General features: G+C 67.5%; 39 protein-coding genes (1 of these 39 cut by a window edge). 11 read left to right on the top strand and 28 right to left on the bottom strand.

From position 1 onward, the window contains the following. The first annotated feature begins 223 nt into the window (after positions 1–223). Positions 224–1,201, top strand: a complete 978-nt coding sequence (locus HMPREF9710_RS13860) for an IS481 family transposase (protein ID WP_005667280.1) — start codon at positions 224–226, stop codon at positions 1,199–1,201. 73 nt (positions 1,202–1,274) lie between these two features. Here HMPREF9710_RS13860 and HMPREF9710_RS27930 read toward each other — a convergent pair whose 3' ends face one another. The 5 genes from HMPREF9710_RS27930 to HMPREF9710_RS13835 form a co-directional block, all read right to left on the bottom strand. Further along, the gene (locus HMPREF9710_RS27930; RefSeq protein WP_005667279.1) at positions 1,275–2,141 is read right to left on the bottom strand and encodes a hypothetical protein; all 867 of its coding nucleotides are present in this window, start codon (positions 2,139–2,141) and stop codon (positions 1,275–1,277) included. Between the two features lie 217 nt (positions 2,142–2,358). Continuing rightward, a complete protein-coding gene (locus HMPREF9710_RS13850; RefSeq protein WP_005667278.1) occupies positions 2,359–2,751 on the bottom strand; it encodes a RidA family protein in 393 nt (130 codons plus the stop codon). A gap of 19 nt (positions 2,752–2,770) precedes the next feature. After that, positions 2,771–3,913 (bottom strand): acyl-CoA dehydrogenase family protein, encoded by a 1,143-nt coding sequence (locus HMPREF9710_RS13845; protein ID WP_005667277.1) that lies wholly within the window; start codon positions 3,911–3,913, stop codon positions 2,771–2,773. Next, the gene (locus tag HMPREF9710_RS13840) at positions 3,913–4,767 is read right to left on the bottom strand and encodes an enoyl-CoA hydratase family protein (protein WP_005667276.1); all 855 of its coding nucleotides are present in this window, start codon (positions 4,765–4,767) and stop codon (positions 3,913–3,915) included. The genes HMPREF9710_RS13845 and HMPREF9710_RS13840 overlap by 1 nt, the downstream gene beginning before the upstream one ends. 24 nt (positions 4,768–4,791) lie before the next feature. Beyond that, complete coding sequence (locus HMPREF9710_RS13835; RefSeq protein WP_005667275.1) at positions 4,792–7,173, bottom strand: bifunctional salicylyl-CoA 5-hydroxylase/oxidoreductase; 2,382 nt, start codon at positions 7,171–7,173, stop codon at positions 4,792–4,794. Between the two features lie 187 nt (positions 7,174–7,360). On the opposite strand from HMPREF9710_RS13835, the gene HMPREF9710_RS13830 reads away from it, so the two are divergent. The 6 genes from HMPREF9710_RS13830 to HMPREF9710_RS13805 all read left to right on the top strand — a co-directional run bounded on the left by HMPREF9710_RS13830 (position 7,361) and on the right by HMPREF9710_RS13805 (position 16,974). Beyond that, positions 7,361–8,524, top strand: coding sequence for a pyridoxal phosphate-dependent aminotransferase (locus tag HMPREF9710_RS13830; RefSeq protein WP_040776262.1), 1,164 nt, complete (start codon positions 7,361–7,363; stop codon positions 8,522–8,524). Next, on the top strand, positions 8,521–10,770 hold the full coding sequence (locus HMPREF9710_RS13825; RefSeq protein WP_005667273.1) for a hybrid sensor histidine kinase/response regulator: 2,250 nt from the start codon (positions 8,521–8,523) through the stop codon (positions 10,768–10,770). Before HMPREF9710_RS13830 ends, HMPREF9710_RS13825 begins: the two co-directional genes overlap by 4 nt. 211 nt (positions 10,771–10,981) lie before the next feature. Beyond that, positions 10,982–12,817, top strand: a complete 1,836-nt coding sequence (locus HMPREF9710_RS13820) for a putative bifunctional diguanylate cyclase/phosphodiesterase (RefSeq protein WP_229409796.1) — start codon at positions 10,982–10,984, stop codon at positions 12,815–12,817. 116 nt (positions 12,818–12,933) lie between these two features. Beyond that, positions 12,934–14,580 carry a Na+/H+ antiporter gene (locus tag HMPREF9710_RS13815; RefSeq protein WP_005667271.1) on the top strand — a complete coding sequence of 549 codons (1,647 nt, stop codon included), beginning with the start codon at positions 12,934–12,936 and terminating at the stop codon, positions 14,578–14,580. 126 nt (positions 14,581–14,706) lie between these two features. Beyond that, complete coding sequence (locus HMPREF9710_RS13810; protein ID WP_005667270.1) at positions 14,707–15,897, top strand: DNA topoisomerase IB; 1,191 nt, start codon at positions 14,707–14,709, stop codon at positions 15,895–15,897. 21 nt (positions 15,898–15,918) lie between these two features. Beyond that, positions 15,919–16,974 carry an L-dopachrome tautomerase-related protein gene (locus tag HMPREF9710_RS13805; protein WP_005667269.1) on the top strand — a complete coding sequence of 352 codons (1,056 nt, stop codon included), beginning with the start codon at positions 15,919–15,921 and terminating at the stop codon, positions 16,972–16,974. On the opposite strand, the gene HMPREF9710_RS13800 is transcribed toward HMPREF9710_RS13805, so the two are convergent. The 19 genes from HMPREF9710_RS13800 to HMPREF9710_RS13715 form a co-directional block, all read right to left on the bottom strand. After that, positions 16,955–17,377, bottom strand: coding sequence for a DUF4019 domain-containing protein (locus tag HMPREF9710_RS13800; protein ID WP_005667268.1), 423 nt, complete (start codon positions 17,375–17,377; stop codon positions 16,955–16,957). The genes HMPREF9710_RS13805 and HMPREF9710_RS13800 overlap by 20 nt on opposite strands. Positions 17,378–17,488: 111 nt before the next feature. Next, positions 17,489–18,685: a nicotinate phosphoribosyltransferase gene (gene pncB, locus HMPREF9710_RS13795; protein ID WP_005667267.1), complete on the bottom strand. Its 1,197-nt coding sequence runs from the start codon at positions 18,683–18,685 to the stop codon at positions 17,489–17,491. 48 nt (positions 18,686–18,733) lie between these two features. Beyond that, on the bottom strand, positions 18,734–19,252 hold the full coding sequence (locus HMPREF9710_RS13790; protein ID WP_005667266.1) for an SET domain-containing protein: 519 nt from the start codon (positions 19,250–19,252) through the stop codon (positions 18,734–18,736). Positions 19,253–19,339: 87 nt separating this feature from the next. Further along, positions 19,340–19,831, bottom strand: coding sequence for a VOC family protein (locus tag HMPREF9710_RS13785; RefSeq protein ID WP_005667264.1), 492 nt, complete (start codon positions 19,829–19,831; stop codon positions 19,340–19,342). Between the two features lie 29 nt (positions 19,832–19,860). Then, the gene (locus HMPREF9710_RS13780; protein WP_005667262.1) at positions 19,861–21,540 is read right to left on the bottom strand and encodes an AMP-binding protein; all 1,680 of its coding nucleotides are present in this window, start codon (positions 21,538–21,540) and stop codon (positions 19,861–19,863) included. Between the two features lie 103 nt (positions 21,541–21,643). Beyond that, the gene (locus HMPREF9710_RS13775) at positions 21,644–23,344 is read right to left on the bottom strand and encodes a 4Fe-4S binding protein (protein ID WP_005667261.1); all 1,701 of its coding nucleotides are present in this window, start codon (positions 23,342–23,344) and stop codon (positions 21,644–21,646) included. Beyond that, positions 23,341–23,823 (bottom strand): DUF3306 domain-containing protein, encoded by a 483-nt coding sequence (locus HMPREF9710_RS13770; RefSeq protein WP_005667259.1) that lies wholly within the window; start codon positions 23,821–23,823, stop codon positions 23,341–23,343. The genes HMPREF9710_RS13775 and HMPREF9710_RS13770 overlap by 4 nt, the downstream gene beginning before the upstream one ends. Beyond that, positions 23,820–24,263 carry a DUF3305 domain-containing protein gene (locus HMPREF9710_RS13765; RefSeq protein ID WP_005667257.1) on the bottom strand — a complete coding sequence of 148 codons (444 nt, stop codon included), beginning with the start codon at positions 24,261–24,263 and terminating at the stop codon, positions 23,820–23,822. Before HMPREF9710_RS13765 ends, HMPREF9710_RS13770 begins: the two co-directional genes overlap by 4 nt. Then, positions 24,260–24,808, bottom strand: a complete 549-nt coding sequence (locus HMPREF9710_RS13760) for a hypothetical protein (protein WP_005667256.1) — start codon at positions 24,806–24,808, stop codon at positions 24,260–24,262. The genes HMPREF9710_RS13765 and HMPREF9710_RS13760 overlap by 4 nt, the downstream gene beginning before the upstream one ends. Next, positions 24,805–25,245, bottom strand: a complete 441-nt coding sequence (locus HMPREF9710_RS13755) for a hypothetical protein (RefSeq protein ID WP_005667254.1) — start codon at positions 25,243–25,245, stop codon at positions 24,805–24,807. Before HMPREF9710_RS13755 ends, HMPREF9710_RS13760 begins: the two co-directional genes overlap by 4 nt. A 10-nt stretch (positions 25,246–25,255) precedes the next feature. Then, positions 25,256–26,335, bottom strand: coding sequence for a formate dehydrogenase subunit gamma (locus HMPREF9710_RS13750; protein ID WP_005667252.1), 1,080 nt, complete (start codon positions 26,333–26,335; stop codon positions 25,256–25,258). 9 nt (positions 26,336–26,344) lie between these two features. Then, positions 26,345–26,563 (bottom strand): hypothetical protein, encoded by a 219-nt coding sequence (locus HMPREF9710_RS13745; protein ID WP_005667249.1) that lies wholly within the window; start codon positions 26,561–26,563, stop codon positions 26,345–26,347. Next, positions 26,560–27,231, bottom strand: a complete 672-nt coding sequence (gene fdh3B, locus HMPREF9710_RS13740) for a formate dehydrogenase FDH3 subunit beta (RefSeq protein WP_040776255.1) — start codon at positions 27,229–27,231, stop codon at positions 26,560–26,562. Before fdh3B ends, HMPREF9710_RS13745 begins: the two co-directional genes overlap by 4 nt. 33 nt (positions 27,232–27,264) lie before the next feature. Next, positions 27,265–30,084 (bottom strand): formate dehydrogenase subunit alpha, encoded by a 2,820-nt coding sequence (locus HMPREF9710_RS13735; RefSeq protein ID WP_005667245.1) that lies wholly within the window; start codon positions 30,082–30,084, stop codon positions 27,265–27,267. Between the two features lie 17 nt (positions 30,085–30,101). Next, positions 30,102–30,320, bottom strand: a complete 219-nt coding sequence (locus tag HMPREF9710_RS13730; protein WP_005667244.1) for a formate dehydrogenase region TAT target — start codon at positions 30,318–30,320, stop codon at positions 30,102–30,104. After that, complete coding sequence (locus tag HMPREF9710_RS13725; protein ID WP_005667242.1) at positions 30,307–30,990, bottom strand: TorD/DmsD family molecular chaperone; 684 nt, start codon at positions 30,988–30,990, stop codon at positions 30,307–30,309. Before HMPREF9710_RS13725 ends, HMPREF9710_RS13730 begins: the two co-directional genes overlap by 14 nt. A 74-nt stretch (positions 30,991–31,064) precedes the next feature. After that, positions 31,065–31,193, bottom strand: a complete 129-nt coding sequence (locus HMPREF9710_RS27155) for a DUF2474 domain-containing protein (protein WP_005667240.1) — start codon at positions 31,191–31,193, stop codon at positions 31,065–31,067. Then, entirely contained in the window at positions 31,193–32,200 is a 1,008-nt protein-coding gene (cydB, locus tag HMPREF9710_RS13720) for a cytochrome d ubiquinol oxidase subunit II (RefSeq protein ID WP_005667239.1), read from the bottom strand. Before cydB ends, HMPREF9710_RS27155 begins: the two co-directional genes overlap by 1 nt. 4 nt (positions 32,201–32,204) lie before the next feature. Continuing rightward, entirely contained in the window at positions 32,205–33,689 is a 1,485-nt protein-coding gene (locus HMPREF9710_RS13715) for a cytochrome ubiquinol oxidase subunit I (RefSeq protein ID WP_005667238.1), read from the bottom strand. A 227-nt stretch (positions 33,690–33,916) separates the two neighbouring features. On the opposite strand from HMPREF9710_RS13715, the gene fnr reads away from it, so the two are divergent. From fnr to HMPREF9710_RS13700, 3 genes are read left to right on the top strand one after another with little or no spacing between them, the layout of a single operon-like run. Next, positions 33,917–34,678, top strand: coding sequence for a fumarate/nitrate reduction transcriptional regulator Fnr (fnr, locus tag HMPREF9710_RS13710; protein WP_005667237.1), 762 nt, complete (start codon positions 33,917–33,919; stop codon positions 34,676–34,678). Positions 34,679–34,683: 5 nt separating this feature from the next. Continuing rightward, positions 34,684–35,454 (top strand): helix-turn-helix domain-containing protein, encoded by a 771-nt coding sequence (locus HMPREF9710_RS13705; protein WP_005667235.1) that lies wholly within the window; start codon positions 34,684–34,686, stop codon positions 35,452–35,454. Positions 35,455–35,512: 58 nt separating this feature from the next. After that, entirely contained in the window at positions 35,513–36,451 is a 939-nt protein-coding gene (locus HMPREF9710_RS13700; RefSeq protein ID WP_005667233.1) for a DMT family transporter, read from the top strand. A gap of 33 nt (positions 36,452–36,484) precedes the next feature. On the opposite strand, the gene HMPREF9710_RS13695 is transcribed toward HMPREF9710_RS13700, so the two are convergent. Beyond that, positions 36,485–37,249, bottom strand: coding sequence for a transporter (locus HMPREF9710_RS13695; protein WP_051205082.1), 765 nt, complete (start codon positions 37,247–37,249; stop codon positions 36,485–36,487). 113 nt (positions 37,250–37,362) lie between these two features. Continuing rightward, entirely contained in the window at positions 37,363–38,409 is a 1,047-nt protein-coding gene (locus tag HMPREF9710_RS13690) for an SDR family oxidoreductase (protein WP_005667229.1), read from the bottom strand. 219 nt (positions 38,410–38,628) lie between these two features. Between HMPREF9710_RS13690 and HMPREF9710_RS13685 the strand changes: the two genes are divergently transcribed. Further along, positions 38,629–40,902: a penicillin-binding protein 1A gene (locus tag HMPREF9710_RS13685; RefSeq protein ID WP_005667228.1), complete on the top strand. Its 2,274-nt coding sequence runs from the start codon at positions 38,629–38,631 to the stop codon at positions 40,900–40,902. Here HMPREF9710_RS13685 and HMPREF9710_RS13680 read toward each other — a convergent pair whose 3' ends face one another. Both HMPREF9710_RS13680 and HMPREF9710_RS13675 read right to left on the bottom strand, forming a co-directional pair. Next, a complete protein-coding gene (locus HMPREF9710_RS13680) occupies positions 40,903–41,736 on the bottom strand; it encodes a metallophosphoesterase (RefSeq protein WP_005667226.1) in 834 nt (277 codons plus the stop codon). Positions 41,737–41,769: 33 nt separating this feature from the next. Then, positions 41,770–41,801, bottom strand: the final stretch of a protein-coding gene (locus HMPREF9710_RS13675) for a YciI family protein (protein WP_157225570.1). It continues 295 nt past the right edge of the window; 32 of the gene's 327 nt are visible here — the last part of the coding sequence; its start codon lies beyond the right edge, outside the window; the stop codon is at positions 41,770–41,772.

Genomic DNA, 41,801 nt, shown 5'->3' with positions numbered 1-41,801 from the left:
CGCGTTTGCGGAAGGTCCATGGGGCACTAAGTTTCCGACCGTGGCTGCAATGTGGCGGCGCCAGTGGCAGCAGGTGATTCCCTTCTTTGCCTACCTGTTTAGTTCCGTGCGATCATTTTCCTCGTCGTAGCTGGCCTTTGTTCCGTGCAAAGGCTATGCTCGACGACTTGATTGCTGGATTCAGCAGTCCCGGCATTCAATCGCACCAGGAGGAGTTGGCAGCATGAGTTCACGCATTCACCCGCAAGCCCGTACCACCCCGAAAATCCGACAGGAGATCAAGGATTCGGGCCTATCCGACCGACAGGCCGCGAAGGTTTTCAACATCAGCCGCCCGACCGCCCGGAAATGGCTCAAGCGGGACGACGTGCAGGACCGCTCGCACCGTGCCCACACGCTGCATACGACCTTGAGCGCAGCGCAGGAAGCCATCGTGCTCGCGCTGCGCCAGTCGCTCTACTTGCCCCTCGATGATCTGCTGTTCATCACGCGGCAGTACATCAATCCCGACGTTTCTCGATCAGGCATTGCACGCCTGCTCAAGCGCGAAGGCATGTCGCGTCTTGAAGACGTGATCCCGAAGGCCGAGGGCGAAACGATCGCTCCCAAGAAGACCTTCAAAGACTACGAACCAGGCTTTATTCATATCGACATCAAGTACCTGCCGCAGATGCCGGACGAGACCTCGCGCCGCTACCTGTTCGTCGCCATCGACCGCGCTACCCGCTGGGTCTTCATGCACATCTACGGCGACATGACCGACAAGAGCAGCGTCGATTTCCTGCGCCGCTTGAAGCTGGCCTCGCCCATCAAGATCAGCAAGATCCTGACCGACAACGGCTCGCAATTTACCGACCGTTTCGCCACCAAAGACAAAAAGCCAAGCGGCCAGCACGCCTTCGACGTGGCTTGTGCCGCACTGCCTGCCGAGCACCGTCTGGCGCCGCCGCGGCACCCGCAGACGAACGGCATGGTCGAGCGTTTCAACGGTCGCATCAATGAATTGCTGCAGCAGACCCGCTTCGACAGCCGTGCCGATTTGCAGACCACATTGATGAACTATTTGAAGCTATACAACCACCACATTCCGCAGCGTGCACTCGATGCAAAGACGCCCATCCTCGCGCTCAAAGAATGGCAGCAAAAACGGCCGGAATTATTCGTTAAGCGGGTTTATGAACAGGCGGGACTTGACACTTAGTAGCCAGTGTTAACACTTGATCGCAATTGCAAATAGAGTTCATATATTCTTGCCGAGAGACTGCTGGGCCTTGCTAGCGCTCCTTCCTGACTCCGATTGGCGTGAATACGTTCTTACTCTCCATCGACGCAGTAAATTCAGGTGAAGAATAGATATAACGGCGTTCATCATCCTTCTTCTGAAATAACAAAAGCGCCCCTTCAGAGCTTGCAATCACAGTGGCGTCACCGCTGAACTCTTTTGTTACGACCGCATGCGCAGCCTGATCTCGCAATAAACTCGCGCGCATGCTTCCCATGAAAAACGCCACAACAATTAAGGCGGCAGTGATGGTCACAAATGCAGCAGCTGCAGCGCGCGCAGAACGCGCAGGCCGCATTCTCATCTTACGAATAAAAATCCGGGGCCTTGGCTGAAGAAAGAACCCAGCGCGGACAAGACCAGATAGAACGATAAGCAATACAGATATGATAAGCCCAATTCCAGAAGCCCATGTGACAGCGAATTTCACATATGTCGCCAACATCATGAATAGGAACATAACTGCTTGGAATATAATCCAAGCGAATCCCTCCCACTTTATAGTCTGGCTATGCGTTCGAACGAAGCGGCGCTGATGCTTCCAGTCCATTTTTCGACGCAACCCGGGATCAAGTCGATCGCTGATTGCGAGGAATGGGAGACCGATAAGCTGAAGAATTGACGTAAACACTCGCGCAACAACTGCGCAAAAAAATACATAAAAGAGAAAGGTTGCAGTTACGCCTTGGGCCAGCGGCATACCAGCAACCGCCACAATCTGCAGGGGAACTTGCATCAAAAAGCCAGCGTAATGCGCGAGGGAAAGCGATACGACTGCCAGAATTCCTCCAAGTACTGATGTTTTGCGACTCCAGGCTTCGTAAATCCAGCGGTGACTAGGAAGAGGTATCGAATGCATTTTTCAAGGATCCTATAAATTCTGCGGGAAACTATTCTACAACGGTATAGCTGCATAAGTGCCCGACAGCTTCGTCGCCTAACATTCAAAAATATCCCGCACCGGGAATCAGCGCGCCCATTAAATTAGCAGCTACTAAAGGCTAGGCACCTCTCTAAAATGTCTGACACGCGCAGCATTAATTACTTGAAATTGAATGTCTGTGCAATGCCTTATCCTAATCAGGTATTACCGCAGTCACCTCGATCTCGACCCGCGCCCGGTCTTCCATCAACGCCGCCACCTGCACCGCGCTCATGGCCGGATAGTGCCGCCCCAGCACCTCGCGGTAGGCGGCGCCCAGTTCGCGCCCGGCGTCGAGATACTCGCGCTTGTCGACCACATACCAGGTCATGCGCACGATGTGTTCGGGCCCCGCGCCCGCTTCGCGCAGCACGGCGACGATGTTTTCCAGCGCCTGGCGCGCCTGGCCGACGAAGTCGTCGGTGTGAAAGCGCCCTTCGGCATCCCAGCCGATCATGCCGCTGACAAAGATCTGGCGTCCGCGGCAGGCCACGCCATTGGAATAGCCCTTGGGGCGCGGCCAGCCCGGCGGTTGAAGAATGTCCATCCCTGCTCCAGACCCTGGGTTAAACCTTCGGCGCGAGCAGCTCGCGCGCGATGATCAGGAGCTGCACTTCGCTTGCTCCTTCGTAGATGCGCAGCGCGCGGATTTCGCGGTACAGGCTCTCCACCACCTGCCCGCTCTGCACGCCCTGGCCGCCGAACAGCTGCACCGCGCCGTCGATGACGCGCTGCGCCGATTCGGTGGCAGCCAGCTTGGCCATTGCCGCTTCCTTCGTCACCCGCTTGCCACTGTCGCGCAGCCAGGCGGCGCGGTAGGTCAGCAGCGCGGCGGCGTCGATCTCCAGCGCCATCTGGGCCAGCCTGGCCTGGGTGAGCTGGAAGTCGGCCAGGGTCTTGCCGAACATCGGCCGCGCCTGGGCGCGCGCCAGTGCCTGTTCCAGCGCCCGCCGTGCGAAGCCCAGCGCGGCGGCGGCGACCGAGGTGCGGAACACATCCAGGGTCGCCATCGCCACCTTGAAGCCCTGGCCTTCTTCCCCCACCAGGCAGGCGGCCGGCACCCGGCATCCGGTGAAGCGCAGGCGCGCCAGCGGATGCGGCGCGATCACGTCGATGCGCTCGGCGATCTCCAGTCCAGGGGTGGCGGCGTCGACGATGAAGGCCGAGATTCCTTTCGCGCCGCGCCCGGCTTCCCCGCTGCGGGCGAAAACGACGTAGAAATCGGCGATGCCGCCATTCGAGATCCAGGTCTTCTCGCCATCGAGCACCCATTCACTGCCATCGCGCCGCGCAGCGCAGCGCATGGCGGCGACGTCGGAACCGGCTTCCGGCTCCGACAAGGCAAAGGCGGCGATCGCCGCGCCGCCCGCCACGCGCGGCAGCCAGCGCTGCTTTTGTTCGCCGGTGCCGAACAGCGAAATCGCCCCGCTGCCCAAACCCTGCATCGCAAACGCAAAGTCGGCCAGGCCGGCATGGCGCGCCAGGGTTTCGCGGATCAGGCAGATGGCGCGGGTGTCGATGGCCCCATTTCCGCTGCCGACGGCATGGCGCAGCCAGCCGTCGCGGCCCAGGCGCGCGACCAGCGCGCGGCAGATCGCATCGACGTCAGCGCCATGCGCATCAATCAGGTTATCCGCCGCCCAGGCGTCGAGTTCGCGCGCCAGCGCGCCGTGTCGCTCTTCAAAAAACGGCCAGTCCAGGTAGTCCATCAATCCCCCTCGAAGCGCGGCCGTTCCTTGGCCACGAAGGCGTGGTAGGCGCGATGAAAATCATTGGTCGCCATGCAGATCGCCTGGGCCTGGGCCTCGGCTTCGATCGCCTCGTCCACGCCCATATTCCACTCCTGCTGCAGCATCTTCTTGGTCATGCCGTGGGCGAAGGTCGGGCCGCCCGCCAGCGTGCCGGCCAAGGCGCTGGCCTCGCCGAGCAGCTGTTCGGGCGCGCACAGGCGGTTGAAGAAGCCCCAGCGCTCGCCCTCCTCGCCATCCATCGAGCGGCCCGTGTACAGCAGCTCGGCGGCCCGGCCCTGGCCGATCACGCGCGGCAGCAGCGCGCAGGCGCCCATGTCGCAGCCGGCCAGGCCGACCCGGGTGAACAAAAACGCGGTGCGGCTGCGCGCCGTGCCGTAGCGGAGGTCGGAAGCCAGCGCCAGGATCGCGCCGGCGCCGGCGCACACGCCGTCGACCGCCGCCACCACCGGCTGCGGACAGGCGCGCATCGCCTTGACCAGGTCGCCCGTCATGCGGGTGAAGGCCAGCAGGCCGGGCATGTCCAGCTTCGTCAGCGGGCCGATAATCTCGTGCACGTCGCCGCCGGAACAGAAGTTCTCGCCGGCGCCCGTGATCACGACCGCCTTCACGTCGTCGGCATACGCCAGCGCGCGGAACAGGTCGCGCAGCTCGGCGTAGGAATCGAAGGTCAGCGGATTCTTGCGCTCTGGCCGGTCCAGGGTGATGGTGGCGACGCCGGCATCGAGCGCGAAGCCAAAGTGCTGCGCCGCATGGCCCGCAAGGCTGCTGCGCCCGCCCGGCAGGCGGTGCGACTGCCCCGGTAGATAATGCATGTGTGACTCCTGATGTTTGAAAAGTCAGCCTTCGAGCAGGCGCGCGGCCACCTGCTGTGGCGACAGGCCGCTGGACGCCGCCTGCAGCTGGCGTTCGCGCTCGAGGTTGCGCTCCAGCTGCTGTTTGCCGGCCCCGTACTGGCGTGGCCAGGCAGCGCCAGTGTAGCCGATGCGCGCCGCTTCCATCAGCGTCCAGGCCGCGTTGGCCAGGTGCGGGCGCGCCACCGCGCACAGGTCGGCGCGGCCGGCGGCGATGATGCCGTTCACGTGGTCGGCCTCATGAATACCGCCGACGGCGATGGTCGGGATGCCGGCCTCGTTGCGGATCCGGTCCGCGAACGGAGCCTGGAACATGCGTCCGAACACGGGCTTCTCCAGTTTGCTGACCTGGCCCGACGAACAATCGATCATGTCGGCGCCCGCGGCGCGGAACAGTCGCGCGATCTGCACCGCGTCCTGCGGCGTGATGCCGCCCTCGACCCAATCGTGGCTCGAGATGCGCACGCTGATCGGCAGGTGGCCCGGCCAGGCCGCGCGCACCGCCGCGAACACCGCGAGCGGGTAGCGGCAGCGGTTTTCGAGACTGCCGCCGTAGGCGTCCTGGCGCCGGTTGGTCAGCGGAGAAATAAAACTCGACAGCAGGTAGCCGTGCGCGCAATGCAGCTCGAGCCAATCGAAGCCGGCGTCGAAGGCAGCCCGGGTGGCGCGCACGAAGTCGTCCCTGATGCGTTCCAGGTCGCCCTGCGTCGCTTCACGCGCGATCTGCGAGACCCCATCGATGTACTGCTGGCTGGAGGCCGACAGCAGCGGCCAGTTGCCGCTCGCCAAAGGCAGGTCGATGCCATCCCACATCGGCCGGGTCGAGCCCTTGGCGCCCGCATGGCCGAGCTGGACGCCGATCTTCGCGTCGCTGGCCGTGTGCACGAAGTTGACGATGCGTTTCCAGGCCAGCATCTGCTCCCGCGTGTACAGGCCCGGGCAGCCGGGCGTGATGCGGGCGTCGGCCGAGACGCAGGTCATCTCGGCCATCACCAGCGCCGCCCCGCCCAGCGCCCGGGCGCCGAGGTGGGCCAGGTGGAAGTCGCCGACCACGCCATCCACGGCGGAGTATTGCGCCATCGGCGACACCACCACCCGGTTCTTCAACAGCACATCGCGCACCTTGTAGGGCGTGAACATCGGCGGCGCCGCCACCGCGGGCGGCGCCACGCCGGCTTGGCGCGCCGCCGCGATGGCGAAGCGGCGCTCGAAACCGTCGACGTAGGCGGCGTCGCGCAGGCGCAGGTTTTCGTGCGACAGCCGCTGGCTGCGCGTGAGCAGCGAATAGGCGAACTGCTCGGCCTCCATGGCCGTGTAGCGCGCCACGTTCTCGAACCACTCCATCGAATTGCGCGCCGCGCTTTGCAGTTTCAGCACTTCGACCAGGCGCGCCTCCTGGTAGCGCGCCAGCGCCGCCGCCACATCGACCTCTTCATCAAGCGCATCGGCGAGGCCGATCGCATCCTCCAGCGCCAGCTTGGTGCCGGAGCCGATCGAGAAATGGGCCGTGTGGGCGGCGTCGCCCATCAGCACCAGCGGCGCCTGCCGCCCGTCGACCTCGAGCATATGGACCCAGTTGCGGCAGGCCAGGCGCGGGAAGCGGATCCACATGCCGGATCCGCGCAGGTGGGCGGCGTTCGCCATCAGCGGCTGGCCGTCCAGGTGGCGCGCGAACAGGCGCTCGCAGAAGGCCAGCCCGTCCGGCTGGTCCATGTCGGCCAGGCCGCACGCGCGCCAGGTCGTGTCGAGCGTCTCGATGATGAAGGTCGAGGTCTCGTCGTCGTACTGGTAGGCGTGCGCCTGGAACCAGCCGTGTTCGGTCTCCTCGAAGGCGAAGGTGAAGGCGTCGAAGCGCTTGCGCGTGCCCAGCCACACGAAGCGGCACAGGCGCTCCTCGACCTCGGGCTGGAACGCGTCGCGGTAGTGCTGGCGGATCGCGCTGTTGACGCCGTCGGCGGCCACCACCAGGTCGGCGCGGTGGCGGCGCGCCAGTTCGGCCACGTCGTCGACCCGGGTTTCGAACACCAGCTCCACGCCCAGCGCGCGGCAGCGCGCCGCGAGGATGTCGAGCAGGCGCTTGCGCCCGATGCCGCAAAAGCCGTGGCCGTGCGAGGTGATGGTGGCGCCCTTGAAGTGGACGTCGATCGCGTCCCAGTGATTGAACGCGTGCAGGATGGCGCGTGCGCTCGGTTCGTCGGCCCGGGCCAGCTGGCCCAGGGTCTGGTCCGAGAACACCACGCCCCAGCCGAAGGTATCGCCGGGCCGGTTGCGCTCGACGACAGTCACCGCATGCGTCGGGTGGCGCAGTTTCATGAGCAGGCCGAAGTAGAGGCCGGCCGGGCCGCCGCCGACGCAAACGATGTTCATGATCCCTCCGGGTGCTGGTATGGCGCCTAGTTTACCTGCCCCAATGCTTGAGGTGTCAACCACTTGTTGCGCACGAAAGAATGGCCCTCTGAAAAATGCCAATTTTTAGTACAATCCAGAAAGAGCAGAACCGAGATTCCGGACCATGCGCAGCCGGCCACCCAACTTGGATAATTCGCCAGACACGATGAACATTTCAAACCGAATCGCGCACTCCCGCCCCCTTGCCACCACCGCCATGCATGGCCGCGCCGAAGCGCTGCGCAATGCGGGCGAGCGCGTAATCGATTTCTCGATCGCGATTTCGCACTTTCCGGCCCCGGCCAGCGTGCTGGACGCCGTCTCCGGCGCCATCGAGCGCGAACGCACGCTGCCGTACACCGAGGTGGGCGGCGCGCTGAAGGTGCGCGAGGCGCTACGCGCCAAGCTCGCCGGCGAGAACCGGATCGAGGCGCGGGCGGACGAGATCATCGTGACCAACGGCTGCAAACAGGCGTATTACCAGGCGCTGTACGCGATGACCGATCCGGGCGACCGCATCGCCGTGTTCCGTCCGCACTGGCCGGCCTATCTCGCCACCGCCGAACTGCTGGGACTCGAGGTGGTGCTGGCCGACCTGCCGGAGACGCTGACCGAGGCCTGCCTGGCGGCCCTCGGCAAGGTCAAGGTGCTGGTCCTGAACAACCCGCACAACCCGACCGGCAAGGTGTACACCCGGCGCGAGCTCGAACTGGTGCGCGACTGGGCGACGGCCGGCGGCGTGCACGTGATCGTCGACGAGAGCTACGAACACCTGATCTTCGACGGCGAGCACGTCACGCTGGCGGCGCTGTGCGACTGGCGCGCCGTCGGCGTGGTCACCCTGTTCTCGGCCTCGCAGAGCTATGCCATGATGGGCTGGCGGGTCGGTTTCGCGCTCGCCCCCGCCGCGCTGGTGAATGCGATGCAGACCCTGCAGGGGCCGATCACAGCCGCCGCGCCGCACCTGTCGCAGGTGGCGGCGGTGGCCGCCTTCGCTACCGGTACCCCGCACGAACTGCTGCGCGACTACCGCGCGCGGCGCGACCTGGTGGTGCGCCGGTTCGCCGACGCGCCCTGGATCACCATGCATGCGCCGGCTTCCGGCCCCTATCTGTGGGGCGACGTGCGTGGGCTCACCATGGACACGGTCGGCTTCGCCGAACGCCTGCTGGAGGAGGAACGGGTGGCGCTGATGCCGGGCGACGCGCTCGGCGAGCCCGGCTTCATCCGCATCGGCTACATCTCGGACGACGAAGACACCCTGATGGAAGGCGTGCGCCGCATCATCGCGTTCGGCACGCGCCTGGCGCAGTCGGCGGAGCCTCGATGAGCAATTTGCTGGGACGTTTTCGCCTGAACAGCCTGCGCAGCCGCCTGATGCTGCTGGTGCTGCTGGCGATCACACCGATCGCCGTCGTCACCGTGCTGGGCGGCCTGCGCGAACGCGAGGCGGCGATCCGCGCCTCGGAAGAAAACCTCAAGCGCCTCACCGCGCTGGCGGCCGCCAACGAGGCGCAATCGATCGACCGCGCGCGCCAGATCCTGGTCGACCTGGTCAGCGTGCCCGACCTGATGGGCGACACCGCCGGCTGCAATGCCCTGCTGGCCAATGTCCTCGACCGCAACGAGGGCTATGTCAATTTCGGCCTGATCCAGCTGGACGGCGAGGTCACCTGCAGCGCGGTGCCGATGCTGCACCCGGTGAACCTGGGCGACCGCAGCCATTTCAAGCGCGCGATCGCCGAACGCCGCTTCATCGCCAGCGACTACGTGTTCGGGCGCGTGATCCGCAAGCACACGATCAATCTCACCTATCCCGTCATCGACCGCTCGGGCGACGTGGTGGCAGTGGTGTTCGCGGCCATGGACCTGGCCGGCCTGGACACCTTCGTCAACGACATCAGCATGCCGCCCGGTTCGATCCTGGAGACGGCCGACGCTTCGGGCAACCTGATCTCGCGCCGCCCCGACCCGGAACGCTGGTTCGGCAAGCGCGTCACCGGCGAACTGCTGGACGCCATGCGCGGGCCGCACGAGCGCGCGCTGGTGGTGCGCGGCGAGGACGGGATCGAGCGCCTGCACGCCTTCGCCCGCGTCGGCTCGCCGACCCTCACCGACTACACCATCACCATCGGGATGCCGACCGACCTGATCACCCAGGTCGCACGCGACGCCCAGTTCATGTCCCTGCTCGGCCTTGGCGCCACCACCCTGCTGGCGCTGCTGGCGGCCTGGCTGGCCGGCGAAAAGCTGATCGTGCAGCGGGTGCGCGGCCTGACCACGGTCGCGCGCCGCATCGCCGCCGGCGAACTCGACGCGCGCACCCGGATCGAGTACGGCAACGAGGAGATCGGGCGGCTGGCGGCGGCGCTCGACGAGATGGCCGAGAACCTGCAGAAAAAGGAAACCGCGCGCGGCCAGGCCGAGCGCGAACTGCGCGCCGCCGACCAGCGCAAGGACGAATTCCTGGCGATGCTGGCGCACGAGCTGAGAAATCCGCTGGCGCCGATCAGCACCGGCGCCCACCTGCTCAAGCTGCTGCACTCGGATAACGCCCAGATCACCCAGACCTGCGCCATCATCGCGCGCCAGGTCGAGCACATGACCAGCCTGGTGGACGACCTGCTGGACGTGTCGCGCGTGACGCGCGGCCTGGTGTCGCTGTCGACCCAGGTGCTGGACCTGCGCAACGTGATCGACGACGCCGCCGAGCAGATCCGCCCGCTGATCGGCGCGCGGCGCCACAAGGTGGTGCTCGACCTGCCGAGCGGCCCAGCCCAGGCCAAGGGCGACCACAAGCGCCTGGTGCAGGTGGTGGCCAACCTGCTGGGCAACGCCACCAAGTACACCCCCGAGGGCGGCCACATCCAGCTCCAGTTGCTGGAAGCCGGCGGCGACTGGGAACTGAGCGTGAGCGACGACGGCATCGGCATGGAGGCGCGCCTGGTCGAGCGCGTGTTCGACCTGTTCACCCAGGCCGAGCGCACCCCGGACCGCTCGCAGGGCGGCCTGGGGCTGGGCCTGGCGCTGGCCAAGAGCCTGGTCGAGCTGCATGGCGGCAGCGTCAGCGCGCACAGCCCCGGCCTGGGCCGCGGCAGCACCTTCACCGTGCGCCTGCCGCGCCACCGGCAGGAAAGCGCGCCCCTGCCGGCGCATTTGCTCGGTCATCCGTCCGCCGGCAACCCGATCCCCGATGCGGCCGTGCCGAACGCGCTGCGCATCCTGGTGGTGGACGACAACCTCGACGCCGCGCACACGCTCAACCTGTTCCTGCGCGCCACCGGGAACGAGGTCGAGATCGCCTATTGCGGCGTCGACGCGCTCGAGATCGCCAAGGTGTTCGCGCCGCAGGTCTGCATCCTCGACATCGGCCTGCCCGACATGGACGGCAACGAACTGGCGCGCCGCCTGCGCCGCCTGCCGCAGACCAGCGGCGCGACCCTGGTCGCCGCCACCGGCTACGGACGCCAGCAAGACCGCGAGGCGGCCAGCCAGGCCGGCTTCGACCATTACCTGGTCAAGCCGGTCAACACGCTGCAGCTGGGCGAGCTGCTGGCCACGGCGGCCGCGCGCTGAAGAGCAGGTCCGCATCGTGTCGACGCGGGCCTGTTGTCATTTCACCTTTGGTCGTTTCAAAGCAACATCCGTGTAAATATCGCGTGACAATCGCCATGCCGCCTACATAAAATTTGCCTACGAGCAATTTATGCACTCTGGAGAAATTCTGTGGGCATGCTGACCTGGATGCTGCCTGATGCTTCCCACTGATGATATCGCGCGATGGCGCGTGCGTGTTTTCTCTACCTTGCTGCCGATCGTGCTGGTGCTGGGCACCAGCGCCGCCTTGCCGAGCATCGCCCTGGCGCTGCGCCAGGGCCTGTGGCAGATCGCGCTGATGGATGCGGTGGCCCTGGCCTGGATCTTCGCCATCTGGCGCCTCGACCGCCTGCCCCACACTTTCCGCGTGCTGAACTTCCTGGCCGTGCTGTTCATGGTCGCCATCGGACTGATGCTGGCGGTGGGGCCGGTGAGCCTGAACTACCTGATGGCGCCGCCGATCATGGCCGTGATCCTGCTCGGCAACCGGCCCGGCATCCTCACGCTCGCCTTTGGCGCGGTGTGCATCGTGGCGTTCGGCGTGAACGGTTATGCGCGGCTGTACGTGCCGGGGCTGGAGACCGATCCGCTGCTGTCCTCGGTGGTGGTGGCGATCAACTTCAGTTGCGTCGGCGGCCTTGTCACCTTTGCCGCCGGCACCCTCTTCAAGGGTCTGGCGCGCTCGGCGCAGGAAGCGCGCACCGCCGCCGACGCCGTCAACCGCCTGGCCTTCTACGACGTGCTGACCGGCCTGCCGAACCGGCGCCTGCTGATGGACCGCCTGGCCGAACTGGCCGAGGGGGCGCGCCGCAACAGCGCCCTGGGCGCGCTGCTGTATGTCGACCTCGACAATTTCAAGAACGTCAACGATGCGCGCGGCCATGCCGTCGGCGACCAGCTGCTGCGCCAGGCCGCCGAACGCCTGGCGGCGGTGGCCGGAGCGCGGGCCTGCGTGGCGCGCCTGGGCGGCGACGAATTCGTGGTGCTGCTGGACGACCTGGGCGCGCAGGCCAGCGCCGCCACCACGCGCGCGCTCGCGCTGGCCGAAGAGATCCGCGGCGCGCTGTGCGAAAAGATGATCATCGAGGGCCAGCGCTACTACGCCACCACCAGCATCGGCGTCGCGCTGACCGCGGCGGCGGGCGCGCCGCTCGCGGTGCACGACCTGCTGCGCGAGGCCGATACCGCCATGTACCACGCCAAGGCGCGCGGCCGTAACGGCGTCGCCCTGTTCGAGGCCGGCATGCTGCGCGACGCCGAACGCCGCCTCACCCTCGAGCGCGACCTGGGCCTGGCGCTGGAGCACGGCGAGCTGTCGCTGCACCTGCAACTGCAGGTCGATGGCGCCCGGCGCCCGAGCGGGGCCGAGCTCCTGATGCGCTGGCGCCGCAAGGACGGCAGCAGCGTGCCGCCCGACCAGTTCATCCCGGTCGCCGAGTCGAGCGGCCTGATCGTGCCGCTGGGCGAGTGGGCGCTGCGTGAAACCTGCCTGGCCTGGCATGCGCTGGCGCGCGCCGGCCATCCGCTGCCGCTGTCGGTCAACGTCAGCCCGATGCAGTTCCGCCAGCCCGACTTCGTGGCGCGGGTGGAAAGCATCCTGAAGGACACCGGGGTGCCGCCCGGCCAGCTGGTGTTCGAGGTCACCGAAGGCCTGCTGGTCGACCGCCTCGACCAGACCATCGGCCGCATGCACGAGCTGGCGGCGCTGGGCGTGCGGATCTCGGTCGACGATTTCGGCACCGGCTACTCGAGCCTGGCCTACCTGACCCGCATGCCCTTGTACGAACTCAAGATCGACAAGAGCTTCATCCGCGACACCCCAAACGACAAGGACGGCACCGCGATCGTGCAGTCGATCCTGTCGATGGCCGGCCACCTGGGCCTGCGCGTGGTCGCCGAAGGCGTCGAGACCGAGGCCCAGGCCGGGTATCTCGCGCGCCACGGCAATGCCAGCATGCAGGGCTATCTGTTCCACCGGCCGATGCCGCTGGAAGCGCTGCTCGAGCATCTGCGCCGGTCGTCCTGAGTTCGCACGGTTCGCTGGCCTGCGCTGCCGGCGCTGCACGAGCGCCTCCGGCGTAAATCGCCGCGATCCCGTATCATTTCATGTTGTCATGCCATGTTTGGACGGGAGGGATATCGATGGATGAGGTAGGAATCGTACTGGCAATGCTGCTGGCGGTGGTGGCGAGCGGCTACCTGGTGCGGATACTGCCGTTCGCCGTCCCCCTGCCGCTGGTCCAGATCGCGCTCGGCGCCGCCATCTCCAGCACCACCAGCCATGGCGTGCGCCTCGAGCCGCACATCTTTTTCCTCGTGTTCCTGCCGCCACTGCTGTTCCTCGACGGCTGGCGCATTCCCAAGGTGGGCCTGTTCCGCGACCGCTCGACCATCCTCGAGCTGGCGCTCGGCCTGGTGCTGTTCACCGTGATCGGCGCCGGCTTCCTGATCCACTGGCTGATCCCGTCGCTGCCGCTGGCCGTGTCGTTCGCGCTGGCCGCGATCCTGGCGCCCACCGATCCGGTCGCGGTGTCGTCGATCGCGGCGCGCGTGCCGATTCCGCCGCGCCTGATGCACATCCTCGAGGGCGAGTCGCTGCTCAACGACGCCAGCGGCCTGGTGTGCTTCCGGTTCGCGGTGGCGGCCGCGCTCACCGGCACCTTCTCGCTGGGCGACGCCACCCTCACCTTCCTGTGGGTGGCGCTCGCGGGAATCGCGATCGGCGTCGGCCTGACGATCGCCGTCAGCTGGGCCCAGCGCATGCTGGCGGCGCGCATCGGCGAGGAAAGCGGCTCCCCGATCCTGGTCAACCTGCTGCTGCCCTTCGGCGCCTACCTGGCGGCCGAGCACCTGCAAGCCTCGGGCATCCTGGCGGCGGTGGCGGCCGGCGTCACGATGAGCTACGTCGAGCTGAGCGGCCGCGCGCTGGCCACCACCCGCGTGCGCCGCGCCGTGGTCTGGGATACCGTCCAGTTCGCGCTGAACGGCGTGATGTTCGTGCTGCTCGGCGAGCAACTGCCATCCATCGTCAGCGCCGCCCTGGTCGCGCCCGAACTGCCGGCGGCCCATGATGTATGGTGGCTGCTGGGCAATGCGCTGGCCATCAGCGTCGGCCTGATCCTGCTGCGCTTCATCTGGGTCTGGGTCTCGCTGCGCCTGACCTTGCTGGCCGCGCGGCGCCAGGAGCAGGCCGTCTACCGTCCGAATCCGCGCCTGATCCTGGCCACCTCGCTGGCCGGCGTGCGCGGCGCGATCACCCTGGCCGGCGTGCTGACCCTGCCGCTGGCGATGCCGAACGGGACGCCGTTCCCGGGCCGCGACCTGGTGATCTTCCTGGCCAGCGCGGTGATCGTGGTGTCGCTGGTGCTGGCCAGCGTCGGCCTGCCGCGCGTGCTGCGCGGCCTGGAACTGCCGGCCGAAGCGGCCCACGAAAGCGAGGAAGACCAAGCGCGCCACGCCGCCGCGCTGGCGGCGCTGGAAGCGATCGCCACGGCCCCTCCGCCGCCGCCGACCTCGGGCTGCGATGCCGAGGGCGCGGCCGAGATGCACGCCAGCGCGGCCGACCAGGTGCGCAGCCTGTACCAGTACCGGCTCGACGGCGGCACGGGCGCGGGCGTCGACCCGGACCGCGCACGCGCCGCCGAGAGCGCCGAGCGCCACTACCGCCTGGCCGCGCTCGAGCAGGAACGCGCGGTGCTGCTGCGCATGGCGCGCCACAACCAGCTGTCGGACGAGATCGCGCGCAAGTTGCTGCGCGAGATCGACCTGGTCGAGGCGCGCTACCGCTGAGCAGGTGCAGTCGGAGTCAGATTGCGCCTACGTGCTTCGGACTGCGCCTACGTTACTTCGCGTACAGTGAGCAGGGGAAGCCAAGGGTAGGATCGGCTGGAAGATCCACCTTCCAGCGACCCTGCCATGCCCAGCGAAAAACCCGACGCCGATGCCGTCCCCAGCGATCCACCCGCCGCCGCGCGCGCGGCCGGCCTGCGTTACGTCCATGACGACCGGCCCGGCATCCGGCGCGAAGCCGTCAAGGACGGTTTTCGCTATCTCGACGCCCGCGGCGAGCCGGTGACGGACGAAGCGATGCTGGCACGCATCAAGAGCCTGGTCGTGCCGCCCGCCTGGACTGAAGTCTGGATCTGCCCCCAGGCCAACGGCCACCTGCAAGCTACCGGGCGCGATGCCCGCGGCCGCAAGCAATACCGCTACCACCCCAGGTGGCGCGAGGCGCGCGACGAGGTCAAGTACGAGCGCATGCTCAAGTTCGGCCAGGCGCTGCCGGCCATCCGCGCCGAGGTCGACCGCGCCCTGCGCCTGCCCGGCCTGCCGCGCGAGAAAGTGCTGGCCACCATCGTCTACCTGCTCGAAGCGACCATGATGCGTGTCGGTAACGAGGAATACGCGCGCACCAACAAGTCGTTCGGGCTGACGACGCTGCGCAACCGCCACGCCAGGGTCGACGGCAGCGACGTCGAGTTCAGCTTCCGCGGCAAGAGCGGGGTCTATCACAAGGTCAAGGTGCACGACCGGCGCCTGGCGCGCATCGTCGCGCGCTCGCGCGACCTGCCGGGCCAGGAACTGTTCCAGTACGTGGACGAGGATGGCGAGACCCACGCCATCGATTCGAGCGACGTCAACGACTACCTGCGCGCCATCAGCGGCGAAGACTACACGGCCAAGGATTTCCGCACCTGGTCGGGCACCGTGCTGGCGGCGCTGGCCCTGCAGGAGTTCGAGAAGTTCGATTCCGAGGCCCAGGCCAAGAAGAACATCGTGCGCGCGATCGAATCGGTGGCCGAAAAGCTCGGCAATACGCCGTCGATCTGCCGCAAGTGCTACGTGCACCCTGCCGTGCTGGATGCCTATCTCGACGGCGCCGCGCTCGAGGTGCTGCGCGAACGCACCGAAGAAAAGCTGCAGGAAGACCTGCACGCCCTGCAGCCGGAAGAAGCGGCGGTGCTGACCATGCTGCAGCAGCGCCTGCGCCACGAGCAAGCTCAGTTGCAAAACCTTCCGAAGCCCCCGGCGCCACGCAAGAAGCCTGCGCCGGCGAAGGCCGCGACCCGCAAACCATCGCGCCCGGCCGCCCGCGCGGCGGCTTGAGCGCATCACGAAAGGACTGGCATGACCGCATACAAGATCGAACTCGTCGCCCGTTTCGAGCACCAGGTCACCGGCGTCTCGGTGTCCGAGGACAAGCGCATCTTCGTCAACTTCCCGCGCTGGACCGAGGACAACGCCATCTCGGTGGCCGAGCTGAAACCGGATGGTTCGCTGCGCCCCTACCCGGACCAGGAATGGAACGCCTGGCGCAACGCGCGCAAGGACGAGGTGACGCCGCACGACCACTGGGTGTGCGTGCAGAGCGTGGTCGCCGACGGCCGCGGCAATCTGTGGGTGCTCGACCCGGCGGCGCCGGCCCAGGCGCACCTGGTGTCCGGCGGCGCCAAACTGGTGCAGGTCGACCTGGCGAGCGACAAGGTCGTGCGCACGATTGCCTTCGACGAAGACGCCGCGCCGCAGGGCTCCTACCTGAACGACGTGCGCTTCTCGAACGACGGCAAGTACGCCTACATCACCGACTCGGGCGTGGTCGGCGCCATCCTGGTGGTCGACCTCGGGCAGGACAAGACGGTGCGCCTGCTCGACGGCCACCCGTCGACCCAGATGAAGAAGGGATTGAACGTGAAGGCCGACGGCGAGGTGCTGCGCCGGCCGGACGGGCGCGGGGTCGAGTTCTCGGCCGACGGCATCGAACTCTCTGGCGACGGCGCCTGGCTGTACTGGCAGGCGATCAAGGGCGACACCCTGTACCGCATCCCCACGCAAGCGCTGATCGAACGCGGCCTGCAGGGCGAGGACGTGGGCGATGCGGTCGAGGAGTATGGCCACAACGGCGTCAACGACGGCCTGCTGTTCGACCGCGGCAGCAAACGCATGTTCCTGACCTCGGTGCAGGACGATGCGATCAAGATGCGCGACCTCGACCGGGGACCGCAGGCCGAGGTCCGGGTGGTGGTGCAGGACGAACGCCTGCGCTGGCCCGACACCTTCAGCCAGGGGCCGGACGGCACCGTCTACGTGACGACCTCGCACATCCAGGACTCGGCCTTCTTCAAGCCGGACGCGCCGGCGGCGCTGCCGACCGAGTTGTGGAAGCTTATTGAATCAGGTACGTGATGACCTTCCAGCCGCCGTCCGCCTCGCGCGAGGTGACCACGGTTTCGGTCACGCCCGGACGGTTGGCGTACACGGCGCCGTACTGGATCACCACATAGTCGGCTTCCGGTGCGCCGGGCAGCGTGCGGGTATGGCGCGCGTTGGCCAGGGTGCGCGACTTCAGTTCGCCCAGCGGCGCGCGGGCGCCCGCCAGCATGCCGTTCCATTGCTCCGCGGTGACGGCGCTGCGAAATACCGTGCCGGCGGCGTTCCAGCTTTCGGCGGCCTTGCCCGCATCGGCGAGCTCGAGCCACTGCCCGGCGGCGGCCACGCCGGCCTTGGTGTGCTCGGTTTCCTGCGCATGCACGGCGGCGACGGGCATGGCGAACATCATGGCGAGGGCGATCGGTGCGAGCTGCTTCATGGCGGACTCCGTCTGGAAGGATCGAAAACCGACAGCATAGCGCGTTCCGGCGCCGCACATACTCACACAATTTCGCGGTTCAGTTGCCCCTAAGTCGCCCCTCAGCCCCCCTCAGTCGCCAGAATCGTACTTGTTGAACACCTGGCGCAGATAGGCGATGAAGGTCTCGTCCGTGCTCTGCGACTTGCCCTTGGTGTCGGACAGCTTGGCCACCGGCTGGCCGTTGCAGCGCACCAGCTTCATGACGATGTTCAGCGGCTTGTGCGGCGTGTCGTTGGTCAGCTTGGTGCCGATGCCGAAGCCGGTCATCACGCGGTCGGCGAAATGGCGGTACAGCTCGAGCGCCTTGGGCACCGTGAGGGCGTCGGAAAACACCAGGCGCTTGGTGCGCGCGTCGATGCGCAGCTTGGCGTAGTGCGCCAGCGCCTTCTCGCCCCACACGACCGGGTCGCCCGAATCCTGGCGCAAGCCGTCGAACAGCTTGGCGAAATACAGGTCGAAGTCCGCCAAAAAGGCGTCCATGCCCACCACGTCGGTCAGGGCCGTGCCCAGGTCGCCGCGGTATTCCTGCACCCAGTTCTCGAGCGCGGCCTTCTGGAAGTCGCGCAGGCGGGTGCCGAAGGACTGGTGGGCCTGCAGGTACTCGTGGGCCATGGTGCCGATCGGCGTCAGCTTGAGTTTGTACGCCAGGTAGACGTTCGAGGTGCCCTTGAAGTACTGGGGCAGCTCGCGCGCCATGGTGGTCACCACTTCGTCGTGCCACTCGCCGGAATAGCGGCGGCGCACGCCGAAATCAAAGAACTCGAACGGGTTGGCGCGCGGCGCCTCGGTGCCGAAGGCGCGCAGCTCGTCGATCTTCTGGCGCAGGCGGCGCCGCGCTTCGAGCAATGCTTCCTGCTGGTCGAAGCAGCGGAAGTACAGCTCGTTGACGATGTAGAGCACGAAGATCTCGAAGCCCATCACGTGCACCAGCGGGCCGCTGGCGCGGATCGTCAGGTGCGGGCCGTCGGTGTCGACCCGGATGAACTTGCGCTGGAAGCGGAACAGCGTGAGGAAGTCGGCGAAGTCGCTCTTGATGAAGCGCAGGCCGCGCAGGTAGGCCACCTCGCCCTCGGTGAACATCATGCCGCACAGGTAGTCGAGCTCGCGCTCGACGTCGTCCTTCAGTTCGGCCAGCGGATAGGCCGGCTCGTTACGGCAGCGGAATTCGTATTCCCCGGTGGCGCCGGGGTGGCTGTGCAGCAGGGCCTGCCACATCGTGAACTTGTAAAGGTCGGTCTCCAGCAGGCTGCGGACTACGGGTTTCATCAAGGCTCCAGGCATGTGCGCAACGGGCGCGGCAGGCTGTATTGTCGCCTACTTCTCGGCGCGGCGCTTTGCGGCCCGCTTTGGGGCCAGCATCGTGCCCGTGCAACCCGGGGTGCCGCAGCGGCAGGCGAACAGCTTCTTGAGCTTGGGCGTATGGCGCTCGTCGTAGATCAGCGCGTAATTGTAGTTCAGCTCTTCGCCGGCTTCGATGTCCTGCATGGCGTGGATATAGACCTTGCCGTCGTCCTCGAAGGCTTCGCAGTTGGGCGTGCAGGCGTGGTTGATCCAGCGCGCGTCGTTGCCGTCGCGGCCACCGTCGATCACGCGGCCATCGGCCAGGCTGAAATAGAAGGTATGGTTGATCGGCCCGCCCGCCTTCTCGGCGCGCCGGGTCGCCTTGTCCCAGCTGATGCGCTGGCCCTTGTACTCGATGATGCGGTCGCCGGCGGCGATCGGGCGCAGTGCGAAGACGCCGTTGCCGTGGACGGGCGACTGGCGCACCTCGACCATCGGGTCGGTGTCGGCGGGTTTGCTGCCGCCCTTGGCGGCGCTTTTCTTGTTGGTCATCTGGTTGCCGAATGGAAGATTGAAGCGGACGATTGAAGGAATGCATCCATTATGGCGGCAATCGCCGCGCATTGCCCGCACGCTTCATCAGGAAAGTCCGGCCGCGGCGCGCAAGGCGGCGACGTCGATCTTCTTCATCGGCAGCAGCGCCGTCATGACGGCGTCGGCTTGCGGACCGGCCATCCAGGACATGATCTCGGTCGGCGTCACCTGCCACGACAGCCCGAACCTGTCCTTCAGCCAGCCGCACTGGCGCGCCGCCTCGTCTCCGCCCTCTCCCAGGCGTTCCCAGTAATAGTCGATCTGCTCCTGGCTGTCGCACATCACCATGAACGAGACCGCTTCAGTGAAGTGGAACAGCGGCCCGCCGTTCATGGCGATGCAGGGCTGGCCGTCGACCTCGAACTGCACCGCCATCACGCTGCCCGGCGTCATGCGGTGCACGTCCTGGCCGGCCGCGCTGTAGTGCGACACGTGCGTGATGCGCGAGTCGGGGAAGATCGAGATATAGTGCTTGACCGCTTCCTCGGCCTGGGTGTCGAACCACAGGCAGGGCTGGATCGGCGCGTGCAGTTGCATGTCGTTCTCCTGTCAGGCGTTACGTAGGGCTAGCCGGGGAAATCCTCGGCGCGGTACTCGACCGTGTCTGCGGCCCCGGCCTCGCGCCCGGCTTCCTCGCGGCGCAGCTCGACGCGCCGGATCTTGCCCGAGATGGTCTTGGGCAGCTCGCGGAAGGCGATGCGCCGGATCCGCTTGTACGGCGCCAGGCGTTCGCGACTAAAGGCGAACAGCGCGGCGGCCATCTCGCGGCTCGGCTCGACCCCGGCGCGCAGGGTCACGAAGGCCTTCGGCACGGCCAGCCGCAATGGGTCGGGACTGGGCACGATGGCCGCCTCCAGCACGCTCTCGTGCTCGATCAGCACGCTCTCGAGCTCGAACGGGCTGATGCGGTAGTCGGACGACTTGAACACGTCGTCGTTGCGGCCGACATAGAAATAATAGCCGTCGCCGTCCACGCTCGCCGTGTCTCCCGTATGGTAGTAGCCGGCCCGCATCACCTCCCGCGTCTTTTCCTCGTTGCCTTCGTAGCCGACCATGAGACCGATCGGGTTCGACGCAAGTTCCACCGAGATCTCGCCCTCCGCCGCCGGCCGGTCGTCGAGGTCGAGCAGCGCGATGCGGTAGCCCGGCAGCGGACGGCCCATCGAGCCCGGCTTGATCGGCTGGCCCGGCGAATTCCCGATCTGGCAACTCGACTCGGACTGGCCGAAGCCGTCGCGGATGCGGATGCCCCAGGCGCGCTCGACCTGCTCGATCACTTCGGGATTGAGCGGTTCGCCGGCGCCGACCAGTTCGCGTAGCACGGGCTTCCAGGCGGCCAGGTCTTCCTTGATCAGCATGCGCCAGGCGGTTGGCGGCGCGCACAGCGAGGTCACGCCGCAGCGCACCAGCGTGTCGAGCACCGCGCGGCTGCTGAAGCGTTCGAAATTGAACACGAATACCGTGGCGCCCGCGTTCCAGGGCGCGAAGAAGCAGCTCCAGGCATGCTTGGCCCAGCCGGGCGCGCTGATGTTCCAGTGGACGTCGCCCGGCTGCAGGCCGATCCAGTACATGGTCGACAGGTGGCCGACCGGATAGCTCTGGTGGGTGTGCAGCACCAGCTTCGGCTTCGCCGTGGTGCCGGAGGTGAAGTACAGCAGCAGCGGGTCGGTGGCGCGCGTCTCGCCTTCGGGGACGAACACGCTGGCCACGTTCTCGCTGTCCGCGTAGTCGTGCCAGCCTGCCGGCCCGCCGCCGACGGCGATCCGGGTGTAGTTGCCGGCGAGCGCCTCGAACTTACCGGCTTCGCTGGCCTGGGCAATCACGTGTTTGACTTGTCCGCGCTCCAGGCGGTCGGCCAGGTCGTCGCCCGCCAGCGCCATCGTGGTCGGCACCAGCACGGCGCCCAGCTTGATCCCGGCCAGCATGATTTCCCACAGCTCGACCCGGTTCGGCAGCATCAGCAGCACCCGCTCGCCGCGCCGCACCCCGAGATTGCGCAGGTATTCGGCCACCTGGCTCGAGCGCGCGGCCATGTCGGCGAAGGAGATCCTGCGTTCGCTGCCGTCTTCCTCGACCACCCACAGGGCGGGAGCGTGATTGTCCCGCGCCTGATGGTCGAAGAAGTCGAGCGCCCAGTTGAAGCGGTCGAGCGCGGGCTGCTTGAAATCGCGGTAGGCGGTGTCGTAGTCGAGCCGGTGCCGCTGGAGGAAGTCGCGCGCCTGCACGAAGCGCTGGGTTGGCGTCATGGGGTGTCTCCTGGTCGCTATGCCATGTGGATGGCGGGATGCGTGACGCTCCCGCCTTGCGACCATTCTGCCACCGATTCGGCCCGTGGTGACGCCTGACGCTTCAGTTGCGCCGCAGCGGCGTCACCTGCATCTCGTCGGCCGGCGCCATCATGTCGATCACGCGGCAGTCGCCGCACATGCGCAGGCGATCGAGGTTGGCCGCGAACGCCGGGTGGGAACCCAGGCGCCCGAGCATGTTCTCGACCATTTGCAGCGTGCCGAACGGCTTGCTGCAGCGGATGCAGTGGAAGGGCTGCGATTCGTTCAGCACCACCGCCGCCATGCGCTCGGGCGCGAACGAGATGCGCGGCATCAGCGCGATCGCGTTCTCGGGACAGGTGTTGGCGCACAGGCCGCACTGGACGCAGTTCTTTTCGATGAAGCGCAGCTGCGGCGCGCCCTGCCCGTCCTGCAGCGCATTGGCCGGGCAGACGCCGACGCAGGACATGCACAGGCTGCAGGCCTGACGGTCGATGGCCAGCGCGCCGAACGGCGCCTTGTCGGGCAGGCCGATGTGCGACGGCTGCTGCGGCGCATGCCGGTGCAGGTGGTCGAGGGCATAGTCCAGGGTGTTGCGCTTGTCCGCGGCCAGGTGGAACACCGCCGGCGCCGATGGCGTATCGCCGCGCGGCGCATGGCGCAGGGCCAGCGCCAGTTCCTGGGCCGCCTCCAACGGTGACGCTTGTGGCCCGCCAGCCAGTTGCAGCAACTGGAAGTGCGGCCCGGCATACCCCAGGCCGTCGAGCACGGCCTGGGCGATGCGCATCTGCTCGCCCAGCGCCTGCACGTATTGCGGGGCTTCCTCGCCCGTGGTCAGCACGGCGACGCCGGCCGCGCCGTAGGCCAGCGCCGCCAGCCAGACGTCGATGCCGGTCGATGCGACGTGGTGCAGCGAGAACGGCAGGATGCGGCCCGGAACGCTGTCGCCGAGGCGTTCGATGACGTCCAGCCCCTGCGCGTCGTGCAGCAGCAGCACCGGCTGCGCGCCGCCGGCCTCGCGGAAGGCGCGCAAGGCGGTCTGGATGCGCTTGCCGGTGAACGGCGCCGGCGGATAGGCATAGCTCATGGCGCCGGTCGGGCACACGGTGCCGCAGGCGCCGCAGCCGGCGCACAGATACGGGTTGACCTTGACCCGGTCGCCGTCGCTCACGATCGCCTTCGCCGAGCAGATGTCGACGCAGGCGCTGCAGGCGTGGATGCCGTTGCGGCCATGGGCGCAGATGCGCTCCTTGTAGCTGAAGTATTTCGGCTTCTCGAAGTCGCCGACCATGCCCTCCAGGGCCTCGACCGCTTTCATGCGCGCCGCCTCGCCATCGCCGGGCGCGTAGTAGCCGTGCGGGCGCTGGTGGCTGGCGATCAGGCGCGCCGGGCACAGGTCGAGCACCAGGTCGAACCGGCCCTCGCCCACTGGCTGGCCGGCCGCGCGCCAGCGCGCCTCGAAGGCGCCCAGCCAGCCGGCCACCGCCACCGTCTGCGCCCTGTGCACCGGATACAGGCGTGGCTGCGGGCGGTCCGACGCATCCGGCTCGTCCAGCAGCAGCACGGTGACCGCCAGCGCGCCGGCCAGCCGGTCGGCCAGCGGCAGCGCGTCACACGCGCTGCCCACCACCAGCGTGCGCCCGTGCGAGCGGTAGTCGACCGTGACGGCCGCCTCGAAGTCGGGAAAGTCGCGCGCGGCCTGCAGCGCGGCCACGCGGGCGGCCGCGTCGCGGCCGTCCTGGACGGGGTCGGAAGCCGCCCCGTCGTTGAATCGGATGTTCATGTGTTCCCTTGTGTTGGCGTGCCCGGCTGGCCGTCGGCTGCCGGGTCGTCGTCGCGCCGTGCCTGCGCCTCGCCCTGCTTGTCCTCGTCCTCGCCCAGCAGGCGATTCAGCACGCCGGGAGCGTGCCTGAGCGAAGCCAGCATGGCGTCGGTGAGCGGCGCGGCCTTGTTGTAGTCGGCGATATAGATGTCCAGGCCATCCATCACCGCGAAGTTCGGATCGGCGAACAGTTTTTTGAGCGCCATGCGCTGCACGGCCTTGTCGACGCCCTTGGCGACGAAGGCCGAGTAATCGGATTCCGGCGTCAGCCGGGCCACGTCGTCCAGGGTCGGCAGCGCCCGCTGATCCTCCTGCACCGGTGGCGGCGGCGCGGCGGCAGGTAGCGGCGCCGGCGCGACTTCCTGCACCGGCTCGGGCGCCGCCTTCAGGCGCGACCAGCGGCGCAGGAATCCTTCCTCGGCCACGGCGTCAGCGCTCATCCGTGCTGCCTTCCCTTGCGCGGGCGCGGCGTGAAATGCTCGCGCAGGTAGCCCGCGACCCAGCTGTAGATCTCGGCCGGCATGGTCACGCCGTCGGCCGACTCGCCCGAATCGAACATGCGCGTGCCCTCGACGTAGCTGACCGAGGCGCGCGCCGGCATCGCGCGGCCGTCTTCCATGCGCCACAGCACGAACACCTTCGATTCCGGCGCCATGACGTTCTCGTAATAGCCCTCGTGCTCGTCGGTGTACAGTTCCAGCTCGAGGCCCGAGACCAGGTAGTAGTCGCGCTCGGCGCTTTCGCTCAGCACCGACAGGCGCGGCAGCTCGCCGCGGTCCGGCACCACGCCCACCGCGGCCCAGCTGTCCATATCGCCCCAGCGGTGCCGCACCGCGCGCCGCTGCATGATGATGGCGACCGGCATGCTTCCCATTTTCATCGCTCTGCCTTCATTTGTTCGGGCGCGTTTTCAGGCACGCCTTTCTTGTTCACCGTCGGCGCCGTGCCGGCCGGTTCGGCGCGGGTCGGGCCCTGCTTGACGTCCTCGCTCGGACGCGCCGTGCCCAGCTTCTCGCTCTTGACCGGCACATTGGCCGCATGCAGGGCGCGCGCGCTGAGCGGCGCGGCGCCGGTGGCGGGCGCCGAGCCCGCCGTGCCAGGAGCGCCGCCGGCCGGCGCGGGCGACGGCACCCCGGCGCTGGCCTGGGTCGGATCGGAGGCGGCGACACCCGTCGGCCCGCTCACGGGCGGCGGCGGCTTGATGGTCCAGCCCTCCTGCGCGGCGCGCTGGCGCCACTGGCCGCTGATCCGGTCCATCGACGCGTTCAACGCTTCCTTTTCCTTGGCCGCCCTGGCGTCGGCCTCGGCCTTTTTCGCCGCCGCGGCCTGGGCCTGGGCCGGCGATGGCGGCGGCAGGGCCGCCCACGATGCGCCGGCCAGGCCGGACGCCAGCGCCAGCACGCATTGCAATCGCCTGATCGTCATCGCGTTCCTCCTGATTGTCCCTGCGGCGCCGCATTGTTGGCCGCCGGGGCTTCGGTGCTTCCCGGCGCCGGCGCGACGGGGCGGTTCTCGCCCGACGGCAGCTCGCTGCCTGGACGCCCGGCGCTGGACGGCTGGGTGACGCCGCTCGACGGCCCCTGGCCGGTTTCCCGGGTCTCGCCGCCGGTCTCGGCGCCGCTGGTATTGCCGCCCGCGCCGCCGGCGATGCCCGGCGTGCCGCCGGCATAGGTGGCGTCGGTTTCCGGCCGCGCCGTGCGCGCCATGAGCTGGCCGCTGGTCATGCCGCCGGACGACACCTGTCCGGGGTATTTGGTCTGGATCACGCCGTTGGCGGCGGGCGTCTGGCCGCGGTCGCAGGCGGGGAGCAAGACGGTCGCCAGGGCCATGGCGCCGATCGTCGATGCAATGCGTCGTTTCATCGCTATTTCCTCAGTGCGCCGGGCCGGGTCGGGGCTGGCCGCCAGGGCCCGGCACCATCTTGCCGTCCTTGTCCATGCCGGGCGGCACGCCCGTCTTCATCTGCTCGTACCACAGCTGGTGGTGGGCCTTGGCCCAGTTCTCGTCCACCGTGCCGTAGCGCATCGCCTCATAGGCGCCGGGCGTGCCCCAGGTGCCGATGTAGGCGTGGCCCATGGCGGCCGCCATGTACATCGCCGCCGCGCCCACATGCAGGACGTTCGCCACCTGCATCACGTAGCGGGTCTGGCCGACGGCGAAGTCGAGCACCAGGCCGGTGACCGACATGATCAGGCCCAGCAACGCGACACCACCCCAAAACCAGGTCTTTTCGCCCGCATTGAAGAAGCCGGCCGGAACGTGCTTGTGGCTGATCAGCCCCCCGCCCTGCTTGACCCATTGCCAGTCGGCGCGGTTGTAGAAGTTGCGCTTCAAGAAGGTGAAGAACATCAGGATCGAGCACAGGATGAACAGCGGCCCGACGAAGTTGTGCAGGTATTTCGAGATGATCGCCACCCAGGAGAACAGGTCGTGCCCCATCCACGGCAGCATGATCTTCTTGCCGTACATGATGATGATGCCGGTGATGCCGAGGGCGATGAAACTGAAGGCCGTGGCCCAGTGCACCTGGCGCTCCCAGCGGTTGAAGCGCTGCATCTTGCGCCCTGCCTCGGCCACCTGGTTGGCCGGGCCGATGGTCCGGTAGAACACGAAGATCGCCAGCGGCACCGCCAGCAGGATGAAGCCGGCGATGGTCGCCAGCGGCCCGTTGCGCAGGTGGCGCCAGGTATTGCCGCCGCGCTGGACGATGACGTTGCCCTCCTTGCTGCCGTACTGGCCCAGGTAGTGGCGGTCCATGTGCACGCGGCCCGATTCGGATTGCAGCAGGCCGGGGTCGGGCACCACTGAATCGGCCTCGATCTGCAGCATGGTCTGTTCTTCGGCATAGGCCGGCGTGGCGCGCTCGTTCTTGACGCCGGCCCAGCTGCTGGACAGCGCCAGCGTCGCCACCAGGAGCAGCATCGCGCGCAACACATTCAGATTCGCTCGCATGTCGTCTCCTCAGGGATTGGCCCGGTTGTATTCGTTCTGCTTGCCGTTGCGGTTCTCGACCGTGGCCCACCAGGCCAGCCGGTCGTTGTGGAAGCGGCGCTGGTAATGGCGGTCGTCCGGCTTGCCGGCGTACTCGCCCTTGAGCCATGGCGGGTGCTGGTCCACTTCGAGGCAGCCGGCCAGCAGCACTGCCGGCAGGATCAGCGCGCATGCTTTGAGGAGCTTCATGTCGGGAACCTCCCCGCATGGTTCTGCGAATCGCGCACGTCCTGGTTGACGCGCGGCGAGTCGCCCTCGGCCTTGTACTGGCCACCGCGTTTCGGCCTGCCGTAGGCGATCTTCCAGCCCCACAGCTGCGGGCCGTAGCCGCGCGTCTCGACCCGCTGGCGATAGATGTCGGCGATGACGTTGGCGTCCCCGCCCAGGAGCGCCTTGGTGCCGCACTGCTCGGCGCAGGCCGGCAGCTTGCCTTCGGCGATGCGGTTGCGGCCGTATTTCTTGAACTCGGCTTCCGAGGTGTCCGGTTCCGGGCCGCCGGCGCAGAAGGTGCACTTGTCCATCTTGCCGCGGTGGTTGAACAGGCCGGTCTCGGGGAATTGCGGCGCGCCGAACGGGCAGGCGTAATAGCAGTAGCCGCAGCCGATGCACTGGTCCTTGCTGTGCAGGACGATGCCGTCCTCGGTGTGGTAGATGCAGTTGGTCGGGCACACGGCCAGGCACGGCGCGTCGGTGCAGTGCATGCAGGCGACCGACACCGAACGCTCGCCCGGGATGCCGTCGTTGATCGTCACCACGCGGCGCCGGTTGATGCCCCAGGCCAGTTCGTGCTCGTTCTTGCAGGCGGTCACGCAGCCGTTGCAGTCGATGCAGCGCTCCGTGTCGCAGATAAACTTCATTCTTGCTGGCATAGTCAGTCTCCTGTCGGCTCGTCAGGCGCGCACCACGCGGCACAGCGACACCTTGGTTTCCTGCATCATGGTCACGGCGTCGTAGCCGTAGGTCCAGCCGGTGTTGATGGCTTCGCCGCGCACGATCGGCGCCCCATGCTCGGGATAGTGCCGTTCCAGGTCCTCGCCCATCCACCAGCCGCCGAAGTGGAACGGCGCCCACACCAGGCCCACTGGCACCCGCTCGGTGACCATCGCCATCATCTTCAGGCGCGCGCCGGTCGGGGTCTCGAGCCACACGTATTCGCCGAGCTTGGCGCCGATCTGGACCGCGTCGCGCGGATTGATCTCGACGAACATGTTTTGCTGCAGCTCGGCCAGCCAGGGGTTGGACCGGGTTTCCTCGCCGCCGCCCTCGTACTCGACCAGGCGGCCCGAGGTCATGATCAGCGGAAAGTCTTTCGAATAGTCGACCGCCTGCACCGATTTGTACAATGTCGGCAGGCGCCAGTGATTGGCCTTGTCGTCATAGGTCGGGTACTTGGCCACCAGGTCGCGTCGTGGCGAAGCCAGCGGTTCGCGGTGGACCGGCACCGGATCGGGGAAGTTCCAGACGTTGCAGCGCGCCCGCGCATTGCCGTACGGCGCGCAGCCGTGGGCGATGACGACCCGGATGATGCCGCCCGACAGGTCGGTCTTCCAGTTCTTGCCCTCGGCCATGGCCTGCTCGGCCGGGGTCAGCTCGGCCCACCAGCCCAGTTTTTTCAGGAACACGTGGTCGAACTCGGGGTAGCCGAAGTCCAGCTCGCTGTTCTTGTTGGTCGAGCCGTCGGCCGCCAGCAGGCTCGATCCATTGTGCTCGACGCCCCAGTTGGCGCGGAACGGCAGTCCGCCCTCGGCCACGCTCTTGCTCAGGTCATACAGGATCGGCGTGCCCGGATGCTTCATCTCCGGCGTGCCCCAGCATGGCCACGGCAAGCCGTAGTAGTCGCCCTTGCACGGGCCGGAATCGGCGCGCAGGGTGGTCGGGTTGAACGTGTGCTTGTTTTCCATGTGCAGCTTGAGCCGCTCGGGCGAGCAGCCCGTGTAGCCGATGGTCCAACACGAGCGGTTGATCTCGCGCAGGATATCCTCGACCACCGGCTCGTTGTGCACCACCTTGATGTTCTTGCACAGTTCCTCGGCGAAGCCGAGTTTTCGCGCGAACAGGTACATGATCTCGTGGTCGGTCTTGCATTCGAACAGCGGCTGGATGACCCGCTCGCGCCACTGGATCGAGCGGTTCGAGGCCGTGCACGAACCCTGGGTCTCGAACTGCGAGGCGGCCGGCAGCAGGTAGACGCCGTCGGTGCGGCCATGCATCGCCGCCGTCATGCTCGGATAGGGATCGATCACCACCATCATGTCGAGCTTTTGCATCGCCGCCTTCATGTCCGGCAGGCGGGTCTGGCTGTTCGGCGCGTGGCCCCAGTAGAACACGGCGCGCAGATTGCTCGGCTGGTCGATGAACTGGTTTTCTTCGTTGACCGCATCGAACCAGCGCGACACCGTGATGCCGGGCTTTTCCATCAGTTCCTTGGAGCCGAAGCGCGACTTGATCCATTCGTAGTCGACGCCCCAGACGTTGGCGAAGTGCTTCCAGGCGCCTTCGGCCAGGCCGTAGTAGCCGGGCAGCGAATCGCCGTTGGGGCCGACGTCGGTCGCGCCCTGCACGTTATCGTGGCCGCGGTAGATGTTGGCGCCGCCGCCGGGAATGCCGATATTTCCCAGCACCAGCTGCAGGATCGACAGCGCGCGCACATTGGCGGTGCCGACGTGGTGCTGGGTGATGCCCATGCACCAGACCACGGACGAGGGACGGTTGGTCGCCAGCATCTCGGCCGCCAGGCGCACCGCCGATTCCGGCACGCCGGTCACGTCCGACACCTTGTCGGGCGTCCATTTCATGACTTCGGCGCGCACGTCGTCCATGCCCCAGGTGCGCTCTTCGATGAATTTCTTGTCTTCCCAGCCGTTATTGAAGATGTGCCACAGGATGCCCCACACCAGCGGGATGTCGGTGCCCGGCCGCACGCGCACGTAGTGGTCGGCAAAGCGCGCCGTGCGGGTGAAGCGCGGATCGATGACGATCATCTTGGCGCCCAGCTCCTTGGCGTGCAGGAAGTGCAGCATCGAGATCGGGTGGGCCTCGGCCGGGTTGGAGCCGATGAACAGCACCGCCTTGCTGTAGTGCAGGTCATTGAACGAGTTCGTCATCGCCCCGTAGCCGAAGGTCTGGGCCACGCCGGCGACGGTGGTCGAGTGACAGATGCGGGCCTGGTGGTCGCAGTTGTTCGAGCCCCAGAACGACATGAACTTGCGCAGCAAATAGGCTTGCTCGTTATTGTGCTTGGAGCTGCCGATCAGCATCAGCGCATCCGGGCCGGCTTCCTTGCGCAAGTGCAGCAGCTTGTCGCCGATCTCGTCGATCGCCTGGTCCCAGGAGATGCGCTGGTATTTGCCGTTCACCAGCTTCATCGGATAGCGCAGGCGGTGCTCGCCGAAGGCGTGCTCGCGCACCGATGCGCCCTTGGCGCAGTGGGCGCCCATATTGATGGGCGAATCGAAGGCGGCCTCCTGCCGCACCCAGACGCCGTTGGCGACCACCGCGTCCACCGAACAGCCGACCGAGCAGTGACTGCACACGGTGCGTTTGACTTCGGTGGGCACCGGGGTGTTCGGCACCGGGTCGGCCTGGGCCGGCTCGATCACGTTCAGCGGCAGGTGGCGCGCCAGGGCGCCGGCGCCGGCGGCAACGCCGGCCCCGACCAGGAAGCGGCGCCGTTTCAGGGCGCTGTCGCGCGTAGACTTGACCAGTGACATGGGATTCCTCTGCTTGCCTACCAGTAGGCGGCGGTGGCGTAGTAGCGGCGGATGTGATCCGTCTCGTGGTAGCCGCGCTTGACCTTGGGGTCCGGCGCGGCCGGTGCGGCCTCAGGCGCCGCGCTGGCCGGGGCGGCGGCAGCGGCCACCACCAGCGCGCCCAGTGGAGCGGCCTTCAGGAAGCCGCGCCGCGCCGGGTCGGGCTGGCCCGGCGTCTGTCGATCATGCTTGCTCATCGGTTTCCTCTCCTACTGCGAAGCTTTCGGCCTCGATTGCCAGGAAGGCCTGCGCGAAACGCGCGACCAGGCGGTAATAGTTGGCGTCCTCGGCATTGGCGATGTCGTCCAGCGCGCGCATGCACCAGCCGCCGATGTGGGCCTCGAAGAACCGGCGCTGCACCGCCAGCGGCTGGCGCCGGATGCCGGGGGCGCCGGCGACCAGCACGCGCATGGTCTCGCACAGCGCGCCCAGGTGGTCCTCGAACTCGCCCCGGCCCCGCATGCGCGCCAGGCCAAGCCGCGCCAGGTCGTCGCGCAGCAGCGCCAGCGGCGTGTCGTTCATGTAGCCGGCCAGGTAGCGCGAGCCATACGGATCGACCGGCGGCGTGCCGATGCTGACGAACAGCGCGCTGAATTCATCGTGCACCACCTGGGCGTCCATCACGCCGGACGCCACGGTCAGGTGTTCCCACGCACGCTCCAGCGCCGGATCGCCGCCTTCGGCCAAAATAGGATCGCTGGACGCAAGCGCTTCCAGCAGCGCCGCGTCGGGCGCCGCCAGCAGCAGGCGCGAGAGCAAGGCGTAGAGGTCGGCCCTGGCCTGGTCTTCGCCGCTGGGCGACATGGCAGGCGCAGAGACCGCGACGAAGGCGGTGTTGACGGACGTGCTCGCACTTGTAGATGACACTGTCGATCACTCCAGTTGTTCAATTTGTATCGCCAGTGTAGACGCCGATTCACATTGAGCGCGCACAGTTGCGCCTAGCGCATTCCGGCGGCATGCATGACGATTCTTATGAGAAATGCGACGAGCGACAGGGTGACGACACCACCGAGCCACAGCAGCGCCATCCACCCCAGCCGGCGCAGCCATTCGCGGCGCGCCGCCATCAGTGATACCCCGCGTCATGCTTGACCTTGCCACGGAATACCCAGTACGACCACCCCGTGTACATCAGGATGATGGGCAGGATGAACAGCGTGCCGACCAGGGCGAAACCCTGGCTCTGCGGCGGCGAGGCGGCTTCCCAGATCGTGATCGCGGGCGGCACCACGTGCGGCCAGATGCTGATCGCCATGCCGCTGTAGCCGAGGAAGATCAGCGCCAGCGCCAGCACGAAGGGCTGGCGGAACGGCTGCCGGGCCAGTGAGCGCAGCAGCAGCGCCATGCACAGCACGACCAGGATCGGCACCGGCGCCAGGAAGGCGATATTGGGGAAGGTGAACCAGCGCTCGGCCACCGCCGCGAAGCGCAGCGGGGTCCAGATGCTGACCGCGACGATGGCCCCCAGCAGCAGCCAGGCGAAGGGCCGCGCGACCTGGATCATGCGCGCCTGCAGCTCGCCCTCGGTCTTCATCACCAGCCAGGTGGCGCCCAGCAAGGTGTAGGCGATCATCACGCCGATGCCGGCCAGCAGCGGGAACGGCGCGACCCAGTCGAGCGGCCCGCCGGCGAAGCTGCGGCCCGAGACCGTGATGCCGTCCAAAAAGCCGCCCAGGGTCACGCCCTGGAAGAAGGCCGCCGCCACCGAGCCGCCGATGAATGCCTTGTCCCACAGGTGGCGCTCGTGCTCCTTGGCCTTGAAGCGGAACTCGAAGGCCACCCCGCGAAACACCAGGCCGATGAGCATGAAGATCAGCGGCAGGTAGAGCCCCGAGAGGATGATCGCGTAGGCCACCGGGAAGGCCGCCAGCAGCCCCTCCCCGCCCAGCACCAGCCAGGTCTCGTTGCCGTCCCACACCGGCGCGACCGAATTCATCATGGTGTCGCGGTCGCGCTTCTTCGGCGTGAACGGGAACAGCATGCCGATGCCCAGGTCGAAGCCGTCCAGCAGCACGTACATGAAGACGGAAAAAAAGATGATCAGGATCCAGATGACGGATGTGTCGATGCCCATGGTGTCAGCTCCGCGTCGGTGGGTTGCCGCCGTCGCGGTCAGCGCCGTGGTCGGGATTGTCGTCGATATTGCCCTCGATGCTGTCGTCGTTGTCGACGTTGGCCGCCGACAGCGGCCGCATCGGCGTGCGCCCTTCGCCCGGCCCGCCTTCGGGCGGCTTGTTCAGGGCGAAGTGCTGCGGCCCCTTGTTGATGAGGCGCAGCAGGTAGACGGTGCCGGCGCCGAACACGAAGACGTAGGCCACGACGAACATCGCCAGCGTCACGGCCATCGTGGTGATGCTGTGCGGCGAGACCGCATCGGCGGTGCGCAGCACGCCGTAGATCACCCACGGCTGGCGGCCGACCTCGGTCGTGATCCAGCCGGCCAGGATGGCGATCAGGCCGGCCGGCCCCATCAGCAAGGCGAAGCGCAGGAACAGGCGCTTGCCGTAGATCCGCCCTCCCCGCCTGAGCCACAGGCTCCAGGCCCCGAGGGCGATCATCAACAGGCCCAGGCCGACCATGACCCGGAAACTCCAGAACACGATCAGGGAATTGGGGCGGTCTTCGCGCGGGAACTCCTTCAGTCCCGGGAACTGGCCGCTCAGCGTATGGGTGAGGATGATGCTGCCCAGGTAGGGAATCTCGACCGCGTAACGCGTCTCTTCGCGCTCCATGTCGGGAATGCCGAACAGGATCAGCGGCACCGCCTCGCCCGGCGTGTTTTCCCAGTGCCCCTCCATCGCCGCCAGCTTGGCCGGCTGGTGCTTCAGCGTATTGAGGCCATGGAAGTCGCCGATCACGGCCTGGATCGGCGCCACCAGCAGGATCATCCACATCGCCATCGACAGCATCTTGCGCACGTTCTTGTTGTCGCGTCCGCGCAGCAGGTGCCAGGCGGCCGAGGCGCCAACGATCAGGGCCGTGGCCAGGTAGGCCGCCACCACCATGTGCATCAGGCGATAGGGAAACGAGGGATTGAAGATGATGGCCAGCCAGTCGACCGGGATCATGCGCCCGCCCTCGATGGCATAGCCCTGCGGCGTCTGCATCCAGCTGTTGGCGCCCAGGATCCAGGTCGACGAGATCAGGGTGCCGATGGCCACCATGCAGGTGGCGAGGAAGTGCAGCTGCGGCCCCACCCGGTTCCAGCCGAACAGCATCACGCCCAGGAAGCCGGCCTCCAGGAAGAAGGCGGTCAGCACCTCGTAGGTGAGCAGCGGGCCCATGACGCTGCCGGCGAATTCGGACAGGTAGCTCCAGTTGGTGCCGATCTGGTAGGCCATCACGATGCCCGACACCACGCCCATGCCGAAGGCGACGGCGAAGATCTTGAGCCAGAAGTGGTACAGGTCGACGTAGACCTGGCGCCCGGTCTTGAGCCAGCACGCCTCGAGCACGGCCAGGTAGCTGGCCATGCCGATTGTGATCGCGGGGAAGATGATGTGGAAGGAAATCGTGAAGGCAAACTGGATGCGCGCCAGTTCCAGGGCTGTAAGACCAAGCATGCAAACTCCCCCGTATCGATGGCGCCAAGTAGATCACGACATCGGCCTCGCACGATTGGCCATATCATTTTTATCATTGTTGAGTGGTTTTTGAACACATGCCGACCGGTTCGCAACAAAAGTTCATGAAAACTTCCCAATTTGGTGCAAATTTCGAGCTTGCCGGCCGGAATGCTCAGCCAAGGGGTCTATAATTTGCGGTGTACCGAACAAAGCGACCATCCCTCATGAGCCAGCCCCTGTCCCGGCAAGCAGAGCCGCCCCTGAACATCCACGCGCTCAAGTCCTGCGCCCAGTGCAGCATGCACCAGCTGTGTCTGCCGATGGGCCTGGAAGACGCCGAGATCGACCGCCTGGACAAGATCATCGGCCGCCGTCGCCGCCTGGAGCGCGACGAGCGCCTGTACGGCGTGGGCGAGTCGTTCCGCAACCTGTACGCGGTGCGCTTCGGCCACTTCAAGACCTACCAGGTGAACGCCGCCGGCGAGGCCCAGATCACCGGCTTCCAGATGGCCGGCGAGCTGCTGGGCATGGACGCGATCAGCGGCACCCACCATTGCGATGCGGTGGCGCTGGAAGACTCGGAAGTGTGCGAGATCCCGTTCGCGCGCCTGGAAGACCTGTTCGGCGAAGTGCCGACGCTGCTGCGCCACTTCCACCGCATCATGAGCCAGGAAATCACGCGCGAGCAGAACGTCATGCTCCTGCTCGGCAATATGCGCGCCGAGCAGCGCTTCGCCGTATTCCTGGTCAACCTGTCGGCGCGCTACGCCGCGCGCGGCTATGCGGCCAACCGCTTCCAGCTGCGCATGTCGCGCGAAGACATCGGCAACTACCTGGGCCTGACCATCGAAAGCATCAGCCGCCTGCTGTCGCGTTTCAAGAAGCAGGGCTGGCTCGAGGTCGACAAGCGCGAAGTCACCCTGCTCGATCCGGTCAAGCTGAAGGCGCTGGCGGCCGGGACCGACGCCTGCAGCCCGATGGCGTAAAGCCCATGACGCCCCAGCCCGCGTGCGACCTGCACCTGCGCAGCTACGACCGCGTGCACTGGGGCGACCGCCATGACTTCGCCCAGCTGGTGCTCCCGGTGCACGGTGAAGTCGTGCTCGACATCGAAGAGCGGCGCGGCCGGCTCGATCCCCTGCATGGCGCGCTGGTGGCGCCCGGCGCCTGGCATGCGCAGTCGAGCCCGGGCGCCAACGGCTCCCTGATCGTCGACGTCGACGGCGCCGCCTTCGGCAGTGGCCCGTGGCAGCGCCTGCTGGAACGGCCCTTCGTCACGCTCGGCCCCGCGGCGCGCAAGCTGGTCGAGTTCATGGGGGTGATGGCGCGCGATGCCGCGCCAACCCACGCGCCGCCCCGCTCGCTGGTGCAGGGCTGGGTGCCGCTGTTGCTCGACACCCTGAGTCTGGACGCGCCGCGCGCCACCTCGCGACTGGCCGCCCTGCTGGCGCGCATCGAGGCCGCGCCCGGCCTGGCCTGGAGCACCGAGTCGATGGCGCGCGCCGCCAACCTGAGCGTCAGCCGCCTGCACGCGCTGTTTCGCGAAGAGCTGGACAGCACGCCGCATGCCTGGCTGCTGCGCTGCCGCCTGGATTGCGCCCGCAGCCTGTTGACGCACAGCGCGCGCAGCGTGGCCGACATCGCCCTCGCCTGCGGCTTTTCGGACCAGGCCAGCCTGACGCGGGCGATGCGTCGGGTACTCGACACCACGCCCGGCGCCTGCCGGCGTGCGGGTCAGGAGAAACCGCCAACACCGCGGTAGTCCCGGCCAAGACCGGACCCACGTCCGGATCCGAGAATCTCTTCAAAGGAGATTCATCATGTACATCGCTACTGGCGCGGGCGGGCTGTCCCGCTCCACCCTGCTCGGCATCGGCGCCGGCATCGCCGCCGGCGCGCTCTGGGGCCTGGTCTTCCTGGCGCCGGAACTGGCGCCGGGATTCCTGCCGATCCAGCTCTCGGCCGGGCGCTACCTGGCCTATGGCCTGGTCGCCGCCATCCTGATCGCCCCGGCCTGGGGACGGCTGCGCCGCCATCTCGGCTGGCCGGCCTGGCGCAGCCTGATCTGGCTCAGCCTCACCGGCAACATCGTCTACTACCTGTTCCTCGCCAACGCGGTCCAGTTGGGCGGCGTGGCCATGGCCTCGATCGTGATCGGGCTGCTGCCGATCGCGGTCACCCTGGTCGGTTCGCGCGACCGTCACGCGGTGCCGCTGCGCCGCCTGCTGCCGTCGCTGCTGCTGAGCGGCGCCGGCCTGGCCTGCATCGGCTGGGAGTCGCTGTCGGCGTCCGGCCCCGGCTCGGCCGCCGGACTGGCATGCGCCTTCGGCGCGCTGGTGTCATGGACCCTCTTCGCGGTGCACAACAGCCGCTGGCTGGCGCGCATCGAGGGGATCTCGCCGCATGAATGGAACCTGCTGGTGGGCGTGGTCACCGGGCTGATGGCCCTGGCGCTGGCGATGCCGGCCTTCGTGCTGGCGCCGGGCGCGCACACGCTGCCGGCCTGGATGCAGTTCGGCGCCCTGGTCACCACGGTCGCCATCCTGTGCTCGGTGGTCGGCAACGCCCTGTGGAACCATGCCAGCCGCGCGCTGCCCCTGAGCCTGATGGGCCAGATGATCGTGTTCGAGACCATCTTCGCGGCCTTGTACGGCTTCTTGTGGGAGGCGCGCTGGCCGAGCGGGTTCGAGACCGCCGCCCTGGCGTTGCTGGTCGCGGGCGTGGTCTCGTGCGCGTCGGCGCACCGGGGCGCGCACTGATCCTGTCGGCGCAGCGTTGACACTGCGGCGACCTCAGCGCCGCACCGACAGCCCGAACGCCAGGCTCAGGTCGGGCGTATGTCGATTCAACCCATGCACCACCATCGCATCGACCTGGCAGTTCCTGTTCAGGCGCCAGCTGACGCCGGCGTCGACCTGCATCCGGTCGCCGCCATGCGATGCGGACGCGATCTGCGGCGCCGCCACTTCAAGGAATCCCTGGACCCGTTCAGTGAATTTCTTGCCCAGCGACGCCGCCAGGATGCCGTAGTGGTAGCGCGCGCCGTCATCGTCCACATCGGCTCCGGCGCCTGGCGTCACGGCCAATGACCAGCCTTTCGGCAGATCCCACTCGGCCGCCAGCACCAGCTGCGGCAGCACACCCTTGACCCGCAGCGCCGAACTGCCGCTCGGCAGCGCCATGGCGCCGATCAGACCCAGGGCAGGATAGACGCCCTCCCCGTCGGCAAAGCGCCACTTGAATCCGATCGACGTGGCGTTCCAGCCCGCCGTCGTGGTGCGCGCCCGCGTGGCCGGATCGAGCTCGTGCTCGATGCTGCGGCCATCGGTCTCGATGCGCAGTTCGGTCGTGTCGCCCAGGCCGATACGCAGCAGCGCCGGCGTGCTCAAGGTGCGCAGGTGCAGGTCGTCGTTGCGCTGGCGATCCCAGTTGACGCCGATCTCGAGCTGCAGGCGGCCATCACCGACCACCTGGCTGGAATTGGCGACGTTGGGGCGGTCGGGATTGATGACATCGCCGTCGTCGGCGTGGGCGAACTGGGCGCTGCAAGCGAGCACCAGGAGCGCTGCCTGACGGCGCGGGCATGTAAGGGTCGCTGGAAACATCATGCGGTCGGATAAACGAGGTTGGACATGGTTATGCGAAGGTCGAGCCGGCGCCAGTTGCCGCATCACGGCAGCCAGCGGGCGGCGCGCAGCCGCTCGATGGCGCTGACGATCGACGCGCCGGGCTCCACCGCTTCGGTAAAACCGGCGCGCCGGATCTTGCCCATGTCGGACACCATGTCGAACTCGGTATTGAACACGAAGTCGCCGAACCACCAGCCGACCTGCTTCTCGTAAGGCATCGACTGCAGGCCGTGGCGCTGCACGATGCGCTCCCACGCCGGCGCCTTCAACGGCATTTGCCTGGCCAGCGAGAACGGCTGCGGCGGTCCCACCTCCATGTCGAAGGCCGCCGCGACCTGGCGCCATACGCGCTCCCAGCGGAACGGCTCGTTGACCAGGTTGAAGGCTTCGCCGCGCGCCGCCGGATCGAGCGCGGCCCAGACGCTGGCGCGCGCCATCCAGTCGGCATCGGTGGTCTGGGCCAGCACGCCCGAGTACACCTTGTCCGTACCCGGGAAGCGCAGCGGCGCGCCGGCGTCCTTGCTGAGCGCGGCGAACATGCCCATCACCATCGCGATATTCATCGGATTGCCGGCAATGTCGCCCACCACCACGTCGGGCCGCAGGATCGACCATTCGACCTCGCCGGCGGCGGCGCGCTCGCGCAGCAGGTCTTCCTGGGCATAATAGAAGTTGGGCGTCATGTGGCGCGGGTCGTCCTCGTAGAACGGCGCCTGGGCATGGCCGAGGTGCACGCCATACACCTTGGCGCCCTGATAGTGCACCACGCGCTGCAGCGGGGCGCCGACCGCCTTCAAGCCGTCGAGCAGGTTGCGCAGCATGCCGCCGTTGATCCGCTCCTCGTCGAGCAGGTCGGTCCCGCCCTTGAGCGCGGCGTAGAACACGTGGGTCGTGTCGCGCGCCGCTTCCAGGGCGCTGGCGGTGGCCTGGGCGTCGGTCAGGTCGACCTTGATGCTCTCGACGCCGTCCACGAAAGTGCGGGGCAAGGCCCGCACCCGCCATTCCGGCCGTCCGTGCAGCTCGCGTACGACCGCATTGCCGATGATGCCGCTGGCGCCGACGACCAATGCGCTATACCTGGTGCTCATCCATCTCTCCTCATGAAAACTGACTGGCGCAAGGATACCCGTTCCGTGCGTCCAGCGTCGTCCCGTGCCACGGATGCGCCGCTCGCCGGAGGCATGGCCAAGGTAGCGCCAGCCGCCCTGCGCAGGGGCGTGTCGCGCTACCTCGGCCTTTTCGCATGACCCGGGCGCCGCGCGACAGTATGATCGGCCGCGTTCGACCAACCGTCCACGAAAACCGCCATGCAACCACGTCGCCCCCTCGTCATCCTGCTTTCCGCCCTGCTGCTCGCGACCGCCACGCACGTGGCCGGCGCCTCGATCCTGCCGGACGTCCCCGACATCCAGGCCGTCACCGACTACCGGCCGAAGATCCCGCTGCGCGTCTACACCGCCGACAAGGTGCTGATCGGCGAATTCGGCGCCGAGCGGCGCGAGTTCGTCTCGGTGGCCAAGATGCCGGCGCTGCTCAAATCGGCCGTGCTGGCGATCGAGGACACCCGCTTCTACGAGCACGGCGGCGTCGACTGGATCCGCGCGCTCGGCGCGGCCAAGGCCAATCTCGCCGACTTCGGCAGCCAGGGCGCGTCCACCATCACGATGCAGGTCGCGCGCAACTTCTTCCTGTCGCGCGACAAGACGCTGCCGCGCAAGCTGACCGAGGTTGCCCTGGCTTATAAAATCGAGAAGGCGCTCTCCAAGGACCAGATCCTCGAGGTCTACCTGAACCAGATCTATCTCGGCCAGCGCGCCTACGGCTTCGCCAGCGCGGCGCGCACGTACTTCGGCAAACCGCTGCCGGACCTGACCCTGGCCGAGATCGCGATGCTGGCCGGCCTGCCGCAGAACCCGTCCAGCAGCAATCCGGTGTCGAATCCGCAGGCGGCCCGCAAGCGCCAGCAGGTCGTCCTCAAGCGCATGCGCGAACTGGCGCTGATCACCGAGCCCCAGTACCGGCGCGCCCTGGCCGAACGCCTGCAGGTGCGCAGCGATGGCGCCACCCTGAATCCGCGCGCCGCCTGGGTCGCCGAGATCGCGCGCCAGGCGGTCCATGCCCGCTTCGGCCAGGCGGCCTACGAACGCGGCATCACGGTCACCACCACCATCGTGGCCGCCGAACAGGATGCGGCCCACGAATCGGTGCGCCGCAACGTGCTCGCCTACGACCGCCGCCACGGCTACCGCGGCCCGGAGGCGCGTATCGCGCTGCCGGCCGGCGCCGAAGAAAGAAAGGACGCGATCGCCGCCGCCCTGCAGAAACGTCCGTTTGTTGCCGGCTTGGCGCCGGCGGTGGTCGTCGCCGCGTCGCCCAGGCGGGTGCGCGCCCTGCTCGCCAACGGCGACGCTGTCGAGGTCACCGGCCCGGGCCTGGCCTTCGCCGCCGGCGCCCTGTCGAGCAAGGCCAAGGCCGCGATGAAACTGGCGCCCGGCGCCGTCATCCGGCTGGCCAGGGCCACCGACGGCTCTCCATCGATCGCCCAGCTGCCCGAGGTTGCCGCCGCCTTCGTCGCGCTCGACACCGAAACCGGCGCCTACCGCGCGCTGGTCGGCGGCTTCGATCACTCAATCCACAAGTTCAACCACGTGACCCAGGCCTGGCGCCAGCCGGGATCGAGCATCAAGCCCTTCGTCTATTCCGCCGGCCTGGAACGCGGCTTCTTCCCCGGCACGCAGATCCTCGACGAGCCGCTCGACTTCAGCGCCGAGAAGGCCTATGCCAACTGGTCGCCGCGCAACGACGACAATGTGTTCGAGGGCCCGGTCACGGTGCGCCATGCGCTGTCGCGCTCGCGCAACGTGCCCACCGTGCGCATGCTGCGCGCGCTGGACGTCGACTACGCCCGCGCACACCTGGCGCGCTTCGGCTTCGACGCCGCGCGCCAGCCGCGCAACCTGACGCTCGGCCTGGGCACGGGCGCCGTCACGCCGCTGCAGATGGCCGGCGCCTACGCGGTGCTGGCCAACGGCGGCTACCGCGTGGAACCGTGGCTGATCGCGCGCATCCAGGATGGCGACGGCAAGGTCGTGTTCGCGCATGCGGCGCCGCCGCCGCGCCAGGAAAGCGCCCGGGTGCTGGACGAGCGCAACGCCTTCATCGTCGACAGCATGCTGCGCGACGTCACCCGCGTCGGCACCGCGGCGGCGGCCTCGCGTCAGCTGCAAAGGGCCGACCTGGCCGGCAAGACCGGCACCACCAGCAATGCGGTCGACGGCTGGTTCGCCGGCTACGGCGGCCAGGTGGCGGCGGTGGCCTGGATGGGTTACGACGAACCGCGCTCGCTCGGCGGCCGCGAGTTCGGCTCGACCCTGGCGCTGCCGATGTGGGTCGACTTCATGCGCGTCGCGCTGGCCAGGACGCCGCAGCACGAACCGCTGCCGCCGGAAGGCGTGGCGCGCGCCGGCGGCGACTGGGTATATGCCGAATATGCGGAACAGGAACACGTGCCGGAGGGTGCCGACGGCTTCGAGACGCTGATCGGCACGCTCTCTTCCAGCGCCGAAGAGCCGCCGCGCTGATCAGATCTCGATCAGCAGCTCGGGGCGAAAAGCCTCCTGCTCGCCCTTGCTCAGGTAGCCGAGCGGATTGGCCACCACCCGGCACGACCATGAATGCGCGCCGTCGCGGCCTTCGACCACGTAGTCGTTCAGGCAGTGCAGGTGGCCGTGCATCCACAGCTGCGCGTGCTTGAACAGGTCGTCGAGCGTGTTGCAGAAGCCCGCCGTGCCGGGCGTGAGGCCATAGCGCGGGTCGGCGCTCATCAGGCTCGGGGCGAAATGGGTGACCACCGCCGTCTTGCCCTCGAACGGCGTGGCCAGCGCCGCGCGCAGCCAGGCCTGGCAGTCGAGCGACATGGCGCGGATGCCTTCGGCCAGCACCTGCTCGCCATTCTTCAGGGTCGTGTTCTTGCTCAGGTAGTAGTTCGCCGCGCGGAACGCCTTGTTACGCTGCTGCATCTGCCTGGTGAGGTCGGCGTCGCGCAGCGCCAGGGCGTCGAAGTCGCTCCACAAGGTGGTGCCGATGAAGCGCACGTGATCGATGACGACGATCTCGCGATCGAGCCAGACGATGCCGAGCCGCTCACAGGTGGCGCGCAGCCGCGCATGGGTGGCGTCGTGGTCGAGCGAATCGAATTCGTGGTTGCCGGGAATGAACAGCACCCGCTTGCCTGCCAGCGCCGGCAATGCGGGAGAGAAGCGCTCAAGTCCGAAATCCTGGGTTTCCAGGCGCGAGCCGGCCTGGTAGGAACCGATGTCGCCGGCCAGCACCACGACGTCGGCGTCCGGCAGGATGAGCGGCTGGAAGCCGGGATAGCGTTCGAGGTGCAGGTCGGAGAAAAGCTGGATGCGCATGGGCGCCGAGTATAACGCAGGCGCCGCCCTTCTTCAGCTTGCGCTTGCGCCCAACCCCGCGCCGA

The sequence above is a fragment of the Massilia timonae CCUG 45783 genome (genome assembly GCF_000315425.1).
Classification (GTDB): domain Bacteria; phylum Pseudomonadota; class Gammaproteobacteria; order Burkholderiales; family Burkholderiaceae_D; genus Telluria; species Telluria timonae.
Note: the sequence above shows the minus strand (reverse complement) of the source record. Positions and strands in the feature narration are given on the sequence as shown.

Bases quoted from the DNA above. Each gene is read 5' to 3' on its own strand.
- HMPREF9710_RS13860 (WP_005667280.1), top strand. From the start codon at position 224: ATGAGTTCACGCATTCACCCGCAAGCCCGTACCACCCCGAAAATCCGA.
- HMPREF9710_RS27930 (WP_005667279.1), bottom strand. From the start codon at position 2,141: ATGCATTCGATACCTCTTCCTAGTCACCGCTGGATTTACGAAGCCTGG.
- HMPREF9710_RS13850 (WP_005667278.1), bottom strand. From the start codon at position 2,751: ATGGACATTCTTCAACCGCCGGGCTGGCCGCGCCCCAAGGGCTATTCC.
- HMPREF9710_RS13845 (WP_005667277.1), bottom strand. From the start codon at position 3,913: ATGGACTACCTGGACTGGCCGTTTTTTGAAGAGCGACACGGCGCGCTG.
- HMPREF9710_RS13840 (WP_005667276.1), bottom strand. From the start codon at position 4,767: ATGCATTATCTACCGGGGCAGTCGCACCGCCTGCCGGGCGGGCGCAGC.
- HMPREF9710_RS13835 (WP_005667275.1), bottom strand. From the start codon at position 7,173: ATGAACATCGTTTGCGTCGGCGGCGGCCCGGCCGGCCTCTACTTCGGC.
- HMPREF9710_RS13830 (WP_040776262.1), top strand. From the start codon at position 7,361: ATGAACATTTCAAACCGAATCGCGCACTCCCGCCCCCTTGCCACCACC.
- HMPREF9710_RS13825 (WP_005667273.1), top strand. From the start codon at position 8,521: ATGAGCAATTTGCTGGGACGTTTTCGCCTGAACAGCCTGCGCAGCCGC.
- HMPREF9710_RS13815 (WP_005667271.1), top strand. From the start codon at position 12,934: ATGGATGAGGTAGGAATCGTACTGGCAATGCTGCTGGCGGTGGTGGCG.
- HMPREF9710_RS13810 (WP_005667270.1), top strand. From the start codon at position 14,707: ATGCCCAGCGAAAAACCCGACGCCGATGCCGTCCCCAGCGATCCACCC.
- HMPREF9710_RS13805 (WP_005667269.1), top strand. From the start codon at position 15,919: ATGACCGCATACAAGATCGAACTCGTCGCCCGTTTCGAGCACCAGGTC.
- HMPREF9710_RS13800 (WP_005667268.1), bottom strand. From the start codon at position 17,377: ATGAAGCAGCTCGCACCGATCGCCCTCGCCATGATGTTCGCCATGCCC.
- pncB (WP_005667267.1), bottom strand. From the start codon at position 18,685: ATGAAACCCGTAGTCCGCAGCCTGCTGGAGACCGACCTTTACAAGTTC.
- HMPREF9710_RS13790 (WP_005667266.1), bottom strand. From the start codon at position 19,252: ATGACCAACAAGAAAAGCGCCGCCAAGGGCGGCAGCAAACCCGCCGAC.
- HMPREF9710_RS13785 (WP_005667264.1), bottom strand. From the start codon at position 19,831: ATGCAACTGCACGCGCCGATCCAGCCCTGCCTGTGGTTCGACACCCAG.
- HMPREF9710_RS13780 (WP_005667262.1), bottom strand. From the start codon at position 21,540: ATGACGCCAACCCAGCGCTTCGTGCAGGCGCGCGACTTCCTCCAGCGG.
- HMPREF9710_RS13775 (WP_005667261.1), bottom strand. From the start codon at position 23,344: ATGAACATCCGATTCAACGACGGGGCGGCTTCCGACCCCGTCCAGGAC.
- HMPREF9710_RS13770 (WP_005667259.1), bottom strand. From the start codon at position 23,823: ATGAGCGCTGACGCCGTGGCCGAGGAAGGATTCCTGCGCCGCTGGTCG.
- HMPREF9710_RS13765 (WP_005667257.1), bottom strand. From the start codon at position 24,263: ATGAAAATGGGAAGCATGCCGGTCGCCATCATCATGCAGCGGCGCGCG.
- HMPREF9710_RS13760 (WP_005667256.1), bottom strand. From the start codon at position 24,808: ATGACGATCAGGCGATTGCAATGCGTGCTGGCGCTGGCGTCCGGCCTG.
- HMPREF9710_RS13755 (WP_005667254.1), bottom strand. From the start codon at position 25,245: ATGAAACGACGCATTGCATCGACGATCGGCGCCATGGCCCTGGCGACC.
- HMPREF9710_RS13750 (WP_005667252.1), bottom strand. From the start codon at position 26,335: ATGCGAGCGAATCTGAATGTGTTGCGCGCGATGCTGCTCCTGGTGGCG.
- HMPREF9710_RS13745 (WP_005667249.1), bottom strand. From the start codon at position 26,563: ATGAAGCTCCTCAAAGCATGCGCGCTGATCCTGCCGGCAGTGCTGCTG.
- fdh3B (WP_040776255.1), bottom strand. From the start codon at position 27,231: ATGAAGTTTATCTGCGACACGGAGCGCTGCATCGACTGCAACGGCTGC.
- HMPREF9710_RS13735 (WP_005667245.1), bottom strand. From the start codon at position 30,084: ATGTCACTGGTCAAGTCTACGCGCGACAGCGCCCTGAAACGGCGCCGC.
- HMPREF9710_RS13730 (WP_005667244.1), bottom strand. From the start codon at position 30,320: ATGAGCAAGCATGATCGACAGACGCCGGGCCAGCCCGACCCGGCGCGG.
- HMPREF9710_RS27155 (WP_005667240.1), bottom strand. From the start codon at position 31,193: ATGGCGGCGCGCCGCGAATGGCTGCGCCGGCTGGGGTGGATGGCGCTG.
- cydB (WP_005667239.1), bottom strand. From the start codon at position 32,200: ATGGGCATCGACACATCCGTCATCTGGATCCTGATCATCTTTTTTTCC.
- HMPREF9710_RS13715 (WP_005667238.1), bottom strand. From the start codon at position 33,689: ATGCTTGGTCTTACAGCCCTGGAACTGGCGCGCATCCAGTTTGCCTTC.
- fnr (WP_005667237.1), top strand. From the start codon at position 33,917: ATGAGCCAGCCCCTGTCCCGGCAAGCAGAGCCGCCCCTGAACATCCAC.
- HMPREF9710_RS13705 (WP_005667235.1), top strand. From the start codon at position 34,684: ATGACGCCCCAGCCCGCGTGCGACCTGCACCTGCGCAGCTACGACCGC.
- HMPREF9710_RS13700 (WP_005667233.1), top strand. From the start codon at position 35,513: ATGTACATCGCTACTGGCGCGGGCGGGCTGTCCCGCTCCACCCTGCTC.
- HMPREF9710_RS13690 (WP_005667229.1), bottom strand. From the start codon at position 38,409: ATGAGCACCAGGTATAGCGCATTGGTCGTCGGCGCCAGCGGCATCATC.
- HMPREF9710_RS13685 (WP_005667228.1), top strand. From the start codon at position 38,629: ATGCAACCACGTCGCCCCCTCGTCATCCTGCTTTCCGCCCTGCTGCTC.
- HMPREF9710_RS13680 (WP_005667226.1), bottom strand. From the start codon at position 41,736: ATGCGCATCCAGCTTTTCTCCGACCTGCACCTCGAACGCTATCCCGGC.